At 64.4% G+C, this 43,497-nt stretch carries 50 protein-coding genes, 2 tRNA genes and 1 pseudogene; 10 read left to right on the top strand and 43 right to left on the bottom strand.

Translation table 11 applies throughout. The annotated features are described in order from the left end of the window. Nucleotides 1–316 precede the first annotated feature (316 nt). The 21 genes from Q319_RS0110385 to Q319_RS0110280 all read right to left on the bottom strand — a co-directional run bounded on the left by Q319_RS0110385 (nt 317) and on the right by Q319_RS0110280 (nt 24,091). Nucleotides 317–2,086, bottom strand: coding sequence for a DUF2817 domain-containing protein (locus tag Q319_RS0110385; protein ID WP_029482373.1), 1,770 nt, complete (start codon nt 2,084–2,086; stop codon nt 317–319). Next, nucleotides 2,083–2,427 carry a hypothetical protein gene (locus Q319_RS0110380; protein ID WP_029482370.1) on the bottom strand — a complete coding sequence of 115 codons (345 nt, stop codon included), beginning with the start codon at nt 2,425–2,427 and terminating at the stop codon, nt 2,083–2,085. The genes Q319_RS0110385 and Q319_RS0110380 overlap by 4 nt, the downstream gene beginning before the upstream one ends. A 48-nt stretch (nt 2,428–2,475) precedes the next feature. Beyond that, entirely contained in the window at nt 2,476–3,144 is a 669-nt protein-coding gene (locus Q319_RS0110375) for a hypothetical protein (protein WP_029482368.1), read from the bottom strand. Further along, nucleotides 3,141–4,874 (bottom strand): hypothetical protein, encoded by a 1,734-nt coding sequence (locus Q319_RS0110370; protein WP_029482366.1) that lies wholly within the window; start codon nt 4,872–4,874, stop codon nt 3,141–3,143. Before Q319_RS0110370 ends, Q319_RS0110375 begins: the two co-directional genes overlap by 4 nt. A gap of 12 nt (nt 4,875–4,886) precedes the next feature. Further along, nucleotides 4,887–11,816 (bottom strand): phage tail tape measure protein, encoded by a 6,930-nt coding sequence (locus tag Q319_RS0110365; RefSeq protein ID WP_029482364.1) that lies wholly within the window; start codon nt 11,814–11,816, stop codon nt 4,887–4,889. A 316-nt stretch (nt 11,817–12,132) separates the two neighbouring features. Then, on the bottom strand, nt 12,133–12,591 hold the full coding sequence (locus tag Q319_RS29110; protein WP_029482362.1) for a hypothetical protein: 459 nt from the start codon (nt 12,589–12,591) through the stop codon (nt 12,133–12,135). A gap of 262 nt (nt 12,592–12,853) precedes the next feature. Further along, nucleotides 12,854–13,132 carry a hypothetical protein gene (locus Q319_RS0110355; RefSeq protein WP_029482360.1) on the bottom strand — a complete coding sequence of 93 codons (279 nt, stop codon included), beginning with the start codon at nt 13,130–13,132 and terminating at the stop codon, nt 12,854–12,856. A 122-nt stretch (nt 13,133–13,254) separates the two neighbouring features. Continuing rightward, complete coding sequence (locus Q319_RS0110350) at nt 13,255–13,980, bottom strand: hypothetical protein (protein WP_029482358.1); 726 nt, start codon at nt 13,978–13,980, stop codon at nt 13,255–13,257. 54 nt (nt 13,981–14,034) lie between these two features. Beyond that, nucleotides 14,035–14,451, bottom strand: a complete 417-nt coding sequence (locus Q319_RS0110345; RefSeq protein WP_029482356.1) for a hypothetical protein — start codon at nt 14,449–14,451, stop codon at nt 14,035–14,037. Next, a complete protein-coding gene (locus Q319_RS0110340) occupies nt 14,448–14,891 on the bottom strand; it encodes a hypothetical protein (protein ID WP_156039282.1) in 444 nt (147 codons plus the stop codon). Before Q319_RS0110340 ends, Q319_RS0110345 begins: the two co-directional genes overlap by 4 nt. Next, a complete protein-coding gene (locus Q319_RS0110335) occupies nt 14,872–15,369 on the bottom strand; it encodes a hypothetical protein (RefSeq protein ID WP_029482352.1) in 498 nt (165 codons plus the stop codon). The genes Q319_RS0110340 and Q319_RS0110335 overlap by 20 nt, the downstream gene beginning before the upstream one ends. Next, entirely contained in the window at nt 15,366–15,755 is a 390-nt protein-coding gene (locus Q319_RS0110330) for a hypothetical protein (protein WP_029482351.1), read from the bottom strand. The genes Q319_RS0110335 and Q319_RS0110330 overlap by 4 nt, the downstream gene beginning before the upstream one ends. A 3-nt stretch (nt 15,756–15,758) precedes the next feature. Beyond that, complete coding sequence (locus tag Q319_RS0110325; RefSeq protein WP_029482349.1) at nt 15,759–16,469, bottom strand: hypothetical protein; 711 nt, start codon at nt 16,467–16,469, stop codon at nt 15,759–15,761. A 60-nt stretch (nt 16,470–16,529) separates the two neighbouring features. After that, a complete protein-coding gene (locus tag Q319_RS0110320; RefSeq protein WP_029482348.1) occupies nt 16,530–17,690 on the bottom strand; it encodes a major capsid protein in 1,161 nt (386 codons plus the stop codon). Nucleotides 17,691–18,052: 362 nt separating this feature from the next. After that, complete coding sequence (locus tag Q319_RS0110310) at nt 18,053–18,484, bottom strand: hypothetical protein (RefSeq protein ID WP_029482345.1); 432 nt, start codon at nt 18,482–18,484, stop codon at nt 18,053–18,055. A gap of 65 nt (nt 18,485–18,549) precedes the next feature. Further along, entirely contained in the window at nt 18,550–19,323 is a 774-nt protein-coding gene (locus tag Q319_RS0110305; protein ID WP_029482344.1) for a hypothetical protein, read from the bottom strand. Beyond that, nucleotides 19,320–19,823 carry a hypothetical protein gene (locus Q319_RS0110300; protein ID WP_029482342.1) on the bottom strand — a complete coding sequence of 168 codons (504 nt, stop codon included), beginning with the start codon at nt 19,821–19,823 and terminating at the stop codon, nt 19,320–19,322. Before Q319_RS0110300 ends, Q319_RS0110305 begins: the two co-directional genes overlap by 4 nt. Further along, nucleotides 19,823–20,128, bottom strand: a complete 306-nt coding sequence (locus tag Q319_RS0110295; RefSeq protein WP_029482340.1) for a hypothetical protein — start codon at nt 20,126–20,128, stop codon at nt 19,823–19,825. Before Q319_RS0110295 ends, Q319_RS0110300 begins: the two co-directional genes overlap by 1 nt. Continuing rightward, nucleotides 20,128–21,816 (bottom strand): hypothetical protein, encoded by a 1,689-nt coding sequence (locus Q319_RS0110290; RefSeq protein WP_029482339.1) that lies wholly within the window; start codon nt 21,814–21,816, stop codon nt 20,128–20,130. Before Q319_RS0110290 ends, Q319_RS0110295 begins: the two co-directional genes overlap by 1 nt. Then, nucleotides 21,813–23,516, bottom strand: coding sequence for a hypothetical protein (locus tag Q319_RS0110285; protein WP_029482338.1), 1,704 nt, complete (start codon nt 23,514–23,516; stop codon nt 21,813–21,815). Before Q319_RS0110285 ends, Q319_RS0110290 begins: the two co-directional genes overlap by 4 nt. Continuing rightward, the gene (locus Q319_RS0110280) at nt 23,513–24,091 is read right to left on the bottom strand and encodes a terminase small subunit (RefSeq protein WP_029482336.1); all 579 of its coding nucleotides are present in this window, start codon (nt 24,089–24,091) and stop codon (nt 23,513–23,515) included. Before Q319_RS0110280 ends, Q319_RS0110285 begins: the two co-directional genes overlap by 4 nt. Before the next feature lie 197 nt (nt 24,092–24,288). Here Q319_RS0110280 and Q319_RS0110270 point away from each other — a divergent pair, with 197 nt between their 5' ends. Continuing rightward, on the top strand, nt 24,289–24,567 hold the full coding sequence (locus Q319_RS0110270) for a hypothetical protein (protein ID WP_029482335.1): 279 nt from the start codon (nt 24,289–24,291) through the stop codon (nt 24,565–24,567). Between the two features lie 8 nt (nt 24,568–24,575). Here the strand turns inward: Q319_RS0110270 and Q319_RS27045 are convergent, their stop codons facing one another. From Q319_RS27045 to Q319_RS0110260, 3 genes are all read right to left on the bottom strand, one after another. Next, complete coding sequence (locus Q319_RS27045; RefSeq protein WP_156039280.1) at nt 24,576–24,782, bottom strand: hypothetical protein; 207 nt, start codon at nt 24,780–24,782, stop codon at nt 24,576–24,578. A 184-nt stretch (nt 24,783–24,966) separates the two neighbouring features. Further along, the gene (locus Q319_RS0110265) at nt 24,967–25,896 is read right to left on the bottom strand and encodes a hypothetical protein (RefSeq protein ID WP_029482334.1); all 930 of its coding nucleotides are present in this window, start codon (nt 25,894–25,896) and stop codon (nt 24,967–24,969) included. Continuing rightward, nucleotides 25,893–26,387 carry a hypothetical protein gene (locus Q319_RS0110260; protein ID WP_029482333.1) on the bottom strand — a complete coding sequence of 165 codons (495 nt, stop codon included), beginning with the start codon at nt 26,385–26,387 and terminating at the stop codon, nt 25,893–25,895. Before Q319_RS0110260 ends, Q319_RS0110265 begins: the two co-directional genes overlap by 4 nt. Nucleotides 26,388–26,476: 89 nt before the next feature. Here Q319_RS0110260 and Q319_RS0110255 point away from each other — a divergent pair, with 89 nt between their 5' ends. Next, entirely contained in the window at nt 26,477–26,713 is a 237-nt protein-coding gene (locus tag Q319_RS0110255; protein WP_029482332.1) for a DUF7669 domain-containing protein, read from the top strand. Between the two features lie 2 nt (nt 26,714–26,715). Here the strand turns inward: Q319_RS0110255 and Q319_RS0110250 are convergent, their stop codons facing one another. Genes Q319_RS0110250 through Q319_RS0110230 form a run of 4 tightly spaced genes read right to left on the bottom strand, consistent with a single transcriptional unit; the run spans nt 26,716 to nt 30,638 of the window. Then, the gene (locus Q319_RS0110250; protein WP_029482330.1) at nt 26,716–27,108 is read right to left on the bottom strand and encodes a VRR-NUC domain-containing protein; all 393 of its coding nucleotides are present in this window, start codon (nt 27,106–27,108) and stop codon (nt 26,716–26,718) included. Nucleotide 27,109: 1 nt separating this feature from the next. Continuing rightward, nucleotides 27,110–29,161: a DNA cytosine methyltransferase gene (locus Q319_RS25520; RefSeq protein WP_051655277.1), complete on the bottom strand. Its 2,052-nt coding sequence runs from the start codon at nt 29,159–29,161 to the stop codon at nt 27,110–27,112. Nucleotides 29,162–29,163: 2 nt separating this feature from the next. Further along, nucleotides 29,164–30,087: an ATP-binding protein gene (locus Q319_RS0110235; protein WP_029482328.1), complete on the bottom strand. Its 924-nt coding sequence runs from the start codon at nt 30,085–30,087 to the stop codon at nt 29,164–29,166. Beyond that, the gene (locus tag Q319_RS0110230; protein ID WP_029482327.1) at nt 30,084–30,638 is read right to left on the bottom strand and encodes a hypothetical protein; all 555 of its coding nucleotides are present in this window, start codon (nt 30,636–30,638) and stop codon (nt 30,084–30,086) included. The genes Q319_RS0110235 and Q319_RS0110230 overlap by 4 nt, the downstream gene beginning before the upstream one ends. An 80-nt stretch (nt 30,639–30,718) precedes the next feature. Here Q319_RS0110230 and Q319_RS28230 point away from each other — a divergent pair, with 80 nt between their 5' ends. Both Q319_RS28230 and Q319_RS29105 read left to right on the top strand, forming a co-directional pair. Then, nucleotides 30,719–31,195, top strand: a complete 477-nt coding sequence (locus tag Q319_RS28230; protein ID WP_211252344.1) for a transposase — start codon at nt 30,719–30,721, stop codon at nt 31,193–31,195. Continuing rightward, entirely contained in the window at nt 31,192–31,668 is a 477-nt protein-coding gene (locus Q319_RS29105; RefSeq protein ID WP_211252343.1) for an IS1595 family transposase, read from the top strand. The genes Q319_RS28230 and Q319_RS29105 overlap by 4 nt, the downstream gene beginning before the upstream one ends. Here Q319_RS29105 and Q319_RS27040 read toward each other — a convergent pair. The 12 genes from Q319_RS27040 to Q319_RS29100 form a co-directional block, all read right to left on the bottom strand. After that, on the bottom strand, nt 31,575–32,174 hold the full coding sequence (locus Q319_RS27040; RefSeq protein ID WP_156039279.1) for a hypothetical protein: 600 nt from the start codon (nt 32,172–32,174) through the stop codon (nt 31,575–31,577). The genes Q319_RS29105 and Q319_RS27040 overlap by 94 nt on opposite strands. Further along, the gene (locus Q319_RS0110205; protein WP_029482319.1) at nt 32,171–32,881 is read right to left on the bottom strand and encodes an ASCH domain-containing protein; all 711 of its coding nucleotides are present in this window, start codon (nt 32,879–32,881) and stop codon (nt 32,171–32,173) included. Before Q319_RS0110205 ends, Q319_RS27040 begins: the two co-directional genes overlap by 4 nt. After that, nucleotides 32,878–33,579 (bottom strand): BRO family protein, encoded by a 702-nt coding sequence (locus tag Q319_RS24425; RefSeq protein ID WP_051655276.1) that lies wholly within the window; start codon nt 33,577–33,579, stop codon nt 32,878–32,880. Before Q319_RS24425 ends, Q319_RS0110205 begins: the two co-directional genes overlap by 4 nt. Before the next feature lie 63 nt (nt 33,580–33,642). Beyond that, nucleotides 33,643–34,422 carry a hypothetical protein gene (locus Q319_RS0110195; RefSeq protein WP_029482316.1) on the bottom strand — a complete coding sequence of 260 codons (780 nt, stop codon included), beginning with the start codon at nt 34,420–34,422 and terminating at the stop codon, nt 33,643–33,645. 1 nt (nt 34,423) lies between these two features. Continuing rightward, complete coding sequence (locus Q319_RS0110190; RefSeq protein WP_029482314.1) at nt 34,424–34,792, bottom strand: hypothetical protein; 369 nt, start codon at nt 34,790–34,792, stop codon at nt 34,424–34,426. 67 nt (nt 34,793–34,859) lie between these two features. Next, nucleotides 34,860–35,099 carry a hypothetical protein gene (locus Q319_RS0110185; protein WP_156039278.1) on the bottom strand — a complete coding sequence of 80 codons (240 nt, stop codon included), beginning with the start codon at nt 35,097–35,099 and terminating at the stop codon, nt 34,860–34,862. Beyond that, nucleotides 35,099–35,506, bottom strand: coding sequence for a hypothetical protein (locus Q319_RS0110180; protein ID WP_156039277.1), 408 nt, complete (start codon nt 35,504–35,506; stop codon nt 35,099–35,101). The genes Q319_RS0110185 and Q319_RS0110180 overlap by 1 nt, the downstream gene beginning before the upstream one ends. Continuing rightward, nucleotides 35,503–35,673 (bottom strand): hypothetical protein, encoded by a 171-nt coding sequence (locus tag Q319_RS27035; protein ID WP_156039276.1) that lies wholly within the window; start codon nt 35,671–35,673, stop codon nt 35,503–35,505. Before Q319_RS27035 ends, Q319_RS0110180 begins: the two co-directional genes overlap by 4 nt. Then, entirely contained in the window at nt 35,670–35,849 is a 180-nt protein-coding gene (locus Q319_RS0110170; RefSeq protein ID WP_029482310.1) for a hypothetical protein, read from the bottom strand. Before Q319_RS0110170 ends, Q319_RS27035 begins: the two co-directional genes overlap by 4 nt. Then, nucleotides 35,846–36,292: a hypothetical protein gene (locus Q319_RS0110165; protein WP_029482308.1), complete on the bottom strand. Its 447-nt coding sequence runs from the start codon at nt 36,290–36,292 to the stop codon at nt 35,846–35,848. The genes Q319_RS0110170 and Q319_RS0110165 overlap by 4 nt, the downstream gene beginning before the upstream one ends. A 57-nt stretch (nt 36,293–36,349) precedes the next feature. Continuing rightward, entirely contained in the window at nt 36,350–36,592 is a 243-nt protein-coding gene (locus Q319_RS0110160) for an excisionase family DNA-binding protein (protein WP_029482307.1), read from the bottom strand. Next, nucleotides 36,589–36,834, bottom strand: a complete 246-nt coding sequence (locus tag Q319_RS29100; RefSeq protein ID WP_029482305.1) for a helix-turn-helix domain-containing protein — start codon at nt 36,832–36,834, stop codon at nt 36,589–36,591. The genes Q319_RS0110160 and Q319_RS29100 overlap by 4 nt, the downstream gene beginning before the upstream one ends. Before the next feature lie 48 nt (nt 36,835–36,882). Between Q319_RS29100 and Q319_RS0110150 the strand changes: the two genes are divergently transcribed. The 4 genes from Q319_RS0110150 to Q319_RS0110135 all read left to right on the top strand — a co-directional run bounded on the left by Q319_RS0110150 (nt 36,883) and on the right by Q319_RS0110135 (nt 40,460). Further along, nucleotides 36,883–37,617, top strand: a complete 735-nt coding sequence (locus Q319_RS0110150; protein WP_081845979.1) for a helix-turn-helix domain-containing protein — start codon at nt 36,883–36,885, stop codon at nt 37,615–37,617. Between the two features lie 11 nt (nt 37,618–37,628). Further along, nucleotides 37,629–38,090, top strand: a complete 462-nt coding sequence (locus Q319_RS25515; protein WP_051655275.1) for a S24 family peptidase — start codon at nt 37,629–37,631, stop codon at nt 38,088–38,090. Further along, nucleotides 38,090–39,055, top strand: coding sequence for a DUF3800 domain-containing protein (locus Q319_RS0110140; protein ID WP_029482301.1), 966 nt, complete (start codon nt 38,090–38,092; stop codon nt 39,053–39,055). The genes Q319_RS25515 and Q319_RS0110140 overlap by 1 nt, the downstream gene beginning before the upstream one ends. A gap of 196 nt (nt 39,056–39,251) precedes the next feature. Continuing rightward, on the top strand, nt 39,252–40,460 hold the full coding sequence (locus Q319_RS0110135) for a tyrosine-type recombinase/integrase (protein ID WP_029482300.1): 1,209 nt from the start codon (nt 39,252–39,254) through the stop codon (nt 40,458–40,460). An 88-nt stretch (nt 40,461–40,548) separates the two neighbouring features. Here Q319_RS0110135 and Q319_RS0110130 read toward each other — a convergent pair. Together Q319_RS0110130 and Q319_RS0110125 are read right to left on the bottom strand one after the other, a co-directional pair. Then, nucleotides 40,549–40,623, bottom strand: a tRNA-Val gene (locus tag Q319_RS0110130). Between the two features lie 30 nt (nt 40,624–40,653). Then, a tRNA-Cys gene (locus tag Q319_RS0110125) sits at nt 40,654–40,727 on the bottom strand. Nucleotides 40,728–40,845: 118 nt separating this feature from the next. On the opposite strand from Q319_RS0110125, the gene Q319_RS0110120 reads away from it, so the two are divergent. After that, nucleotides 40,846–41,751, top strand: coding sequence for a glycerophosphodiester phosphodiesterase family protein (locus Q319_RS0110120; RefSeq protein WP_029482299.1), 906 nt, complete (start codon nt 40,846–40,848; stop codon nt 41,749–41,751). A gap of 31 nt (nt 41,752–41,782) precedes the next feature. Here Q319_RS0110120 and Q319_RS0110115 read toward each other — a convergent pair whose 3' ends face one another. Beyond that, complete coding sequence (locus Q319_RS0110115; protein WP_029482298.1) at nt 41,783–43,000, bottom strand: adenylosuccinate synthase; 1,218 nt, start codon at nt 42,998–43,000, stop codon at nt 41,783–41,785. A gap of 270 nt (nt 43,001–43,270) precedes the next feature. On the opposite strand from Q319_RS0110115, the pseudogene Q319_RS0110110 reads away from it, so the two are divergent. Beyond that, a pseudogene (locus Q319_RS0110110) lies at nt 43,271–43,497 on the top strand (IS4 family transposase); the annotation flags it as partial.

Raw genomic sequence — 43,497 nt, 5'->3', positions numbered from 1 at the left:
TGCTCAATCAGCGCACATATCGCATCCTGGGCACGTTGCAGGGTATCGCGGCGCAAGAAGGGGAAGCGCTCTTTCAGGAGCTGGACGAACTTGATAGCGTCGATCTGGGCGGCTTCTTCTTGTTTCACAGCTTCAGGAAGCCGCCTACTGCCGTTTCAGACTACGATCAAATGCCCAAACGGCAAAAATGCCGTTCAGAACACTGTCAACATCAAGTTGTCCAGTACTGAAGGAACTACCATCGCCCCCTCCTGGCTTAGGTCAATAGCTCAACGAGGAATTCAGAGCGACAGCACACCACCTGTTGCGAAAGAAATCAGCTCGGGTAGCGCTTGGTCATCGCGCCGATGCCCGCAGTCGCGTAATCACTGGCAGACCACACCTCGAACCGGCTCCCGCTCTCGCTGGGGATGAACGTCGCTGTCGCGTAATAGCGGTGAATCAGCACTGTCGGCCCCCCGGTGAAGCTCTGATAGGCGTACATCCCTATCACGACGGTTCGGTCTGCCACGGTAGCCGTTCCAGGGTTGACCGGGATCGCCACCCGGAACGGAATGATCACCGCATCGTCCGACGAGTGGGTCACGAAGGCCACGGGAGGCGTGCCTTCCAGCAGGCTCGGATTCAGCGCGCCGGGCTGGTCAAACGGCGCGTCTCCGTACTGCGTCAGCCGGGGCTGAAGGTACGTCTTGCCCTTCGCCGCGCCTGCCGACGTGGCAGCAACCACCATTTGTCCTTCAAAAATTACGACGCCAGCGCCAGGAACCTTGAACACCATTTTTAATTCAGGGATCTCAGTGCTGGTGGCAGCCGTGATGTAAATGGCCTTCGACGCCGTCCTGAACTTCTGAACCTTGACGAACGCCTGATTGCTGAGCTGCGCGGCAGGCTTATCCAGTCGCAGCGCCCGCAAGGCCACTTCACCCAGCCAGCGTGTGCCGTAGGTCATATCCTCTGCTCCCCACGCTACGCCGCCCCAGCTTGTGCGCGCCCATTCCAGCGTGGCGGTGTGGGCCTTCAAGGCCACAGCGGCCCAGTTACTCAGGGTGGGCGCGTCCAGGGCTTCGATCAGGCGCGGCGCGGTTCCCGCTGGGTCTACCGCCCCCATCGCGCTCATGATCCAGTCCCGGCTACTCGTGATGTAGCTGGGCGGCATGTACGCCACGAACTTCTCCGGCCCAGTGCTGTACTCGTGATAATCGATGGCAGCTACAGCATCCGGGTACAGCAGCAGCGTGTCACGCACGTACTGGGTTTCCAGTTCGCTGAACGGCGCACTTCCTTTGGAGCCACGTGCCGGGTCAGGATCACTGACGAACGTCGTCCAGTTGAAATCGAAGTTGCGGTTCGGGTCCACGCCCCGGCTGTTCGTACGCACGCCGTTCGCCAGTCCCCACGGAGAAACCAGGGGCATCACGACAATGCGGGTGCTGTGGCGCAGGGCGGCCAGTTCAGGGTACTCAAGCCACTGGTCCGCGATGGTCTTCATCAACAGGTACGTCTGGGCCACGGTCTGCTGTTCAAACCCGTGCGTTCCCGCCGTGATGATGATGGTTTTCTGGTACTGGGGAGGTTCAAACACGTAGCGGTAGATGGGGTACGTGCCGCTCTGATCGTTGCCCAACGTGGCGCGGCTGATGTAGCCAGGGTATTTGGCCCGCAGCGTTTCATACAGCGCGATGTAGGCGGCAGGGTCCGTGATCTGGGCGGCAGGGGCGAGCAGGGCGTTGGGATTGCCGGACTCGTACCCAATCGGCTGCGGCACCAGTGGCATGGCGACATGGGGCGCGGCAGGCGCACGCCAGCCACTCAGTTCAGGCCGGGGCGTGAGATTCGCGCCGCTGCGCTCCCAGACCTGTCCTGCCCCGGTCCCTTTCACGATGCGGTACAGGCCGTTCGGGGAGGCAGGAATGACCGCGTAACTGTCCACCGGCGTCGTCCCAGTCGATTCCAGGACGGCGCGGGTGGTGGCCAGGGTGTTGACATTGTTGGCGTTCTGCTCCTGGCGCACGGTGGCGGCCATCTGATCGAGGGCGGTGGCGGCCTCCAGGGGCAGCAATTTGCGGGTGGTTCCGGGTTGGGTCATACAGTTACCTCGACGGTGGGGATCACGATGCCAGTGAAGGGCAGGGCGGCGGTGCCAGGGCGCAGGGCGTTGGGCAAGATCGCCATGACTTCCACGTAAGCGGGGACGCTTGCAGTCACCACCCAGGGAAGGCGATCCAGGGCGGCCATTTGTGCAGCCAGCTCGATCTGACCTTGCTCAATATCGGCCAGCACGATCCCAGCCTCACCCACGAACTGCCCAATCTGATCTGCTGCCCCACTGGCACGGTCTCCCTGAGCCTTGGCGTACGCAATATGCTCGTCGAGAACTTCCAGATGCTCAGTGGTCAGCACCTGCTTCTTGTTGCTGGGGCCGGTCATGCATTCACCCGTGCCAGCGCGTCAGTGTGGGCGGCGCGAGCGCCAGTATCAGGCTTCATTATCGGTCACCTCTAGGAATTGCGGATAGCTGAATGTCGCGTCGGAATAGGTGTACGTCCTGGATTGGCCAGCGCCGAAACTCACGCCGGTCAGCGGTTCCACCTCGTAAAGTCCGTCCTCCACCGCCGTCACACGCAGCATCCCGAGTGGGTAGTTGCCCGCGACACCCGCGATGGGGTTCGGTTTCGGGAAGGGGTCCAGCGCGTCCAGCCGCCAGAACGGATCAGCGAGTAGATACGTGACAGAGAAAGCGCGGGTGTTGCCTGCGCCGTAAGGTTCCTCGTAGTCCAGCACGCCCTTGATCTGGAGGCTCGAAGCCCCCTCGGCGTACTCGGTGGCGGCCATCGCCAGGGCGTACCAGCGGGCAGCACGGGTCCCCACGTCGAAAGCGTTGATGCCCTCGACACGGAAGCGCACCTGCGTGGTCACGGGCTTGGGTTTGCGGCTCCCACTGGCCCACGTCGCCCCGCGTGCGGTCTGCCTGGGCGTGGTGTTCAGGGCTACCTTGATCTGCTCGCGGCTGGCCGAGATGGGGAACGGTCCTTCCGAGGCCAGATAGATCAGCTCCCCCACGATCAGGGCCGGGGGGAGGGCTTCGCTGGGCGTGGCATCTGGCAGAAGGCGAGGAAGTAGGGACAGCAGGTCCAGAGCGGTCATACGGCCCTCACAGCGTCCAGCGTGGCGGCCTGGTCTTTGGAGGTGATCGCCGTGGCAAAGGACAGCTTCTCAGCGTCATCGCTCTGCCCACATCTCACCTCCGTGTACAGTTCGCCGTCCTCGTCCACGTCATAGACGATCAGGTCCACTGGCAACTCCCGCACCAACGTGACTGCGCCAGACAGGCTGCGCCGCGTGATCCGCACTTTCGGAGCCGGGTCCGTCTCCCAGCCGGGCAGGCGCACCGTCACCGGGTTCTGGATCGGCAGCCGGGCCAGCGGTCCAGCCACGGCCAGCATCAGGTCAGGATCGGCATAGATGAGGGCGGCAGCGCTGATCCGCAGCGGCATATTCGGGTTGGCGTGTTCCACCCGGAAGATCAGACGCTTGGAGGTGTTCCAGCGGCCTGCCAGTCGCCCGCGCAGCCAGTCTGGAAACAGTGCGAGGCCGTTGCCCAGGGCCGGGCGGTCAATCCTGATGGACACGTTGTCCCCTGCGTCCCCCGAACGCCCTGCCACGGTCACTGTCCTGACCGCCCCCCCATCCACGATCAGCGCTACTCCATCCGGCAGTGGCGCACTGTCGAGGTGGTCCAGTTCCAGGCTGTATACCAGCCCCGCTGCGCCTGGGGGAGCGCTGATTTCAATGGCCGTGCCCGGAAGGCCGTCGGATAGGACGGCGCTGTCCCCGGTCACGGTGGGTTGCTCTGGCGTTGTCCCGTCCGCGTAGATGGCGACGGCAATGCTCACGGTGACGGTGGTGGCCTCCACGCCCACGAAGAGTTCAGCATTTGCAGGCACGCCCACGCTGCGCCACGCCTGCCCGTAGGTGCGCGGGGCCACCGACACCTCGCGGGTTAGCGGGCCAGCCTTGCTCAGGTTCTCGGCGACTTCCACGAAATCACGCGGGTTGGCCGCCGTGTTCAGCAGACTGGAAACCGCCCCGGCCTGCAAGGTCCGCGCCCAGATCAGGCGCACGTCGGTCACCAGCGCGGTGCTGTCCACGTCCAGGCCGTCAATCTCCACGCCCTCATCGGCCTCGTCCACTTCCAGCAGCCCAGCCGGATACCCGAACACGGGGCGGCGATCAGCGTTCACGCCCCAGTCGGGGTTCTCGTCCCGGTTCTCGGTGCTGCCGTCCGCGTTCAGGTAAGTCTGGCTGCGGCGGCTTCTGCCTTTTAGCCGTTCGTCGATTAGCTTGGCCACGCTCCAGAAGTTGCCGTCGATGGCGGCGGAGGTGATGCCGAGATCTGGGATGCCCGGTTCGTCGGGCCGGATCAGGAGCGGCCCGATCTGCCCGTCGAGGCCCAGTTGCCCGGAGGCGTTGAGCTGATTGAACAGCTCGCGCACCTGCGCGCCCAGGTCCATCTCCGGCAGGGTGCCGCGCACTTCCAGCTCGGTCAGGCGTTTCATGCGGAACCCCTGGAGTTTGTAGCGCCCGATCTCGCTGTCCGCGCTGCCGGACACCAAGGCGACTCCGGCGTAGCGGTTGCGCCAGACGCCTTGCGGCCCAGTCCTGTACTGCACCGACACGATGTCGCGTGGGCCGATGCCCAGGGTCACTGGATCGCCCTCGAACGTCCCCTCCCGGCAGTCCCCGTTCCCCCGCACTTCCATGCGGCGAGGGCCACCGTCCAGACGCAGCTCATTCACGCCGCCCAGCTCCCGAAAATGCTTGAAGGTGCCCTCCGGGGAAAGCACCTCCAGTCGATATTCGTCTGTTAAGCCCATTGTTCACCTCCCTTAGAGAGCGCCGGTGGTGCTGACGTAGCCGGTGCCCTGTGCGCTGCCAGTCACGCGCACTTCCAGGCCCCGCTTGAATGTTTCGTCGAGACTGGCGGCAGACCCCCGGAAGATGTCTGCCGCCTCTTTCAACCCCCGCACGCCCTCCAGCAGTGGAGTCGCCAGCGCGAACTGGATCGGCTCCGGCAGGGTGCTGAGATTGCTGGTGTCCACCCCACGCGTTTCCTGCGGCCCGATGCCGTACTGGCTGGCGATGGCCTGGAACTTCGGGGCCACATCGTTGTAGAACTTGCTGGCCAGCCCGTCCACCTGATTGATGGCGCTGTCGATTCCAGCCAGTGCGGCGGCATCGTCTGCGAGGTCCGGCGTTTTCAGGGCATCAGACCACGCCTTGATCGCCGGGGCGATGATGTTCTTCAGCAGCTCCTCGTTCAGGAATAGATCGATGGTCCCGCCCAGCATGCCGTCGAAGACCGTTTCGTGCAGCTTGTCCTTGAACTTCGAGAAGTCGTTGTTCATGATCGCGTCCTTCAATCCGCCCTTAATGCCGTCGGTGAAGGCAGACTGCATGGTCTTGGCGAAATTCAGGCCCAGCTCGTCGATCTGGTTGACCACTTCCGGGCCACCGCCGAACACGTCGGCGAAGAAACCGCGACTGCGGGTGAAGGTCTTCTGGTAATCCGCACCGTTCAGGAGGGGGTTGTCCTTCTGGAAATCCTCCTTGAGTTTCTTGACTTCCGCCTGGGCCTTTTTGAATCCGGCGATGGCGTCGGCCACAGAGCTGGCCACCTTCGTGATGGCTCCCACCCAGGCTCCGATGTCGGCGGGATTGAGCAGGATCTTGCTTACGTCACCCGCGAGGTCCACCAGCTTCCCGGCGGCATTCCCGATGCCCGTAATGTTGGCGATGATGTCGGTGCCGCTCGTCCCATCGTCGAGGGCAGCGAAGGCCCCAGCGAGCTGCTGGACATAACCGGCGTACTCCTGGAACTTGCCGATGGCCTGGAGCGCCTTAGCGATGGCAGGACTCATGGCCCGCAGACTGGCGGCCAGTTCGTCGAACTGCCGGGCCAGCACGGGATTCCCCGCCTCACGGGCGGCCTGCGCAAACCCCTCCAGCTCTGTTCCTGCCTGCTGAAGCCCCTGCACGAACTCCGGGGCCGTAATCTTCCCGGAATCGAAATCCTCGGTAAGCTGCTTGATGCCGTCCTGCATGTCTTTCAGGTCAAGCTTCTCGCTGAGCTTGATGTCGGGTTCTGTTCCGAATTCCCGGATCAGGTTCAGCAGGTTCTGAAGGTCATCCTCGGTGAGCCGCCCCGCCTTCCGGGCCGTATCCAGTGATTCGGTCAGCGCGTTCAGGGTGGTGGGATCGCTCAGGCCCTCGCTGCCCAGCCCGAAGATGGTGTCGGCCCACTTGGTGAATTCGTTGTCCGGCGCGGCAGGCACGTTCAGGGTCCGGCTGACCCCATCCTGCACCGCGTCCCCGATGTTGGACGCCAGGTCGACGAACGCCTGGGCGTCTGCGATCCCGTCCTGCAATCCCTTGCGGGTGGCCTCGGGCAGCGCCTGGCCCACCTCGGAAGCCAGCAGATCCGTGGCCTGAGAAATACTGGCCTGCAAACTGGGCAGATCCAGCTCTACCCCGCCACTGCCGTTGTCCTTGAACCCTCCCTTGAGCGCGCCGGTCAGATCCCGCGCGCTGGCGATGGCTCCCGCTGTGACCGCCCCTCCTGGCTGGCCGTTCGTGAAACCGCCGCCGTTGCTGCCCGGCGTATAGCCCGCCTTGCTGGGGTCCTCATACCCACTGACCCCGGCCCGCAGGTCTGCGAGGAACGTCTTGAGCTTGCCCAGCATGGCCGGGTCCGTCACGCGTTCGATCTGATCCACCACGGCACTGATCTGCTCCTCGATGGTGCCGCCCAGTCCGGAGACGAAGGCATTGAATCCGTCGCTTAGGCCAGTGGTCCCGGCCAGTTCGTTGATCCGGTCAATCAGGGCTGCGATGGCGTCAGCGGCGTCCTCCCCGCGCATGGCCGCGTCCATTGCAGCGTCCAGGGCGGTTTGCAAGGTCCGCATGGCCCCCTCGGTGTCCCCGAGTTCGATGTACTGGTCTGCGGTCTTGCCTGCTTGAGTGGTGAGGCGTTCCATCTGGGCAGCGGTGGTATCGGCGGCGGTCTGCTGATCGCGCATGGCCTGGGAAACTGCCGCCACGGTGCCAGCGGCCAGCTTGCCCGCGTCTTCCAGATCCTGCAACACCTTCAGATAAGCGGCGTTTGCCTCGGTGCTGCCGGGAATCTGGTCTATGGCGTCCTGCTGGGTGGCCACGTACTTGCCCGCCGCCCGTGCCGCCCGATCATAGGAGTCCGCCACGTCAGCGTAGGCACCGGCAGCAATCTCGGCGTCGATGGCCTGATCCCGCATCAGGTCCGAGATGTGGGCCACCGTACCGCCCGCCACCTGCCCGGCCTTCGCCATGTCCTGCAAGAGCTTCAGGTATTCGGCGTTGCCTTCCAGGGTTCCTGGCATGGCAGCAATGGCATCCTCCAGGCTGACGGCGTAACTCTTGCCTGCCTCTGCGGCTCTGGACTGCCCATCGCCCAGGTCTGCGAACATGCCCGCCGCGATCTGGGCATCGATCCCAGCCTGATACAGGGCTTCAGCACTCTGTCGCGCACCTTTGATGTATTTGGTCTGGGCCAGGCCGCCCTTCTCGGCAGCCACTGTGGCCTGATCCATGCCGACGCGGTAGTCGGTCAGATCTGACAGTTCCACCTTGCCGGCGGCGATCTTCTCGCGCATGGTCTGAGCCAGTTTGGAATAGCCGTCGCGGGCCGTCTGGATGGCCTTGCTCTGGTCTTCCAGGGCCTGGGTGCCGGCGTTGGCCTGAATGTTCTGCGCTTTAGATACCGCGTCTTTGTATGCCTGATTTGCCCCGTCGATGTTGCGCTGCTTGTTCGGGTTGGTGATGTCGTTCTCGGCCTCGCGCACTGCCTTGTCGCGGGTGGCTCTCGCCGCCTGCTCCGTCGCGTTGAATTCGTCTTTCGCCTGACGCTTGAGCAGGGTGACCTTCTGGGCTGCCGTGCCCTTGAAATCGGCCAGCTCCTGGCGGTTCAGTTCCTGGGTGCGGGTCAGGGTGGCGCTCGCCTCCTGCACGTCCAGATTGCGGCGCTCGGCGGCGTATTTGGCGCGGAGCGCTTTCTGCTCTTTATCACGGGCTACGGCGGCCTTCGCCGTTTCCTCGGCCAGTTTGCCGATCAGCGCAGCGTTGTCTTCCAGAGCCTTCCTGGCCTGTTTACCTGCCTCGGTGTTCAGATCGGCGCGGCGCTTCAGTTCAGCCTCTGCGCCTGCAATGCGCCCCGAGTCTCCCTCTTTCTGCACGCCACCCTTGATGATGTCGCTGAGCTGTCCTGTGGTCCGGGCACGGAGGGCCTTTTCCTGTGCCAGCGCCGCCAGCCGCCGCACTTCCCCCGCCTGTTCTTGCTGGAGGGGCGTGAGTTCAGGCTTCTTGTCCTTCTCCCTCTGGATGGCCTCTCGCTGCTGGCGTGCCTTGCTGGCGGCGTCCCCGGCCAGGGCCAGCAGGGCGTCAGACTTCGCCTTGTCCTTCTCGGATTTGGCGGCCTTCTGGGCGTTCTTGGAAATGTCTTCCAGGGTGGAAGCGTAGGCAGCAGCATCCTCGCTGAGCTTGAAATAGGACTCCGAATTACCCATCTTGTCTTTCAGCCCGTCATACGTCTTGCCAAACTGGGAGACGGTCTTATTGGTCTTGCCCAGCTCGTCACGCACGATCTTCAGCGCGCGGGCTGGTCTATCACCACTGGCCTCAAATGCTTTGAGAACCCGTTCAGCGATCGCGCCGCCGTCAACGTCTTTAGCCTTATCGGCTTTGTCAATCGCAGCCAGGATGCGGCGGGCTTCGGTCAGGAGGGCTTCGCCAGATTTCTTGGTGGAGGCGGCTTTGGCTGTGGCAGAGGTGTTGATGCCGGGTGGGATGGCCCCTGTTGCATATGGGCTGTCCGGCGCGCGGTAGTAGGTGGCGTATTTGGCGTCGCTGCCGATGGCGCGGGTGCGGGTGATGCCGTCCGTCCTGCCGTCCGCCAGGGTGCCGGGGTTGCCCGTCAGCATGAGTTGCCCGTTCTTGTAGCCGGTGGCCACCTCTGCGTGCATCCCGCTTCCGTTGGGGTTGATGCCACCACCCTTGAAAATGACCAGATCACCCGGCTTCACATCGGCCATGTTCTTGACCTGCGTAAAGCCGCTGTCTTTCGCGTTCTTCTCCAGCGTTGGCACCCAGGCGTTTTCGACTGCTGTGCCCTTGATCTTGGCCCCAATGTTCTTGAGGATTTCGTAGGCGATGATCGCGCAGTCGGAGGCTACGCGCGGGTCACGCTTGAAGATCTCGCCCAGGTTCTGGATCACGCCGTAGGCAAATGCGCCCGCCTGTTCCTGCGTGGCGCGCTGCTGGCCGGGCAGCAAGGGACCGGCACCGTTCAGGACGTTGGGGCCAGTAGGTTGCGCTGGGGGCAGAAGCTGCCCCCCCGACTTGGCGTAATTCGCCTCCATCTTGGCGACGAACTCAGCGTCCAGCTCGATGGCCTTCTTCAGATAAAACTCGTAATTGTCGCTGACCTCCTTCATCTGGGCAATGGCTTCTTTCGGGTTGGTGGACTCTTTCAGAACCCCGCCGCGCACCAGGGCGTCGCTCAGCATGGCGACGTTCCCCACCTGCGCAACCGACGCCCCCGCCGCGAACGGCAGGCCCAGCACCTTCAGGATGCGTTCCGTCGCGCTGTCTCCCGGCGTGAATTTCACCGCCAGATTGACCTCACCTGTCGACTTGACCGCCGCGATCTTTTCCAGCATCTCGCCCAGTTTCTGGACCATCGGCGTTAGGGTGTCATTCAGGAACCCGGCCAGCGGTCCAGCAAAGCTCTTGGCAAACGCGCCGCCCGAATCCTTCCAGGCATTCTTGAGGCTCGTCAGCGCAGGCTCCACACCTTGCTGCATGGTGTTGGAGTAGTTGACCAGCTCGCCATCGGACCTGCGAACCTCCTGCCCCAGCATCTGCCACTCACCCGTCAGGTTGATCACGGCAGCCGCCGCACGGTTGTCCATGATTCCCGACACGGTACGCAGCGCCTCACCGTTGCCGGACAGCAGGCCCGTGGTCTTGTCCGCCACGATGCCCATGCCCGCCATTTTCTTGCCCAGGTCAATCATGATGTCGCCAGCAGGGCGCGCCTTGCCGTTCACGTCATTGATCTCGATCTTCAGTTCTTTCAGGATGCCCATTGCTTTCTTGCTCGGATCACCGAGGGCAGCGATGGCGGCGCGCAGGCCGTTCGCGCCCACGTCGGCGGCGTTCATCCCCTTGTTGTCCAGCTCGACGAGCATGCCCAGGAGGTCATACATCTCAATGCCTGCCTGCTTACCCGTCCCTGCCACGATGCCCAGGCCCACCGACAGATCGTTGGCGGTCCCGGCGGCGAGGTTGCCCGCTTTCGCCAGCATGTCCCCGACTTTGGCCGCGTCCTCCACGCTCATCCCGTACTGGCGGATGTTCTTCAGCAGCAACGTGGTGGCGTCGTTCAGGTTGATCTGTTCAGCAGCAGCGAGGCGGGCACTGGACTGCATCAGCGTCAGGGCGTCAGACGCGCTCACGCCTGCCTTGACCGTATCGGCCAGAGCGAGAGTCAGGTCAGAGCGGGCAAAGCTGCCACCCACCGCGCCCAGCGCCTTCTGGAGGCTCTTGACGCCTTCCTCGATGGCCCCCAGGTCTTCTACACCGTTGGCCTGGAGGATGTTCAGCCCAGTCTGGGTCTTCTGGATCTCTTGCAAGCCCGTGCGGCCCAGTGCAGCGAAGGCAATGACCGCCCCGCCAAGCGCAACGGCCACAGTGGCCAATCCCGCGCTGAGGAACCCCACAGCAGTCGCGGCGGTGTTCGTGGTCCCAGCAAACCCGGCAGCAGCAGCCCGCGCTGTCCCGAAGGCTCCGGCCACGATGCCCAGGTTCATGGCAGCGTTGCCCAATCCCGCCTGCCCAGCAATCTGGCTGAACAGGCCGCTGTTCTGGATGCCAGTCAGCACACCGTGAGACAGGCCGCCCGGTGTGCTGCGTCCGCTGGCGCTGTCGATGCTGCGCTGAGCGGCAGCGGCCACCTGCGTCAGACGGCGGTAGGCGTCGCTCTCGCGGTCCAGAGCGGCAGCGGCGGCGAGGGCACGGGTCTGGATGTTCTGCTGACCGGTCACCAGTTCCGGGGCCACCACGCGCCCCGCCTGCCAAAGATTCCGCATAGCGCGCTGTTCGTTGTCCAGACCCTGCACGACATCACGGATGGCCTGCTGACGCTGCCGCTCCTGGAGCAGCGCCTCGCGGGCGGCGACAGACGCCTGCACTTCCAGCTCGCGGCGCAGGCGGGCATTCAGCACCTCGGTGGCCGCCCGTTCTCTCAGGCGCTGTATCCCCTCACGCTGGGCAGCATTAGCGGCGGCCTGTTCGGCGCGGGCGGCGCGTCCCGCTTCATTCTGGGCAGCGGCAGCAGCGCGGATGGCAGCAGCCTGTTCACGGGCGGACTGTCCGGCGAGCTGCGCGGAGAGGCGGGCCTGGGCGGACTGGGCGCGGGCGGCGGCGGCAGCCTTGTTCTGCTCACCCGTTACCACGCGGATGCTCTCGGCTTGGGCGCGGTACTCGCTGCCCAGAATGCGGGCGGCCTGCTGACGGGTCTGGGCATCGCGGGCGCTCAGGTCCTGCAATGCCTTTATGTCAGCGCGCACGCGGTCCAGTCCAGTCTTAGCGCCAGCGGTATCCAATTCGATCTTGATCCCATTGGTCCGCTCGATGAACTGGCGGGCCTTGAGCAGATCGGATTGAAGTTTGGAATCATCGATACGCAGGTCGACGTACAGGGAACCAACGCTATGGCCTGTGGTCATGGATCAGTCACCTCCTGAAGGCGGCAATGAAAAAGCCGCCCGGAGGCGGCGAAAGATTGGGAGTAAGACCGGGCGGCTAGAGATCAGCGCCCAGAGCTCGCAGCAGATCGTCCATGTCCACAGGGGTAGAACGCCGTGGCGGCTGGGGCGCTGGGGAAGGTGGGGGGCCGTCCACAAGGGTGTGGGTCAGCATGGCCACTTTCGGGACGGGGGAGGACTGGACCGGGAAGTGCTTCCTGAACAACCGAGGGGGCAACATCCCCAAGTGTGATCTATTTCATAGCAGTTATTTGGTGTCTTGGAACACAAAATAAGGTCACTTCAAACCTCCCGTCAACGCAATCCCCTCCCAGACCTGAATCAGTGGCCGTCCATCCCGCGCAGCAGGCCAGCGTGTCCAGACCGGGCCGGTCAGCAGACCCGCCTTCATGGCCTCGGCCAGCCCCTGTGCCACCTCGGCATGCACTGGGTAAGGCACGACGGCCTTCCGGGTCTCTCCACCGTCCCTGCGTCGGTAGTCGGGCAGGATGCGGGTGTTCAGGTCCTTGGGGGCCTCTGCGCCCCAGGACAGCGCCGCGCCCCAGACCTGACGCTGCCACTGCCGCCCTTCGGTCTCGGCCTGGGCGTGCAGGGCGTACTTGATTCGGTCTAATGGCGCGTCCCACCACTGGACAGCAGGCTGGAGTAGGCCGAGGGCCGCGAGGGCGCTCGGCCAGTCGAAAAATCTCCTCCCCCGGCCTCCCCTGATCTGGGCGGCTGTGTGGCAGTCCACCATGCGGGGAAGTGGTCCGGCCCGGTCAGGTCCTCGAACTCGTCATAGGTCAGCTCAGGCAACCGCCGCTGGACCAGCAGGTAGATGGCCCCAGTCTGTTCGGCGGGTTCCATCTGCGACAGCGCCTGCACGATGCGTATCTCGCGCCAGCTCGGAGCCAGATAGGGAATGGACAACGGGCCGTAGCGGTCACAAAACTCGGTGTTCGGGATTCCAAGGGACGCCTCAATGGACTCTGAGCGGGCGCGGTGCTGCTCTGCCGTGGTCATGCCTTGCCCCGCCGCGTTAGCATCACGGTGATCGGCGTGTGCAGGTAGACGCCCGCTTCAGCCAACCGGGGGACCCTTGCCCGCAGCCCGCCGCGTGGCACGGTCCAGCCTGCTTGACCCTCAGCCATCCTGCTCAGCGTGCGCCCACGCCTCAACGGGGCCTGAACGATGTGGGCGCGGGCCTCGATGCGGTCAGGGTGAACGGTGCAACCCAGCAGCAGGACGTGCGGTGAATGGCCGCGCTCGCCCAGCACGATCAGGGGATGGGTGGACAAGGTAGGGCCTCCTAGATTGTTTTAGAGCGGACTTCCGGACTCGAACCGGAGCGCCTGCAAAGACGCCGCCATCATCCGCAAAAAGGCCAGCACAGTGGCTGGCCTCGGAGGTTGGAGAACTGTTACCCGACGACGTTCCAGACAGGCGTGGTTTCATTGACATCGGTCCAGGCCAGCTTGCCCGACAGGTTGGCCGTGAACTGCGCCCGCTGGGTGTTGCCGGGGGCCGACTGACGCATGGGCGCACCGACATTGACCGTCGCCAGCAGGGCAAACCCGTCCGGGTACAGCCAGACCACGCGCTCCACGTTGTTGGGGCTGATTTCAAAACCCTTGGTGGTCAGCCGCTTGACCACGGGGTCACCGATCCCAGCAATGGTGCGGATGGTGGCCGTCATGTCCTTGCCGTTCACCGAGCGGACCGGGGTGTAGCGCCCGTGGACCTGAATGGTTTCCTCGCTGTCGGTGATGCTGGGGTTGCTTTCCTCGGCCACCGGCACCTCGGTCAGGTTGCTGTACTCGGCGGTGGCATTGGCGGCAATCTCAGCAGGGGCGGCAGCGATGGTCACGGCGCTGGCCACGCTGGTCAATTCCTCCTCAGTCATGACGGTCACTTCGGTGGTTCCGAAGGTCAGGACCGTTCCAGCGGGGATGGTGACGTCGCTGACGCTGCTGAGCTGCATGGTGGTGGCGTCCTTGGCGACCAGGGCGGTGTTGGTGACCACCAGCGCGACGATCAGCACAGTGGCTCCCGGTGCCAGCAGGAAGGTCCGCAGGGCGGTGCCGCTGTAGGTCTTGGGGGTATCGTCGACAGGAATGACAGTGGGCAGTTTCGAGATTAGGGTCATGGTGTTCCCTCCAAAGGGAAGCCCCGCCGAGGCGGGGGCTAGAGGCTGATGGAATTAAACGGGCGCTGGATCAGTGTTCTGAATGAACGTGACGCTCAAGCGCTGCCCGGCGTAATGGGAATTTGTTTCGGCATCAAACATGATCGGAGTGGCGTCGGCCAGTTCCACCCGTTGCACGCGCAGTCCCGGCCAGCGGTCCACCGAACTGGCCTGACGTCGGAACCACGCCATCAGGGTGTCGAGCTGGCGTTTGCCGGACATGTTGCCGCTGGCCCCGTAGAGCATCACCAGCACGAGACGGGTGCGCTCCTGGTAGCCGTAGCCGGTGCCCGTCTCGCTCTCCCCCTGCTCAGTCACCACGGCATAGATACCTGCGGGCTGGGGTGTGGGGATGAGGTGGGAAGCGATGTTGCCTGCCTCGTCACGGGCCAGGGCGACGCCGAGACTGGTCAGGAGCTGGTCTAGCGTCACCTGAACCTCGCGCCGCGCTTCTTCACAGCTTCCACGAGACGCTGGCGCAACTCAGTATCTGTCAGGGCCTTCGAGGCCCACGGACGCGCACCTTTCGGTCCCGTCCGCTTGATGGGAGAGCCAGGGGGAGCTGGGAACTCAAGGGCATGGGCTTCAGGCGGCACTGGGGCCACGCTGTTCAGCGCCCCGGCCCGCTGGTGGAAGGCGTTCACAGCCTCGTGACCCAGAGAGCGGACGAGCGCACCGTCCTGCATGGCGGGGTATTCCCCCACTGCCGAACTGGGACGGGGCAGGCCGGGATGCTGAATCCCGCTGCCCGACTTGCTCATTTTCTCCTTGAGAAAGCCCGCCACGGTCTCCCCCATCGCCTCGCTCACAGGCCCGAGCTGGGCAGCAAGCGCAGCCTGAAGCCGACTCTGATCAATCACGAGTCGATTCATCCTGCCCCCTCAGCGCCTCTTGCGCCTGTCCCAGCACGTTCCAGGCCACCCTGACCGTGCCGATGTCCTCGGCATCTGCCAGAGGGCGCAGACGCAGCGGCGCGACGATCTCACCGCCTTGAACCACCAACAGCACCCCAGGTGTCGCCAGCGGAGCCGAGTGGTGAATGTAGCCGTCCCAAAGCGGGATGCTCAGATCGCCGCCCACGGCCAACTTGGCCCGGTCCTGCACCTCCAGTTGAGCGAAGTAGCAGGGGAATGTCCCGAGTTCAGCCGCCCCTGGCGTGTCCGGCGTGGGGTCCGTGACGGGCGGCGTGATCAGTTCGCCGTTCTCGTCATACTCCGGCGGCTCCTGCCCCGGCTGGCCCGTGCTGACCGCTTCCTGCTGCGCGTACAGCGTCACGGTCTGGCCCAGCTCGGAGAAGATGAAGTCCAGCTCTGGACGGGCCAGCACCTGGAAATCAGTCAGCAGGCTCAAAACGACACCTCCACAGGGATAGACATGGAACCCTGTCGCCGGGCAAGCCGCGCACCCTCGGCGAGCTGTCCCCGAAGCGTGGCTGCCCTGCTGCACCAGTCGTCACCCTGAACAGCCGCCGCGCTGCTGCCCTGTGCGCGCTTCAGTTCAATCTTGCCCACCTTGATCTGGGTAGCTGCTGCTGGAGCGGTGGCCGCCTGAAAATGCGCCTGAGCGCAGACCGTTTCCAGCAGGTATGCGGCCACGCCCCGGAGGTCACCCTCCACGTCCAGGGCCTGGTCAAGCTGGGCGGTCTGGTCTGCGGGTTCAGGGACCAGCAGCAGCCAGGCGGTCCAGGCATCGGGGCGGACGTGGAAGCGGACGCGGGCCAGCTCGTCGGCCTGCATGGCTTACTCGCCCTGGGGCTGTTCCGACTCGGCCTTCAGGGCGTCCAGGGCCAGGTCCGCCAGGGCGTCGCTGATCCCCTTGACCTTGATCAGCCGATCACGGGCGTCGGCAGGCAGCACGGGGCGGGCCTGGGCGGCGGTGAGCTGAGAGGTCAGGGTGTCGCGTTCGGCTTCCAGATCGGCAATTCTGGCCAGCCCACCCTGACGCTCCTCATCGATTCGGCCTTTCTGAACCGCCAGCTCCTGGCGAAGGGCATCAGCTTCGCCCTTCAGGTCATCGAACCCAGCAGCCACAGCCTGGCGCACATCCATCCCGCCGGGATGCTTATCGTCGCCCCGAGGAACGCGTAGGAAGTCACCGCGCTTCAGCACCTCGTCAGCCGTGGCTTTCAGCAACTGGTCAAAGTGGCTGCGTTCGCCCACCACCCGTGCCAGCACCTGATCGGGCATCTCGCCTTCTTCTGCCAGAGGGGCGAGCTGACCCAGCAGCCGGTCCAGTTTTTCCGTGGCCTGCTTGGCCAGCGTGCGGGAGGCTTCCAGCTCCTCATGGTCCACTTCCGCAGTGACTGCGGGACTGAACGCGCCGTCCACTGGCGTCAGGCCCAGCGCCGCCGCAAGTTCCTCGGGAATGCTGAGCGGCTTCTCGGAAGGGCCGTACGTTTTGCCGCTGTAATGCACGGTCTGCGGCATCCGTTCAACTTTGATCATCTTCATGGGGAAACACCTCTAAGGGAGGGCGGAACCCAAGGCCCACGTCAACGCGCGGGCCAGGGCTTAGGTCAGGTCGCTGTCGAGAATCACCAGACGTTCCGGCGCGTCCAGCACGATCAGGCCGTTGCTGGCCCCCTCCGCCACCGCGTGCATCGGGCGGCCCTGCGGGGTGTAGGTGTTCAGCCAGATCCCAGGACGGCCATCGCCTTCCACCGTGGGGCCGATGTGCGTGCGGCCCAGGCCAGGACGGGTGTTCACGGTGCCGTCCGTCATGGTGACCATCACGTCGTTGCTGCCGATCACGGCGATCTTGCCGTCCGGGATGACCTGCTGCTGCGCGTAACCCTTGCCCACCTTGATGGTCACGGTGCGGCGGTACCCGATCAGGGTGTAGCCCTCGCGGGCATCCGTACTCAGGGTCTGGTTGGCCCCAATCAGGCGGCGCATGGTCACGGTCTTGATGTTGCCGCCCGCGCTGGTCACCTCGCTCGTGACGGCCACGCGGTCCGCCGCGCTGTCAATGATCCGGTCCAGCATGTTCATGCTCATGATGCGGGCGCGGGTGCTGCCCACGATGGCATCGGCGGCGCGCATGTCCGCCCACAGCTTGCTTTCGCCGCCGCCGTAGGCTTGCAAGCCGGTGCGCTTGGCGAACTTGTTCTGGGCAGGCAGCAGGTAGTCCACCGTCCCGCCGCGCAGGGCCAGCATGCCGGTGGTCAGCACCTCGGCCCGCATCAGCTCGTAGCGGTCCGTGAACGACTGACGGATGACCTTTTGCAGCCAGTTCACGATGAAGTTGCGGATGTAATCCAGGCCGTTGCCCGTGATCACGCCCGCGCGGATGTTGATGACCATCTGCTGCAACTCGCGCTGCATTTCCTCGGTCATCAGCGTGGTGGCCGTCCACTTCGCAATCGGGTTCGAGAAGGCATTCAGCTCGATACCGCCCACCGGGACGTACGGGCTGTCCATGCCGGTCTCGCCTGCGGGGGTGGTGATGACCTTGAAGGAACCGCTCTTGGCCTCGTAGGTGGCGCGGGCTTCATCCGGCAGGACGCTGGCGAGAACGTACTCGCTCTCCGGCACGGGCTGGTTGGCCAGGGCGAAGAAGTCCTGCGGGGTCATGGTGTTGAGGATGGTCTGGACGGTCAGCGCGTCGCCCACCGGGCCGAGCGCCGAGGCGATCAGCGACGCGGCAAACGCATGCATACGGGTGTGCTTCATGGGTCTCCTTTGGCGCATGCGAACATGCGTCATGTCGATTGGAAGAGCTGTGATTTATACGGGAACGCCAGCAGAAATGAAGGCCCACTGGGGAGAGGGTGTGGCCGCGTTGAAGAGTGCGGACGAAACAACTGGTCAATGCACGCTGCGGCTGAGAACGCGCCTGCTAGTGCCAACCGCGTTCCTCTTCTATGTCGGCCCTTGGACCCTGGATGGACAGGACCAGGAGGGGATCGTGCATATGAACATCCGCGCAGGGCGGGCGATCAAGAGTCTGGATGGGCCTGACCTGATTGACATCCACTGTGCGTTGGACGGTCCACCGACTTACTTCGATTCTTTCGAGCAGTACGGGACTTGAACTACTGGAAGTAGAAGCGGGCGGCCTTCGTGCGGACGGGCGTGGCCAGCACGGCGGGCGCACCGGTGGAGTCAGGAAGCTGCGCCTCGTAGACGTTCCCCGCCGTGACCAGGCCGTAGCCGCTGATGCTGTCCGCCGGGCTGTCCTCGCGCGCGTCGCTCATCATCAGCAGGGTGTCGGCGGTGCCGTCGGCGGGCACGATCTTGCCCGCAACCAGGCTGACGGTGGTGCCGCTGGGCACGAAGCGGCGGCCTGCTGTGCCGAACTTGGCGTCGGTGAAGGCGGCCCAGTTGATGGGTGCGCCCGCCCCGTGCAGGTCAAGGCTGCTGTAGTCCGCGATCCACTGCGGCATGCTGAGGCTGCGCTTCTCGCCCCGAATGGCGGCGGCCCCGCCGATCAGTAGGGCCGTCATGATCAGAAAAGTTTTCTTCACGGTGTGTCCTTTCAGGGCCTCGGGCCGCTGAGGAAGAAGAGGGTGGGGTGTCCGCTGGGCCGCGCTCAGTTCGCCGCTGGTTTCTGGGCTTGCAGCGGGTCTACGTAGGCCGCACCTCCTGTGGTGGATTTCGCCAGCGCCTGCTGCACCCAGCTTCCGCCCGTGCCTCCGCCGGAACCGGAGGCGGCGCTGTCCTGTTTGCCGCCCACCTCCGCGCCGGTGGTGGTGGTAGTGGTGGAACTGGCGGCAGAGGTCAGCGCTGGCAGGTAGTCGCCCCAGTGCTGGGTGGCGTAGGCGGGCAGCTCATGCTCTGCGCCGCTGGCGTCCTTGACGAACGGCACCATGACCTTCTTGCCGTCGCGCTCTACCTCCCGACTGGGCAGCACGGTCAGCCCGGCAGCCTTCACGCGGTCTGCCAGCACGCTGGGCTTGTAACCGGCGTCGCGGGCCGCGTCGTCAAGAGACTTCTGGGTGCGAACGCCCACCAGCTCCGCGCCGTCTTTCTCGCCCTGTTCCACCTTGGTCTTCAGCTCGTCCGGCTTGCCCAGCGCCACATAGGCGTCGTAGGCGGCGGCTTCCTCGGTGGTCAGGGCGCGGCCTCCGCGTGGCACCTGCACTTCCTTCAGTCGGGCGTTCTCGCGTTCCAGCGTGGTCACCTGTTTGATCAGGTCACCGTGGGTGCTCTGGGCATGCTTGGCGGCGTTGCGGGTGTTCCACTCTTCCTCGGTCAGGCGGCCATCGTTGGCGGGGGCGGGAGCGGGGGGGGTGCCATCGCCGCGTGGGATCAGTGCACCAGCGAGCAGGCAGGCGGTCAGGTTCAGCAAGTTTCTTTTCTTCATGGCGTCCCTCCAGGGGCGTGGGTGGCTGCGGGGTAGGCGTCCAAGTCCAACGGGCCGAGCATCTCGATCCGGTGGGCGCGGGCGTAGACACTGGGCAGGAACTCTTCCCAGGTCATCCAGTTGTTGTGCGCGAAGTTGCTGTCAGAAACGCAGACGAGCGACTCGCCGGCGTGTGCAGGCAGCAGCACGGCCACCTGATGCAGCCAGCCAGGCGTGACGCCAGGAATGCTGACCAGCAGGGGCGCATGCCGCTCAGGCGTGGCGTTGTCGCGGGCGAAGCGGGCGCGCAAGCGTCCCCAGTAGCCCGGACTGGTGGGCGGCTCCGGAGGCTCAGAGCAGAACAGCGTGAAGGTCAGGAAGCCGCGCTCTATCAGGCGCACCTGGTAGCGGGCGGCGCTGCTGTCGGTCACATGCTCCAGCAGGGAGGTGTCTCCGGTGATCGAAAAAGCCGAGTGATAGAGACAGCCGATTTCGCCTATCTGCTGGCGGTGCTCCAGCATCACGGCCTCACCCTGCCCTTCGGTTCCTTCAAGTGTTTGAGCCACCGCACCGCTGACCAGGGGACATGCAGGACATGGCACACGCTGCCACCCTCCGACACGCTCTGCGCCAGAGAGACACAGCGCCGATTGGTGGCCACCACGAAGCCGGTGGAGTAACACAACGCCACCGGGTGTTCAGAGCGCAGCGCATCCCGCAGCTTCTTGGCCGGCATCCAGTTGGTGCTGGCCACCTCGGTCGCGCTGTCTTCCCAGCGCAGCAGCACCAGCTCGCCGGCCTTCAGTTTGATGGGGGCGCGCCTCATCACTTCTTCCGCCCCTTGCGGGCGGGCGGCTTCGGATCAGGCGGCGGGTCTACCTTCGGCGGTTCCACTTTCGGAGGGTCTTCCTTGGGTGGAATGTTCTCGCCCGGTGCTGGCAATGCGGCCTGTCCTTCCCGCTCGATCTGCGCGTCCTCCTGTTCGGGATCGTCGATGCCCTGGCGCTGACGGGCCGTGTGCTTGCTGATCACGCCTACCTTCACGTCCTCCCGGTCCGCCTGACGGTCCAGCGGGCTGGGCGGCACGATCCGGCTCTTGACCTCACCTTCCACCTGGATGGAATCGAAGTGGCCAGCCTGACCCGCCAGCGCACTGACCAGGGCCAGGAAGACCTCGCAGACCTCGCCGATGGTGGCCTCGGCCAGATCGATGGTGGGCTGCCGGATGTTGTCGAAGTCGCTGATCGCCACTTCCCGGCTGCGGCCTGACGCCGTGGCGTCCTTGCCCATCAGGACGTAACTCTGATCCACCTCGCTATACATGTTCAGCATGTTGTGCGTGGTGGCGCTGATCAGGGAGTCGGGTGGACTCGGCTCGAACCGTCCGTACTGGGCACTGCCCAGCGGCTGCTCGTTGATGAGGCCGCCGCGTGCGTCGCGGGTCTTGATGGTGCTCTGCTGCCAGGTCATCATCGTGCCCGCGCCTGGGCGTGCCGAGGAGTAGCGCTTCATCTTCTGGCCAGGGGTTCCTGGATCGTCCACCAGCTCGTAAGGCGGCTCGATGTTGATGCCCCAGCGTTCCAGAAACCCCGCCAGTTCGGTGTTCCGCAGAATCATGGTGCTGGCCGTGTTGTAGGCCATCTGGTTCTGGAGGAACTGGGCGGTGATCGCGGGGTCCGTCTTCAGTTCCAGGTACAGGATTCGCCCGCCCAGGTCCAGATCCAGGATGGTGGCGGCCTCGCCTCCGGCCTTGTGCAGCCGCAGCAGGGTTTTACCTTCCTCGATGTGGCAGGTCTCGGCGCTGTCGGTGCCCTTGCCGTCCTGGTAGACGTAGACCGCGCTGGCTTCAAAGGTATCGGCGTTCTCCCAGACGGCCACGCGTTCCGGTGCCGGGACGCATTCCAGGCGGATGAAGCGGGCGATCTGCGCCATGTCCTGGGTCTTGACGCGCAGCCTGCCGTCTTCCCCCTTGGCATAAGCACCAGCCGCCACGCGGAAGCGCAGGACGCTGCGGCCTTCGCGCCGGGCAAAGGTCAGGGCCTGCCGGATGGCCTTCTCGGGATGCTTGCGGGCGGTGCGCCACCAGGCGCTGATGAGGATGTCCGCCTCGCCTTCCAGAAGCGTCCGCTCGCCGTCCGGGGGCAGGGTGGCCTGCTCTCCGGTGTCGATCAGCGTCCAGTTCATCTTAGCGGTGCAGCTCGCGATCTCGCGGGTCAGGGTTTCCCGGACGAAGTTGGTGCTGGTAAAGGATCGGGTCAGGGCGTTCTGGAAGTCGGTCACCATGGACTGGGCGGCGCGCTGCTGCTGTTCGGTTGCGCCTTCTGGCATCCGCACCATCGGGCCGCGCCAGTAAGCGAAGTTCATGCCCGCGCCAGCGCCCAGGGGTTCGCCCAGATGGTGGCCGTCATACATGTTGCGGGCCTGTCGGGCAGTCTCGGGCAGGGTCACGGAAGCGGCCTCGCTCAATTGGTTCAGCGAGGCCGTCAGCAGGTTGAGCGTGATCAGTTTATTCATCCGGTCCACCCTCCCCAGCCTCGCGGCTCCTCGACGAACACGGCCTGCGGCTCGAACAGCCGGGCCGGAGCCAGGGCCATCACCGCGCCGTCCCCGTCATCTGGACTGCGCTTGTGGCGCTTCTTGAAGTCATCCTTCTCCTCGGCTTTCTGCACGTACCGCTTGTCCCGCCCGTGCCGGTAGTACAGCCGCCGGTCCGTGAGGTCATCACGCAGCTCGTCACTGGGCGTGGCGATCCGGGTGCGGGCCAGCACCGCGTCGGCCTCGGCGTACAGCTCGGTGCTGAGGTTGTAGTAACTGGTGGGATCGGTGGCCACCTCACCGAAGCCCACCTCGATCACCTCGAAGGCCACGCCGGGATAGGTCAGTTCCTTGAAGTAATCGATAACGCCGATGCCCCAGCCGCCGGTGTTGTCCACCCGCAACTGAATCTGCTTCGCGCCCTGCCAGATCGCCTTCTGGATTGCGGCCTCGATACGGACCACGTAACCCGCCGTGTCCTGGCCCTGCACCACCGCTTCCCGGCTCAGGGTCAGGCGGTGATTCAGGTAGACGGTGCCGCCGTCCGAACCGTAGCGGGCCATGTCTGCCGCGATGGCCGCGAAGTGGATGTCCGCCTGCGTCAGCATCGGCGTGATGTCGCGCTCACAGGCAGCTTCGTAGCGGCCCTCGCTGATGAAGCTTTCCAGCGTTTCGTTCTTGGGCGTCTTCCCGCGCACGCGGAACAGAAACTCACCGTTGGGCTTCAGGTTCGTTCCAGCAGGCGCGGGGCTGCCGTGCTTGTCCTCCGTCTCCCAGGTCAGCGTGAAGGTCTGGGCCTCCTCGTCCGCCTGCTGGACCACCTCGCAGTGACGGCGGACCATCTTGCTCACCCAGTCGCGGGTGGTCCCGCCGGGAACCAGGGAAGGGGCGTCGTGGTAGACGTTCGGGAAGCGCAGCGCGTCGAAGTTGATGCTGTGAACGCCAGCAGCGGTGTGGCGTTTGTGGAACTCGCTGGTACGGGTCGCCGGGTTGCCGATGCGGATGAAGATCAGCACCATGCCGGGGCCGAGGTTCGTCATCATGCCGTCCACCGCGCCGTAAGCGAACTCCGGGACGCCGTCCGCCTCGTCGAAGACGAACAGCATGAACTTGGCATGCTGACCGTGAAAGCGGGCCGTGCCGGTGCCACCTGCATCGTTAGTCACCCGGCCCATCGCGAACCAGCCGTCCCCGCGTGTCATGAACGGATCGGCGGGTTTCAGATGGCGTTTGCCCCACAGCGGGCGGCTGCTGCGGATGTCTTTCCACAGCAGGGTCCGCACCTGATCGTCGCTGGGCGCGCTGGTGATCGTGATGCTCTGCGGGAAGGCATCGAAGAACCAGTTGACCAGGATGGAGCAGCCCTTGGTTTTGCCGACGCCGTGGCAGGACTTGATGCTGAATTCGTGGATGGCGGGCTGGCCGTCGAGCTGATCGATCACGCTCTGCTGCACGGCCTGAAAGAACTCCAGTTGGCCCTCATCTTCTTCCACACCGGCCCAGGGCGTGAAGCCGCACTCCCGTTCGGAGTAGCCCAGCAGATCGCGCTGGTAGCGGGTCATGTTGCGGGCACGGGCGGTGCGGGCGGCTTCACGCACATCGACGCCGGATTGTTCCTCTGCGCCCATGATCATGCCGATGCGGCGGCTGTTGCGGCCTTCCAGGGTGAGGGCCGTCATGGGTTGAACGTCCGAATGCGGGCCGCGATAGCGTCCACGGTTTCAGGACTGACGAACTCTTCCAGGATGGTGAACAGGTCCTCGAGCCAGTCCTTGGCGTACTGGGTGACCTTCATGTTGATGTTCAGCGTGTATTCCCCGTTCATCTTGGCGAGCATGTCGGCAGCGCGCAGCTTGTCGGTGTGGGTGGGCTTGCCTGCAATCAGGCCGATCCCCGTCACGAAGTTGGCCTGATCCTGGCCGCGCAGGATGGTGGTCAGGATCTGCTGGCGCTCCTGGGCGGTGGCGATGCGGTCCTGGCGCTCGGTCTCCTGCTGCTGATGCTGCGGCAGGGACTGGAGGTACGCGGTGACCTTAGCCAACCTTAGCCACCTGGAAGCAGTCACTTCTGGGGCCTTGGCTTTGCTCCCAGCCAGCCTTAATGCCTCGGTCTGGCTGTGACCCTGCGCCAGGTGTTCGCAGAAGCGTTTCTGCATTTCGGTGACAGGCCGCTCTCCACCTTTGGGCGCGGCCAGCTTGCGGGCCTTCTTGCCCCGCTTCTGCGCGGGCTTCTTGCGGGTTTGCTTGTCGGGCATCGGCGGGGTCACCTCCTCACATGGATTCAGACGCACCACTTGCCCCGATTTTTAGGGGCCTGGTGACGGGAAGGGGAAGCCATGAATGCAGGCCAGGCAGCGCAGATGGTGGGCCGCGTGCCTCACACGCACTTCATGGTTCCCTTAGAGGGCGAAGTTGTGACGTGGACGCAATCCCTGCTGATTAGCCTGGAGTTATGAGCAAAACTTCATTCCGCAGATTTTCTTATCTGGAATACGAAATAGAGATCATCAGGGAGCGCAGAAATTTACCAATCGTCTTGAAGCTCGAACCCAGGCTCGGCATTGAGGTCCGCTACGGCCTGAAGTTCGACGGTCAGATGACGGACTGGAGTGGTTTCGTCGAAGCCGCGAACGATGAGTCGTCCGCAAACAATCTCGCGGAGATGGGCGTGCATCGGGCGCGGGCGCTGAGGAAAAACGAGCGGGTTGGCATCGTCTCTCCCGCAGCCTGAGCAACCTGTCACGGTCTAGCTCTCCGAATAACTGGCGGCAAGTCCACCCACGCCGGACAGTCGCCAAAGCACTCGCGGCTCAAACCCAGCTCGTGCAGGTAGAACGAGTCGCCCACCAGCGGACGGGTCCACGCTGGCTCAGGCAGTGGGTCAGCCGGTTGCGAGGTCTTGGCCAGAGCTTTGGCCCGGCGGATGCGCTGCATTCGCTTGGACACGCTACCACCCCCAGAAACGAAAAAGCCCCTCGCTTAGGAGGGGCGGTATTCCTGCCGCACACGGGCAGGTCTTGCTTTCGGGATGAACGAAGCCTAGCCCGCCAACTGTCACAGGGATATGACGTTCGTCCTCGCCATAAAAAAACGCCCCGGAGGGCGGCGGATAAACACGTCTTGGACTCTCTTAGCATACCTGCCCACCAGTGCAGAATTCAACCTGCTGACACTGGGCGTGCAACTCCATCACGGCTTGCCGCAGATCGCCGTTGCGCCGGGGGGCCAGTTGCACTGTGCCGCTGCTGTGGGCTGAGAACACGTCACCCAGACGGGTACCGGTCACGTAGCCATGCCACGCGTGGGCCAGATTGGGCGCTGTCGAGCCGTCCAGGGCCAGGGTAAACAGTGCCTCCACATCATCCGGCGGCGAACCCGCTCCCCGCAGTTTCTGGCGCAGGCGGGATGCACGGGCCACCCGGTCATAGCCCCACAGTGCCAGCAGCCGCTCGTAATCCACCCGGAACAGGCGCAAGGTCTGGGACGGGCCAAATTCCGAACCGGGCACTGTGACTTCCAGGTAGGACGGGCCGGACACACTGCCACTGGGCTGACCTGTCGGGGCCTGGGCCTGCAAGATGCTGGGCTTCGTGGCGAGAGGCGTCCAGTCCCGCTCTCCCTGATGCACCGCCCACAGCGCGTGGGCCAGGGCGTTGGCCGCCATGCGGGCGGCGTCACGCTGACGGAGCTGACCGGTCACGGCGTTCTGGCGCTGGGAGAGTTCACGCTGCTGCTGGGTGGGACTGGACGCGGGCGTGGCCTCCCCTAGTTGTCCGGCATACCAGCGGGTCAAGGGATCATTGCCCGGCGGGTTGCGTTTGTCCCTCATGGTGGCTTTTGCGGTCTGGGCCAGTTCAGTAGCCACGGCGGCACGCACGTCGACCATGACCTGCACCACTCCGGCATAGATGGACCGATCTTCTTGCTTGGCGGACTGGGCCAGGATCAGCAGCGCACGGCGGGTGGCCGCGTACCCGTCCGGGGTCCTGGGGCGCAGCTCGGCCAGGGCGCGGGCCTGCTGGGGTGGGTTGGGCTGGCGGGTACGGGTGGTTGTGGTCACTGGGTAACCTGCGAGGTCAACTCGTGCAGGCGCTCCGGAGTGCGCTGGACTTCCCCGGCCAGTTCCAGCGCGGCCAGGATGGCTTGCAGGGCAGCCAGCTTCAGGCCGCACCCGCTCAGTCGGTTGATCAGCATGGTCTGGCTCATAGGCCTCCCGTGGGCATGCAGGGTGTTGATCACCAGCACCATCAGAGCGGGATCTGGCGGATGGGCAGGCGGAGTCAGAGGCGGCAGATCACGCGGCAGAGTCGAGATCCCCTGACCAGCGCGGGAGGGGCGCGGCTTACAAGTACCCGACGTGGGCGGGGTCCAGGTGGGCAGGTGGTAACAGCCCGGCTCACTCCGCAGCAACTCCCCCTGGACGTACAGAAACTTCATGGCATTGCGGGCAAATTCAGGCGGCCAGCCCAGGGCGGCGCTGACCTGCGCCGGGGTCCAGCTCCGGTCTGGGCCAGCGCAGATGATGGCGAGCACGGCGTCAGAACGGGTCATGCCTTCGCCCGCTGGCGCTCATAGCGTTTGCCCTGGCGAACTTGCAGGGTCACACTGACTCTCCCCGCCTGCCAATGCAAAATTGAACCATGATTTGCCGTGATGAAATTCTCGCTGTCGCTCGCAGGTTGAGCCGAGAGCGCACCGACGGGACCTTTACGGCCCACGAGATCGTCGCCGCCATGCGCGAACGCGGCACCCATCATCTGGACACCACCATCCGCCGTCATGTGGCCACCGAGATGTGCAGCAACGCCGTCGGCCCAAAGGCTGGGAAATACAACGACTTGGAACGCGTAGGACACGGCAGATTTCGTCTGCTCTGACCTCACGCCTTCCCCCCCTGCCGTGCGAGGCGATCATGCAGCAGGCCGACAATCCGCCGCGCTTCAGTCACCAGCGCCAGCGCCTGGGCCGGATCGCGCAGGACGTGGACGCGGATGCCGTACAGGTCCCGCAGTTCGGCGTGCTTCTCCACCTGGGCGTCGCTGAGCTTGCCAGTCACGGTCTTGGTCTCCACCAGGGCGGCCAGGCACAGCGGCGTGCCGGGCAGGGCCAGCAGGTACGTCATGTCGGGAAAGCCCTGCGGGATGTGGGAACGCGGAACACGGCCACGGCCACGGATGACCATAGCGGCGTCCGTTTTGACTGGGTACCAGTTATGGCGGATCAAGATGTCGCTGATCTGCGCCTCAGTCTCTGCCTCAGTGAGGGGCGGCATATCAGTCCGCCGCCTCTTGCATGGCCACACTCAGGTTCGCCAGCGCGATGGCCCGGCTAAAGGGAGGCGGTACCGCGTTCCCGCACATCTTCACCTGCGCCCGCTTGGGCAGGGGCTTGCCGTTACGCAGAAAGTCAATGCGGTAGGTCTCGGGGAAGCCCTGCGCCCGGTACAGCTCGCGGGGTTCGAGCATCCGCATGCCGATGTCGGTGATCACGTAGGTCTCGCCGTCCACCTGCACCAGCACGAGCTGGCGGCCATGATCGGCGTGGGGTTCGAGCTGCGCGCCCAGGTGTTCGGTCAGGAAGGCGTAGACCTCCCAGGCCCGCTCCAGTTCCTGCTGGGTCAGTCCGCTGCGGCCCACAGCAGTCAGGGCCAGCGATTTACCGCCGCCCGTGGTCATGATGGTGGGAATCGGAGCATCGGCAGGAACTGCGGTACCGGTGCCGAACTGGCGCACGATCTGCGCGGTGGTCAGGGCGAAACGTTCCACGGTGGACAGCGCCTGGGCGGGCTTCCCCACATGCTGCGCGGTGGCCGTGCCGTTGTACTGAACAAGCTGAGCGGTCAGCACGTCATGCGGCTTGCCCTGGCTGGTGATCGTCTTGACGGGACCGTCTGCCGGGTACGGCGCGGTCTGGGGCTGGCAGTGGCCCCCGTTCTGCCGGACGAGCTGGGCCGTCGCCAGCGCCTTGCTGGCCTTCGTGACCAGGGTGGACGTGGGCGCATCTACCGGGTAGGTACAGCGGGACCGCTGGTTGTCGATCTTGACGATGGTGGCCGCCGTCAGGGCGTGGCGGTTGCCGCCGCTGGTCTGGGTCTTGATGGGTGAGCCGATCTCAGAGCCGCGCGTCTCGCCCTGCTTCTTCTCGCCGTAGAAGGTGGTGAGCTGGCAGACCGCCAACCTTGTGCCGTTGCCGTCTGTGGTGACCGTGGGGCTGGGCACGTCCACCGCCTGGGCGCGTGGGGCCTGGCCTTCCCGTTCGCTGTACCGGGGGGCCAGCGCCGCCGTGACCAGATTCAGGTGGTTGTGCTGGGTGGTCACGGTGCGGGCGGGTTCGTCTACCGCGTCGGCGGGCTTCTGGCCATGGTTGTGGCGGACCACCTGGGCGGCCACCAGGCCATGTGCGTCATGCGCTGCGGTCAGGGTCTTCATGGGTTCGTCTAAGCCCTGGCCCCGGAAGCCGTCGCCCTGATGGTTGCAGGTGACCACGAAGGGGCGCGCGGCCTGCAAGGTGTAGCGCAGGATGCCTTGGGCGATCCGGCGATTCGTCGCCACCACGAGAGGCTTCTTGCGGGTAAAGATCGAGGGGCAGGAGATGGCCCAGTCGATGCACTGCGCGGCGGTCAGCCAGGGCGACAGCTCCCCGGACACCACGCGCGGATCAGTGGGCTTGCCGTGGCTGACTTCTGGCCAGGTGATCGGCTGGCCGTCACGTCGGGCCACGATGAACAGCCGCTTGCGGGAGGTGGGTGCGCCGTACTCGTAGGCCCGCAGCTCGCGCCACTGCACCTGATAGCCCTGGCGGGTCAGGGCGTTCACCCAACTGCGGAAGGTGCGCCCGCTCTGCTGGGGGCAAGGGCGGCCATCGTCGCCCAGCGGCCCCCAGGTCTTGAATTCCTCCACATTTTCAACCACGATCACGCGCGGCTGCACGGTGGCCGCCCAGCGCAGCGCCACCCACGCGAGGCCCCGGACTTCCTTGTTGACCGGCTTGCCGCCCTTGGCCTTGGAGAAGTGCTTGCAGTCCGGCGAGAACCACGCCAGCGCCACCTTACGGCCCGCCGTGACCTGCCGGGGGTCCACCTCCCACACCGATTCGCAGAAGTGCTGCGTGTGCGGGTGGTTGATGCGGTGCATGGCAATGGCTTCTTCGTCGTGGTTGATGGCGATGTCCACCGGGCGGCCCAGCGCCTGCTCCAGCCCGGTGGACGCGCCGCCGCCGCCCGCGAAGTTGTCGATGACCAGCTCGCCCTCGGCGATCACGGCCCCAGCGGTCAGACCCAGGTAGGGGAACAGGGGCGCGTAGGGGGTGGGGTGCTTTTGCTTCATCCTCACCACCGGCTCTTTTCGCCGCTCACCCGGAAGTTGCGCCCGTGGTCCATCTGGATGATCTCCAGCGGTTGCAGGCGGCCCAGGTTGCGTGCGCCCAGATGCTTGGCCAGTTCGGCGGCAGTCAGGTTCGTGGTCACGATGCACGGCTTGCGGGCGTTCTGCCGGTCCTCCAGCGCCAGGTACAGCAGGCGGCGTTCCACAGTGGCGGTATCGGTCTCGCCTGCGCCCAGGTCATCGAGAACCAGCAGATCGGGGCGGATCATCAGTTCCAGCGCCGCCCGCTCGGTGATGCCTGCGCCGCTGCCCTGGTAACTCTCGCGCACGTCCAGCGCCAGACGGCCCAGATTGACCACCAAGGCGCTGAAGTTGACGGCCAGCGCCGCCTTGGCAGCCAGCACGGCCACCTGCGTTTTCCCGCTGCCAGGAGGTCCAGTCAGCACCAGGCTGTCGTTTCCAGTGATGATCTCGCCGATATTTGCGGTGGCCCGCTCGAGGCGCGGGAAGGGGGCCAGCGTGGTGTCCAGTCCGGCCCACTCCAGATCCAGATAGCGGGCGGCGATGCCAGCAGCGGTCAACCGTTCGCGCAAGGTCACTTCCCGGCGGGCGGCGGCGCAGCGGGGGCAGGGGGCTGCAACGCTGTGGCCCGGTTCGGTCTCGACTTCAATCATCCCAGCAGCGCAGGAACGGGCGTGCTGTTCGTCGGTCAGCAGGGCGGGGTCTGTCTTCCAGCGGTCCAGATCGGCGCTGGTGGGCAGGACCGGGGCGCGGCTTCCCGAGGCGGCCAGTTTGCCCAGCACCTTGTCCAGACTGGTGGGTTCCCGGCGGGTGGGGGTCTGAGCGCGGGCATTGGCGCGGGCCTGGTCCAGGTAGCCGTGGGCGGCCTCGGCCAGTTCGGGGGTCATGGCGGGGGTGGTTGCAGTCATTTGCGGCCTCCGGGCAGGGGATTCAGGGGGGCGGCGGCCATCAGTTCGGCCATGCTGAGCGTCGGGGCAGCGAGGTCAGGAATGGCGTCTGGGGAGCGGGACCGCCACGCCTCGGCACGGGCGAAGACCTTGCCGGGCACCAGGTTGTCGAAGCCGTAGCGGCGCTCCAGCCAGAAGGGGTCACGGGCCACGTCACGGGCAGCGTCGGTCACGGTCTGCACCGCTTTTTCCACATCCTCGCCGCAATCAGTCAGCAGCTTGCGGACGGACTTCTTGCGCCCGTCGTTGACGGTTTCCACCTGTGGCAACGGCGCGCAGTGGGCGTTCCAGGCGGCGATGATCTGCACGTAGGCGGTCTGCCGGACGGCTGGCCGGGAGTTATCCACAAGTTTTTCCACAGGCCCCGCCGCGCCGCCCGGAACATTTTCGGGGGACGTGGCGTGATCGCTCTGGGCGTTCGCCTGCTGACCGGGTGAACCGGGAACCTGAGACACACCTGGGGCGTTGGTTTGCGGGTCTACATCTGGGGTACCGGTCTGAAGGGCGCTCACCGTCGCGTCAGCGACGAGTGTTTTTTCTTTGGCTCTTCCTGGATTCCAGGGAGCTGAGAACGCTCTGGTAAACTGTCGGCATGCTGAGTTTGATTCAGCTCCTGGACGATGAAAAATGCTTCGAAGTCGTGCGGGAACTCCGTTGGCCCGGTGGCGTGACATGCCCGCACTGCCACGCACGGCATGTCGTCAAACAAGGCCGGGATGACACCCAGCGGTTCAGACAGCGATATCGCTGTCTGAATTGCCAGCGGAAGTTCGATGACTTGACTGGTACGGTCTTTGCCGGCCACCACCAACCCCTCCGGCAGTGGGTGGCCTGCCTCTATCTGATGGGCCTCAATCTGAGCAACCGCCAGATTGCGCATGAACTCGGCCTGAACGAAGATGATGCTCAGAACATGACCCGAAGTCTCCGGCAAGGCGTGGTGGACGCCTCCACCACGCCCACCCTCGCCGGCACGGTCGAGATCGACGAGGTGTATCTGGTGGCGGGCCATAAGGGACAAAGCGATCTGGTGAAAAAAAATCTCGGCCTGGCCGCAGACGACGTTTGAAGGGCAAGCGAGGACGCGGCACTGCCGCGTCCGACAAGCCACCAGTCCTAGGCATGATTGAGCGAGGTGGGCAACTCGTTCTCCAGCTCTGCGCCAACGTTCAGCAGCACACCATTCGGCCCCACATCTTGACCGCCATCCAGACAGGCAGCGTGGTCAATACTGATGAGTACGCGATCTATGCCCGGTTGCCTGGCTGGGGATTTACGCATGTCACCGTGAACCACGGTCGCGGCGAATTCGCCCGCGATGACGACGGTGATGGCGTGAACGAAGTTCACGTCAACACCATAGAAGGCGTGTGGAGCTTGCTCCGCTCGTGGTTACGGCCCCACAGAGGGATTTCGCAGAGGTGGTTGCCCCTCTATCTCGCCTTCTTTCAAGCGATGCACAACATCCGTTGTCGTGGTTTTTCGCTGTTGGAGCCGATGTTAACCTTGCTTCTGATCGCAGCTCCCCGGAACGCAGGATGAGCCTTTTCTTTTTGTAGGTTCTGTGTAGGTTCTGAAGTAGGTTCTGACTTAGTTGTGGGGTCCGCCGTGCGACTAGCTGTGGGGTTTGTCCGCGTACTGCCGTGGGGTTTGTCCGTTTCCAGTTGTTGGGTTTCCCCATATCTTGCTGTCGCGTTCTGGCTTTCAATCGCCAGGCGTTCCAGGGCAGCCCCCACCTCTTCACGGTTGGCCCGGTAGTGGTTGCGGGCTGGAATTCCAGCCCGCTTGACCTGCACCATCGCCCCGCAGGTGCGGACGCAGCGGCGCACCTGATCCGGGGTCAACACCAGCTCGTCATGCCACTCCTCGTGGGTCTTGTGGAACCAGCCCTCCGGGTTCGTGGTGCGGTCTCCCCAGTACAGGCACTGCGCCAGGAACGCGGCGGCGGTGTGGTCCCCCAGAATGCGGATGAAGGGGACAGGGGTGGGGATGGTGTTCTGGCGGCCCATGAACTGCAACACCAGGTCCATCGCGGTGTTCCTGCTCACGGGCCCACCTGCCCCGTCCGCACCGCGGTCTGCCCAGCCACCGTCAGGCGGTAAGGGCAGACATCCTTGCGGTCAAACTCCGGGGTGACGTGCATCAGGTCCTGCTGGATCAGCGCGATCACCTGGGCGCGGTCCCCCTCGTTCAGCGGCTGCCGACGCGCCACGCGGGCCAGGATGTCCGAGGCCGGTTCGGTGATCGGCTGGGGGGCTGGCGTCTGTGCTGCTTTGTATGCTGCTTTGTATCGCTCGCGCAGAGTGATCAGAGTGTTCGGCTCGATCTGCCACAGGCCCTGATGGCTGGGGCTGCGGTCCGCCACAGGCGGGTCAATCGGCACGAAGTCCGCCAGCACCCAGCCGAAGTCGCCGACAAACCACGGATCGTCGCTGGTGGTCACCACGTCCACCAGCCGGGCCACACCGAAGATGCCAGGCGTGCAGAAGTTCAGCAGCTCTTCATCGCTGAAGCCCACGCCCGCGTCTGGATCTTCAAAGACCTCGCCCACCCAGCGCAGGGCGGCCTGAATCTCGTCCAGGTACTTTCGCTCGCCGGATTTGGGCAGCGCGCCACCATGCAGGGCCAGGAGCTGCCCCACCATCGCTTTGGGCGGGGTCCAGTCGCGGTTCTCCAGGCGCTTGGGTCCATCGTCCAGCAGGAACATCTGCGGCCAGGGGTGGCGCAGGGTCAGACCACGAATCTGAGCGGTCATGACTCCGCGTCTCCCAGCAAGGCGTTCCCCGTGTAGGCACGAATTTGCAGGCGCAGGAAGCGCACGCCTTCCTCGTACTGGTTGCTGGGCAGGTCACGGTAGCTGGCCAGACCGAAGCGGTCCTTGAACAGCCGCCACGCCCGCCGGTAATCGCCCATGACCTGCCCGAGCTGCTGCCCCAGCTTGTAAATGGTGCCCACCTTCTCGCTGGTGATCGGCGCGGTGTCCAGCCGGTACTCGATGGCCGACACGCGGGTTTCCTGCGCTTCCAGCGACTCCAGCATCTGGCGGGCCAGTGTCAGGGGCGAAGCAGGCAGCGCGGGCGTGGCCAGCTCGGCGCGGCGGGTCTGGACCGTGAAGTAGGTCTGAGCGGCAGCGATCTCAGCCTTCCGGGGATCGCCGTTCATCGCAGTCAGGTAGCAGGCGTAACGGGTCAGATGATGATCCAGCACATCGCGGGTTGCCCCTTTGCCCGCCTCGATCATCTTGCTGGCTCCGACAAAGTGATCCCGGCTGTCCTGCCCACTGTTGTCGCAGGCGGCGCGGGCGCGTTCCATGCTCTCGGTGAAGTTGCGCCAGGTGTCGTAACCGAGAACGGCCTGCAAGTCGCGGGCGCTCCAGAACTCGCTGCCGTCCGGGCGAGCGCGGCGGATGGACTCGAAAACGCTGGTGTTGGGATTGGCGGGGGTCAGTGTCATAATGGAATCCTCGGAACAAAAGAACGAATGCGCTGACCTGGATGGAGGTCAGCGCAGCTTCATTTACTTAGGCTGGCCGTACAGAACAGTCAATGCACCGTCAAAAGTGTTACGAAGACTGGCAATGATCTTCGCCACTGCCTTCTCGCGGGCTTTGCGCAGATCGTCATGCACCGACAGCAGCAGGAAGCGCTCTTTGTCGTGGTCAAACTCGACATAGACCTTCACGGCGTACTCCTCATCCCGGTCTTCAGGGATGTCGTACACAGGTGGGGTGAACACGATGTACTCGGGAACGTCGCGGCCCTGCTCGGCTTCCACTTTCTTGACGATGCGGCGGTCCAGCCCCTGCGAGCTGGGCGTGACGCTGCTGGTGCCGTCGCTGCTGCTGGTCATCCGCAGACTGGAGAAGGTGGGAATCACCGTAGCGTCCACGTAGTAGCTGAGCTGGGTCCGCAACACGCGCACCAGCTCGCGCTGCGTCATGGGCGTCGTCTGCTGCCAGTCGCTGAGCAGCTTGAAGGCGGGGTGCGTCGGCAGGGGCAACGTGGCAGTCCAGCGCTCCACATCGGTTTCCTGCACCAGCGTCACGCCGTTGTCGTGGACATACAGGGTGTGCGCGTGACCGTCTTCCACGCCCTCACTGGCGGCGCGGGTCAGGCTGTCGAGGTCAAAGACCTGCACGTTCTGGAAGTCCAGCGGCGCGCGGTGCTTGACCAGGCCGCCGTCCGGGTTGCGGGTGAAGTACACGCCCTGGCCCTCGGCGGCGGCAGTCACGATGGGTTCAGCGTCATGGGTCAGGCGTTCAATTTCACGGATGGCACCGGCATCGAGGTTCGTCATCTTAGTTTCCTTCCTTCCGGGTCACGAACAGCCCTTCCTGCGCGAAGACGGCGTGGATTTCCGGCTCGCCGTCTTCGTTGACGCCGGGCGAGACATTCAGGAACTCGGCTCCGGCAGAGCGGGCGGGCGTGCTGACGGCCACCTGGGCGGCGATACCGATGGTGTTGAGCGTGTCGCTGGCGGCGTTGTCCAGGCCCTTGACCTGGGCGGGCTTGAGGGTGAGCTTGATGGTCACGGTGCGGGGCTTGTCGAGGCCGGGGCGGCGTTCGCAGTCGTGCATGGCTTCGCCGATGGCGCGGTCAATCGCGTAGCCGATGGCCCCGGCTTGCAGGTTGCCGATGGTGTCGTGGGTGAGCTTGGATGCGGTCATGGGTGGAACCTCCAAAGAAAGGGCTGGGCGAGTGGGCGGCGAAGGGCGGGTTAGGGCGAGGGGCCGCTCACAGTTCGTGCAGCTCGTAGGTGGTCCGTCCCAGCACATCCAGCGAGGGCGGCAGATGCTGGCGGTTGATCTTGGCCAGGACGTGTTCAGCCACCTGACGGCGCTGGCGCTCCTGCTGTTCCAGCTCCATCGCCATATCCAAGGCGCGGCGCGTTTCGGCGTGGTCCAGGCATTTCAGGTACAGCAGGGCGGCCAACAAGGCCATGCCGCTCAGGCTCAGGGCGAACAGGTAAGCCATCACAGCCCCAACTCCCGCACCTGCACGCGCACGCTTTCCATGCCCTTAATCAGGCTCAAGCAGTCGGCATGGTCCGGGTGATCCGGCCCCAGCGCTGCGGCCTTCTCAACCCAGAAGTTGCGGCATTCGTTCAGCTCGGCAGCCAGTTCGTTGCGAGGCAGATTCCACCTCCGGCTGTGGTCTTCCAGCACCTGCCCAGTGCTGCGCCGCCTGACCACCAGCACGCCGCAGCGGCCCATGTCATGAAGCTCAATGGCTTCTGGGCTGATCTGCGTGGGCCGCAGGCTGTGCAGGTGCTGGCACTCCGGGCAGACAGGCAGCTCCAGACGGTACGGGGCGTGGCAGTTCGGGCAGTAGGCGGAGGGGTGGTATCCCGATCCGATGGCGGGGAGACGGCGGGTGGTCATGTCGTCCACCGGACCAGCACGCCTGCCGCCCGCTCGGCCTTCAGGCCCCGGATGATGAAGGGCAGTCCGGCGCAGGCCAGGGCAACCCCCAGCACGGATGGGCCTGCCAGAGAGGCCAGCGCCCACAGCAGGGCAGCGAGGATGAACCAGCGCTGGTAGCCCTTCACGCGGCCACCCCCATACTGTTCAGTTCCATTCGGCAGGCGCGGGCGATCCGGTCTGCCCGGCGGGCACGGGTGCGGCGTTCAGGGGTGCAGGGGTCAGCCGACAGTTCGGAAGCCAGCGCCAGCGTGTGCAGGCGGCGCAGGCGGACGAGGCGAGAGCGGGCGGGAAAGCGGATCATGCCGCACTTCCAATCCGCACGGGCAGCAGCGCCGGGCCGGTCACGGGGTTGTAGACGTTCAGTCCGGCCAGCTTGGGCGCGGCCAGGGCCACCAGTCCGGCCACCGTTTCGTCCAGCGTGGTCCAACTCCCCTGTCCGGTCAGGCTGTAGCGCACCGTGGCGCGGCCCGTGGTCTTACTGCGGCGCTCGCTGCGGATCAGGGCGAATTCGTAAGCGCGGCCCGTGTGGCGGCGGGTGACGGTGAAGTCGATAGGTTCGGTCTTGCTGGTGCCGAAGCGCCCCCGCCATTCCACGGCGTAGTCTTCGCCGGCAAACGTGATGACTTTCTGCGGTTCCAGCGGGTTGAAGGGGCGCTGCTGGACGCGGGCGGTGGTGTGGGCGGTGGCCAGGCTGGCCATGAAGCGGTCAAAGATGCGGCGGGGATCGGGTGCTAGAATGGTCACAGGAAATCTCCTTTGTAGGTGGCCGCGCGGATCAGGCGCGGCCTTTTCGTATTGCCTTCAGGCGCGGGTTTGCGCCGTGTTGCCGAGGGTGGTGGAGCCGTACTTCTGGCGCTGGGCTTCCTCGCGCATGGCGATGAAGCGGTCCAGTTCGTTGCCGCTGATGCGCTTGCTGCGGGCGTCGGGGTTGGAAGTGACGGTGAAGGCCAGCAATTCGCCGTCCGCTACCAGTTGCCGGATCACGTCCTTACTGACGCCCAATTGCTCAGCGGCCTCGTCGTAGGGGTAAGCACGGCGATTCATGCGGATACCTCCAGAGCGGTTTCAGCGTTATAACGCTTAGACTCGCCAAAAAAAGAGCGGCCCAGTGCGGTACACAGCTTATCGGCTGTGGACATCCGAGGGTCTAGGATTCTGCCCTGCTCAATGGCAGAGATAGTCTTGACGCTGACCTCTCCTTCGGTTTCAGCGGCTAACCGCTCTTGCGACCAGCCCTTGCCACTCCGGGCTTCGGCCAGCCACACTCCGAACGTTGTCTGCGTCATGCCAATATCCTACCATCATAATGGTAGCTGTCAAGCCCTCTTAGCGTCATGCCGTTTGGATATTGGGAACCACACTCATACCATCTGCGTAGTACCACCATGATGGTAACGGCAATGACTATGACGACACGCAGACCTACCCCAAAGCAGAAGCCAGAATGGGCTATTGCCGTTGAGCTGCGCCGTACACGCCTCCAGATGTCTCAGGAGCTGATGGCTGAGAAGGCGGATATGTCGCAGTCCTACTACTCAGAAATCGAACGCGGCGCACGTCCGCTGCCGACTCTGACCCACCAGAAGCTAATGAATCTCGCCCGCGCCCTCTCTTGGTCACTTGCGGAGATGCAGCGCGCTACCGGTATCGACCTTGGCATGGCCGAGGCGACGCTGGTGGGTGAAGGCAGCGCAGACGTTTACCCACTGAGCGCTGCCCTCTCACCGGCCAACCCTGGCCCCGCCGTCGATCACGAGATGGTGACCCCTGGCGTCTCGCGCCCGCTGCTGCTCCGGGCGGACACCGATGAGATGCAGGGCACCTCTCAGGCCAGCATCCGGCCCGGCTCCAGCCTGCACGTGGATCTGGACCGGACCGAATTGCAAGAAGGACTGGTGTACGTCATTGCCGACGGCGAAGGCGTCCACGTTCGTCTCTACTCCACCACGCGGCTGGGCGCAGTGTTCCGCGCCGAGAACCGCGTGTATGAGGACATTCCCGCCAGCGAAGCCCAGGTGATCGGGCAGGTCATGGCCGTGACCACCGACTATTCCCCTGACCTGAATTAAGGAGCTGCCCTGTGTCCCAGTCCTATTTTTTGCCTCGCCGTTCTGTTCCACACAAAGCCGCCGTGCTGGGTTTCATCAGTGCGGGAAGTCCAGCCGATCCTGACCCCTTCCGGCGTTCTGAACGCTTGCCGATTCCGGCCCCCTTTCGTCGCTTCGGAATGTTCGCAGCCCAGGTGGAAGGCGACAGCATGACGCTGAAAGACGGGGCGGGGATCGTGGCCGGGTGCTTCGTGCTGGTGGACGCGCGCGACGTGATGACGGACCGGGGCCATGTCTATGCCTTCCAGGTGGAAGACGGTTCTCTGGTGGTCAAGCGGCTGGACCTGCACCAGGGCCGCCCCGCGATGTACAGCGACAACGCCCGGTACCCGCCCACGCCTCTGGACCGCAGTGTGCGCAACCTGGGGCGCGTGTACGCCTACAGCCTGGACGGACGGCACTGGACGCCCACCAAGTACCGGGGGCGGGACTGATGTATCTCATTTATGTAGACGACTACGGCAATACTGGGGACCGTCTTGATGATCCTGATCAGCCACTGTTCAGTCTTCATGCTTCGTTTGTGGCGACGCAGTCTGGGGGATGGAATTATCTGGAACGCGAAATCATGGAAGTGATGCGGGAAGTGCAGGCGTTGGCCCGCGCTTATGACTTGCCCCCGCCTGAGCGTGTGCATATGGTTGATCTGTATCAGCGCAAAGGGAAGGTCTACCGCCAAATCAGCATTGATCAGACGTTTGCCTGGATTGAGCGGATTCTTGAGGCGATGCGGCACGCTGAGGTGCTGCACCGACACATCATTATGGACAAGCCGATGATACGGGCAGGGCAAGCGGTTCGGCATTCCACAGGCGAGTATGCCAACGTACATGAACAGCGCACCTGCCAGACCAAAGGCCCAAATTTCTTTCCCGCTCCGCTGTATGACGCGACGCTGCCACGCCTGCTCTGGGAAATTGACCTCAGCCTTCAGGAGTTAGACGCTTATGGAATGGTCTTCCTGGACCAGCAACAGGGTTATGAAAGCCTGGAAAAGCTGAACGTCTACCGCGTGTTGCGTCATCACGGCATGCTCAAGCGGCTGCTTGAAGCCCCGATTTACCGTGATGGACGGTTCAATACCATGCTCGCCGTCCCAGATATCGCTGGTTTTATTACTGTGGGGCTTGAGGCTGACCAGTTGCACGTCCCGCCGAAACGGCGGCCAAAGCTGGAAGAATGGCATGACGAGTACGTGCTGCCATTCGGTGCGCCGACGACAATGCCCGGATGGTTTCAGGCAACGCGTGAATCGGAATTCATGACTGGGATGTTTGACAATTTCCGCAAGGCCAACGATTTTCATGTGATTGAGGCGATGGACTATCTCAGCTTCTCAATCCTCAAGGCCATGCCAAAAACGTACAAACCCCCGTCCGAGAACGGGGGCCTGTCGTAATTATGATACGCCAACAGCGGTGTCCGGTCAATAAAAAGGGCAAGGAGTACCCGGATGGGTAGGGGCAGCAAAAGGGCTACCCACGATCTCCCTGCAACGTCAACAATATATGCAACACCTGTCATTCTTGACAAGACCCCCATGAAGGGCGGGTTGGGTCTGCTGTCATCTGCCATCAGACAACCGGGCAGCAGCCATGGCTAAGAAACGCAGCAACGGAGAGGGAAGCATTTTCAAGATCGCCGACGGCTCCTGGCGGGCCAGCATCACGGTGCGGGTGGACGGCCTGGGCCGCGCCAAGCGCAAAACAGTGCGCGGCGACACCCAGAAGGAAGTCAAGGAAAAGCTGCGCGTGCTGCTGCGCCTGCGTGACGAGAACGCCCTGAGCGATCCGAGCCGCATGACCGTCTCTGAATTTCTGGACACCTGGGTGCGCGACACGGCGGCAGACCTGAAGCCGAGTACCCGCCACCGCCGCGACAACCTGATCCGGCTGTATGTCGCGCCTCACCTAGGCAGCAAACACCTGCAAAAGCTGACGCCGCTGGACATCCAGCAGTGGCAGACCCATCTCCTGAACACGCCGCGCCATGTGGGCAGTCAGAAGCGCGAACCAGACGCGCCACCGCCTCCCAACCTCTCCCCTGCCACGGTGTCCGGGGCCGTGACCCTGCTGGGCACCGCACTGCGCCACGCCCTGCACCTGGGCCTGATCTACCGCAACCCTGCCGAGGCGGTGAAGCGGGTCAAGATCCCCACGCGAGAGTTCACGGTCTGGGAACCTTCCGAGGTGCAGGGTCTAATCGAGGCGGTACTGGGCCACCGGCTGTACGGCCTGGTCTATCTCGCGCTGACCACTGGGCTGCGGCGTGGCGAGCTGTGCGGCCTGCGCTGGTCTGACATCGTGCGCGGCGTGATCCATGTCCAGCAGAGCTGCGTGCTGGTGGGCAACATCGCCACGATGACCACCCCGAAGACGAAGGCCAGTCGCCGCCGGGTACCGCTCTCGCCAGACACGCTGGAAGCGCTGCGCCTGCACCGGGACCGGCAGGCGCGTGAACGGGACGCGGCGGGCGAGGACTGGCGCGATCACGGCCTGGTCTTTCCCACCTCGCTGGGCACGGTTTACCATCCGCGCAACCTACTGCGGGACTGGTACGCGCTGCTGGAGACCCACAGCGTCCGGCGGATTCGCCTGCATGACATCCGGCACACCTACGCCAGTCTGGCGATCTATCAGGGCCTGGACCCGAAGGTGCTGGCGGACCGGCTGGGCCACAGCCGCGCGAGCATCAGCCTGGATATTTACGGTCATGTGTTCGAGGAACAGCGGGACCGGGCGGCCCTGAGCCTGACTCAACTGGTGAGCCGTGACCCGCACGCGGCAGATCCTTTGGCCCCCTGAAATACACCAGTTGCTATTCAGGTTGCTGTTGGTCCAAAACTGAGCTGGTGGGGCAAAAAGAAAAACCCGCTCTGGGAGCGGATTTGTTTGGTAGACCCGAGCAGATTTGAACTGCTGACCCCTACAGTGTCAATGTAGTGCTCTACCCCTGAGCTACGGATCTATACAAAAGGTATGGAATGGGTGTGCGGTTTGGAGGCGCTGACCGGACTCGAACCGGTGGTGGAGGTTTTGCAAACCTCTGCCTTACCACTTGGCTACAGCGCCGCAATCTGGCAGGGCATGTTCCTTGCAAAACGGTCCTCTCCAGCGCACAGAATGTTAGCACGCCTTTTGAAGACTGTAAACTGGGGCGCAGCATCCGGCAGCCCGTTAAAATACGGGCATGAACAAACGTGGCTGGGCAGGAGCGGGCTTGCTGACGCTGGGGCTGCTGGTTGGGCTGGGAGCCTGCGGCGGCGGCCCGGCACAGACACAGGGGGGGCAGCCCAATCCCCTGATCACCGGACGGGTCTGGAATGTGTCCCACCAGGGCGGCGAACTGCTATGGCCCAGCAACACCATGCTGGCCTTTCGCAACTCTGCCGCGCTGGGCGTGGATATGCTGGACACCGACATGCACGCCACGAAAGACGGTGTGCTGGTTCTGGCGCACGACATCACACTGGACCGCCTGACCGATACGAAGGGGAGAATCGCGGACATGACGCTCGCTGAAGTTCAGGCGGCGGACGCGGGCTACACCCTCTCCCCTGACGGCGGCCAGACCTTTCCGTTCCGGGGCCAGGGCGTGCGCGTCGCCACGCTGTCGGAGATGCTGACGGAATTCCCCAATCTGCCGCTGTCCATAGAAATTAAGCAGGTCACACCGAGCCTGGGCGTCCCTTTCTGTAAGGCGCTGCGGGACGCCGGGGCCACAGAGCGCGTGGTGATCTCCAGCTTCAGCGACGTGGCGATGGGCGATTTCCGCGCCGAGTGCCCCGAAGTGCTGACCAGCATGACCGAGAAGGAATTGCGCCCGCTGGTGCTGCTGAGCAAGATCGGGTTGAGCGGACTGGCCCCCGTACCCGGAAAGTCAGCGCAGGTGCCGATGAAAGGCGGCGGCATCACGGTGGTCACGCCGTCCTTCGTGAAGGCCATGCACCGCCGGGGCGTGTCCGTGCAGGTCTGGACCATCAACGACGAGGCCACCATGCGCCGCCTGATCGGGATGGGCGTGGACGGGATTCTGACCGACGATCCGGTGTTGCTGAAACGGGTGCTGGAAGAGGAAAAAGGGACCGGGAAGTAACCTCCCAGCCCCTCTCCCCTCAAAACCCTGTTCAGCCCCAGGTGACGGCTCCATAGGTCTGCTCACGGGCCGGGCCGCAGGAGAAGATCACCACGGGGCAATTCACAGTTTCCTCGATCAGATCAAGGTATGCCTGGGCCTCTCTGGGCAGGCTGTCGCGGCTGTCTGCGCCGTCGGTGGTGGCCCAGCCGGTCATGTTCTTGTAGACGGGCTGGCCGTCCGCGTCGTAGGCCGTGCAGACGGGAATGCTGTCCAGGCCCGCCAGAATGTCCATCTTGTTGATGACCAGACCGTCCAGACCGTTCACGTCCACGGCGTATTTCAGCAGTGCCAGATCCAGCCAGCCCACACGGCGGGGGCGTCCGGTGGTGGTGCCGTACTCGTCCCAGGGCTTGCTGCCATCGCCGCGCAGGCGCAGGATGCCTTCATCGTCCAGCACTTCCGTGACGAAAGGACCATGACCGACGCGGGTGTTAAACGCCTTGGCAACGCCGTAGACCTTGTTCAGCGCTTTGTGGTTGACGCCCGCGCCCACCAGGATGCCGCCCACGGTGGGGTGGCTGCTGGTCACGAAGGGGTAAGTGCCGTAGTTCAGGTCCAGCAGGGTGGCCTGCGCGCCCTCGAACAGCACGTTGCGGCCCTCGGTGATGGCCTGCCGCAGTTGCGCCCCAGTGTCCTGCACGAAGGGCAGCAGCGCCTCGCGGGTGGGGGCCAGGGCGTCCAGGGCCACCTCCACCGAAGTCCAGCCCGCGTCATGGGTGCTGTTGGGCTTGGCTTCCAGCAGGCGTTCCAGGCGTTCGCGCAGCACCACGTCGTCGGCCAGATCGCCGAAGCGCAGGCCCACGCGCCGGGCGCGGTCCGCGTAGGCCGGGCCGATGCCGCGCCCGGTGGTGCCCACGAAATCCTTGCGCCCATCCACGTATTTGTGGTGCGGCAACACCAGATGGGCGCGGTCACTGATCCGCAGTTCCGGGTCGATGCCCGCATTCATCAGGTTCTGGCGTTCTTCCAGAAACTTGTCGGCGTCGATGACCATGCCGTCACCCAGGATGCTGACCGCGCCGGGATGCAGCACGCCGCTGGGCAGCAGGTTCAGCTTGAAGGTCTGCCCCTTGGCGGTCACGGTATGCCCGGCATTCGCGCCGCCCTGAAAGCGCACCACGAACTCCGCCTGAGGGGCCAGGAAATCGGTGATCTTTCCCTTGCCCTCGTCGCCCCACTGCGCCCCTAAAATTGCAATTCCAGGCATCTCAGCCCCTCGGCCATGCGCGCAGACTTGCTTCCCTTTGCCCGAAACTGAACCCGAATACGGACTCAGGCGGCAAAAAAAAGCACGGCGCACGGCACCGTAATTCAGCTTAACGGATGACGGCCAGGGTGGGGTGAGGTTGTGTAGGGGTAGGTTGACTGGTCGTGTTCAGTACTGGACAACTTGATGTTGACAGTGTTCTGAACGGCATTTTTGCCGTTTGGGCATTTGATCGTAGTCTGAAACGGCAGTAGGCGGCTTCCTGAAGCTGTGAAACAAGAAGAAGCCGCCCAGATCGACGCTATCAAGTTCGTCCAGCTCCTGAAAGAGCGCTTCCCCTTCTTGCGCCGCGATACCCTGCAACGTGCCCAGGATGCGATATGTGCGCTGATTGAGCAGCGCTCCACCAATCAGCAGCAGTGGTCCCAGGCCATGCCTGGGACTGGCTCCCCAGAAGCCAAGAAAAAGCGTCTGGGACGGTGTATACAGGATCCGCA

It is taken from the genome of Deinococcus marmoris DSM 12784, from assembly GCF_000701405.1.
GTDB classification, from domain to species: domain Bacteria; phylum Deinococcota; class Deinococci; order Deinococcales; family Deinococcaceae; genus Deinococcus; species Deinococcus marmoris.
This window is presented reverse-complemented; position numbering and strand designations above follow the sequence as displayed.

Excerpts from the sequence above, each read along its gene's own strand:
- Q319_RS0110385 (WP_029482373.1), bottom strand. The coding sequence starts at position 2,086 with ATGACCCAACCCGGAACCACCCGCAAATTGCTGCCCCTGGAGGCCGCC.
- Q319_RS0110380 (WP_029482370.1), bottom strand. The coding sequence starts at position 2,427 with ATGACCGGCCCCAGCAACAAGAAGCAGGTGCTGACCACTGAGCATCTG.
- Q319_RS0110375 (WP_029482368.1), bottom strand. The coding sequence starts at position 3,144 with ATGACCGCTCTGGACCTGCTGTCCCTACTTCCTCGCCTTCTGCCAGAT.
- Q319_RS0110370 (WP_029482366.1), bottom strand. The coding sequence starts at position 4,874 with ATGGGCTTAACAGACGAATATCGACTGGAGGTGCTTTCCCCGGAGGGC.
- Q319_RS0110365 (WP_029482364.1), bottom strand. The coding sequence starts at position 11,816 with ATGACCACAGGCCATAGCGTTGGTTCCCTGTACGTCGACCTGCGTATC.
- Q319_RS29110 (WP_029482362.1), bottom strand. The coding sequence starts at position 12,591 with ATGGTGGACTGCCACACAGCCGCCCAGATCAGGGGAGGCCGGGGGAGG.
- Q319_RS0110350 (WP_029482358.1), bottom strand. The coding sequence starts at position 13,980 with ATGACCCTAATCTCGAAACTGCCCACTGTCATTCCTGTCGACGATACC.
- Q319_RS0110340 (WP_156039282.1), bottom strand. The coding sequence starts at position 14,891 with ATGAATCGACTCGTGATTGATCAGAGTCGGCTTCAGGCTGCGCTTGCT.
- Q319_RS0110330 (WP_029482351.1), bottom strand. The coding sequence starts at position 15,755 with ATGCAGGCCGACGAGCTGGCCCGCGTCCGCTTCCACGTCCGCCCCGAT.
- Q319_RS0110325 (WP_029482349.1), bottom strand. The coding sequence starts at position 16,469 with ATGAAGATGATCAAAGTTGAACGGATGCCGCAGACCGTGCATTACAGC.
- Q319_RS0110320 (WP_029482348.1), bottom strand. The coding sequence starts at position 17,690 with ATGAAGCACACCCGTATGCATGCGTTTGCCGCGTCGCTGATCGCCTCG.
- Q319_RS0110305 (WP_029482344.1), bottom strand. The coding sequence starts at position 19,323 with ATGAAGAAAAGAAACTTGCTGAACCTGACCGCCTGCCTGCTCGCTGGT.
- Q319_RS0110300 (WP_029482342.1), bottom strand. The coding sequence starts at position 19,823 with ATGCTGGAGCACCGCCAGCAGATAGGCGAAATCGGCTGTCTCTATCAC.
- Q319_RS0110295 (WP_029482340.1), bottom strand. The coding sequence starts at position 20,128 with ATGAGGCGCGCCCCCATCAAACTGAAGGCCGGCGAGCTGGTGCTGCTG.
- Q319_RS0110290 (WP_029482339.1), bottom strand. The coding sequence starts at position 21,816 with ATGAATAAACTGATCACGCTCAACCTGCTGACGGCCTCGCTGAACCAA.
- Q319_RS0110285 (WP_029482338.1), bottom strand. The coding sequence starts at position 23,516 with ATGACGGCCCTCACCCTGGAAGGCCGCAACAGCCGCCGCATCGGCATG.
- Q319_RS0110280 (WP_029482336.1), bottom strand. The coding sequence starts at position 24,091 with ATGCCCGACAAGCAAACCCGCAAGAAGCCCGCGCAGAAGCGGGGCAAG.
- Q319_RS0110270 (WP_029482335.1), top strand. The coding sequence starts at position 24,289 with ATGAGCAAAACTTCATTCCGCAGATTTTCTTATCTGGAATACGAAATA.
- Q319_RS0110260 (WP_029482333.1), bottom strand. The coding sequence starts at position 26,387 with ATGACCCGTTCTGACGCCGTGCTCGCCATCATCTGCGCTGGCCCAGAC.
- Q319_RS0110255 (WP_029482332.1), top strand. The coding sequence starts at position 26,477 with ATGATTTGCCGTGATGAAATTCTCGCTGTCGCTCGCAGGTTGAGCCGA.
- Q319_RS0110250 (WP_029482330.1), bottom strand. The coding sequence starts at position 27,108 with ATGCCGCCCCTCACTGAGGCAGAGACTGAGGCGCAGATCAGCGACATC.
- Q319_RS25520 (WP_051655277.1), bottom strand. The coding sequence starts at position 29,161 with ATGAAGCAAAAGCACCCCACCCCCTACGCGCCCCTGTTCCCCTACCTG.
- Q319_RS0110235 (WP_029482328.1), bottom strand. The coding sequence starts at position 30,087 with ATGACTGCAACCACCCCCGCCATGACCCCCGAACTGGCCGAGGCCGCC.
- Q319_RS28230 (WP_211252344.1), top strand. The coding sequence starts at position 30,719 with ATGCTGAGTTTGATTCAGCTCCTGGACGATGAAAAATGCTTCGAAGTC.
- Q319_RS0110205 (WP_029482319.1), bottom strand. The coding sequence starts at position 32,881 with ATGACCGCTCAGATTCGTGGTCTGACCCTGCGCCACCCCTGGCCGCAG.
- Q319_RS24425 (WP_051655276.1), bottom strand. The coding sequence starts at position 33,579 with ATGACACTGACCCCCGCCAATCCCAACACCAGCGTTTTCGAGTCCATC.
- Q319_RS0110195 (WP_029482316.1), bottom strand. The coding sequence starts at position 34,422 with ATGACGAACCTCGATGCCGGTGCCATCCGTGAAATTGAACGCCTGACC.
- Q319_RS0110190 (WP_029482314.1), bottom strand. The coding sequence starts at position 34,792 with ATGACCGCATCCAAGCTCACCCACGACACCATCGGCAACCTGCAAGCC.
- Q319_RS0110185 (WP_156039278.1), bottom strand. The coding sequence starts at position 35,099 with ATGGCTTACCTGTTCGCCCTGAGCCTGAGCGGCATGGCCTTGTTGGCC.
- Q319_RS0110180 (WP_156039277.1), bottom strand. The coding sequence starts at position 35,506 with ATGACCACCCGCCGTCTCCCCGCCATCGGATCGGGATACCACCCCTCC.
- Q319_RS0110170 (WP_029482310.1), bottom strand. The coding sequence starts at position 35,849 with ATGATCCGCTTTCCCGCCCGCTCTCGCCTCGTCCGCCTGCGCCGCCTG.
- Q319_RS0110160 (WP_029482307.1), bottom strand. The coding sequence starts at position 36,592 with ATGAATCGCCGTGCTTACCCCTACGACGAGGCCGCTGAGCAATTGGGC.
- Q319_RS29100 (WP_029482305.1), bottom strand. The coding sequence starts at position 36,834 with ATGACGCAGACAACGTTCGGAGTGTGGCTGGCCGAAGCCCGGAGTGGC.
- Q319_RS0110150 (WP_081845979.1), top strand. The coding sequence starts at position 36,883 with ATGCCGTTTGGATATTGGGAACCACACTCATACCATCTGCGTAGTACC.
- Q319_RS0110140 (WP_029482301.1), top strand. The coding sequence starts at position 38,090 with ATGTATCTCATTTATGTAGACGACTACGGCAATACTGGGGACCGTCTT.
- Q319_RS0110135 (WP_029482300.1), top strand. The coding sequence starts at position 39,252 with ATGGCTAAGAAACGCAGCAACGGAGAGGGAAGCATTTTCAAGATCGCC.
- Q319_RS0110120 (WP_029482299.1), top strand. The coding sequence starts at position 40,846 with ATGAACAAACGTGGCTGGGCAGGAGCGGGCTTGCTGACGCTGGGGCTG.
- Q319_RS0110115 (WP_029482298.1), bottom strand. The coding sequence starts at position 43,000 with ATGCCTGGAATTGCAATTTTAGGGGCGCAGTGGGGCGACGAGGGCAAG.